Origin of the sequence: Anthropogastromicrobium aceti (assembly GCF_020687335.1) — a bacterium.
Classification (GTDB): domain Bacteria; phylum Bacillota; class Clostridia; order Lachnospirales; family Lachnospiraceae; genus Anthropogastromicrobium; species Anthropogastromicrobium aceti.
Window position 1 is genome coordinate 1 of record NZ_JAJEQN010000032.1, and the last position, 40459, is coordinate 40459.

At 42.2% G+C, this 40459-nt stretch carries 35 protein-coding genes, 1 other RNA gene and 1 pseudogene; 32 read left to right on the forward strand and 5 right to left on the reverse strand.

The features are described 5' to 3' along the window. The first annotated feature begins 270 nt into the window (after positions 1-270). The 6 genes from recA (at position 271) to LKD48_RS11845 (ending at position 6587) form a co-directional block, all read left to right on the forward strand. The gene (recA, locus tag LKD48_RS11820; RefSeq protein WP_118614511.1) at positions 271-1323 is read left to right on the forward strand and encodes a recombinase RecA; all 1053 of its coding nucleotides are present in this window, start codon (positions 271-273) and stop codon (positions 1321-1323) included. Further along, a complete protein-coding gene (locus tag LKD48_RS11825; RefSeq protein WP_308732093.1) occupies positions 1320-1874 on the forward strand; it encodes a regulatory protein RecX in 555 nt (184 codons plus the stop codon). The genes recA and LKD48_RS11825 overlap by 4 nt, the downstream gene beginning before the upstream one ends. Positions 1875-2012: 138 nt before the next feature. Beyond that, positions 2013-3560 (forward strand): ribonuclease Y, encoded by a 1548-nt coding sequence (gene rny / locus LKD48_RS11830; RefSeq protein ID WP_118614507.1) that lies wholly within the window; start codon positions 2013-2015, stop codon positions 3558-3560. Between the two features lie 118 nt (positions 3561-3678). Beyond that, positions 3679-4227 carry a hypothetical protein gene (locus tag LKD48_RS11835; protein WP_308732094.1) on the forward strand — a complete coding sequence of 183 codons (549 nt, stop codon included), beginning with the start codon at positions 3679-3681 and terminating at the stop codon, positions 4225-4227. Positions 4228-4396: 169 nt separating this feature from the next. After that, on the forward strand, positions 4397-5545 hold the full coding sequence (locus LKD48_RS11840) for a CobW family GTP-binding protein (protein WP_308732095.1): 1149 nt from the start codon (positions 4397-4399) through the stop codon (positions 5543-5545). Between the two features lie 100 nt (positions 5546-5645). Further along, entirely contained in the window at positions 5646-6587 is a 942-nt protein-coding gene (locus LKD48_RS11845; RefSeq protein WP_066562600.1) for a TIGR03943 family putative permease subunit, read from the forward strand. Between the two features lie 87 nt (positions 6588-6674). On the opposite strand, the pseudogene LKD48_RS16555 reads toward LKD48_RS11845, so the two are convergent. Further along, a pseudogene (locus LKD48_RS16555) lies at positions 6675-8035 on the reverse strand (MATE family efflux transporter). 198 nt (positions 8036-8233) lie between these two features. On the opposite strand from LKD48_RS16555, the gene LKD48_RS11855 reads away from it, so the two are divergent. Together LKD48_RS11855 and LKD48_RS11860 are read left to right on the forward strand one after the other, a co-directional pair. Beyond that, the gene (locus LKD48_RS11855) at positions 8234-9079 is read left to right on the forward strand and encodes a LysR family transcriptional regulator (protein WP_308732096.1); all 846 of its coding nucleotides are present in this window, start codon (positions 8234-8236) and stop codon (positions 9077-9079) included. 134 nt (positions 9080-9213) lie between these two features. Then, positions 9214-9783, forward strand: coding sequence for a Uma2 family endonuclease (locus LKD48_RS11860; protein ID WP_308732097.1), 570 nt, complete (start codon positions 9214-9216; stop codon positions 9781-9783). 94 nt (positions 9784-9877) lie between these two features. Here LKD48_RS11860 and LKD48_RS11865 read toward each other — a convergent pair whose 3' ends face one another. Together LKD48_RS11865 and pyrB are read right to left on the reverse strand one after the other, a co-directional pair. Continuing rightward, entirely contained in the window at positions 9878-10300 is a 423-nt protein-coding gene (locus tag LKD48_RS11865) for an aspartate carbamoyltransferase regulatory subunit (protein WP_308732098.1), read from the reverse strand. Between the two features lie 20 nt (positions 10301-10320). Next, positions 10321-11241: an aspartate carbamoyltransferase gene (gene pyrB / locus LKD48_RS11870; protein WP_118614499.1), complete on the reverse strand. Its 921-nt coding sequence runs from the start codon at positions 11239-11241 to the stop codon at positions 10321-10323. Positions 11242-11482: 241 nt separating this feature from the next. Between pyrB and LKD48_RS11875 the strand changes: the two genes are divergently transcribed. From LKD48_RS11875 to aroD, 8 genes are all read left to right on the forward strand, one after another. Beyond that, positions 11483-14011, forward strand: coding sequence for an HAD-IC family P-type ATPase (locus tag LKD48_RS11875; protein WP_308732099.1), 2529 nt, complete (start codon positions 11483-11485; stop codon positions 14009-14011). Between the two features lie 138 nt (positions 14012-14149). Then, positions 14150-15019 (forward strand): recombinase family protein, encoded by an 870-nt coding sequence (locus LKD48_RS11880; RefSeq protein ID WP_308732100.1) that lies wholly within the window; start codon positions 14150-14152, stop codon positions 15017-15019. A gap of 7 nt (positions 15020-15026) precedes the next feature. Beyond that, positions 15027-15770 carry a S8 family serine peptidase gene (locus tag LKD48_RS11885; protein ID WP_308732101.1) on the forward strand — a complete coding sequence of 248 codons (744 nt, stop codon included), beginning with the start codon at positions 15027-15029 and terminating at the stop codon, positions 15768-15770. A gap of 79 nt (positions 15771-15849) precedes the next feature. Next, on the forward strand, positions 15850-17748 hold the full coding sequence (locus tag LKD48_RS11890; protein WP_308732102.1) for an SH3 domain-containing protein: 1899 nt from the start codon (positions 15850-15852) through the stop codon (positions 17746-17748). A gap of 58 nt (positions 17749-17806) precedes the next feature. After that, a non-coding RNA gene (gene ssrS / locus LKD48_RS11895) (6S RNA) lies at positions 17807-17988 on the forward strand. Between the two features lie 108 nt (positions 17989-18096). Next, complete coding sequence (locus tag LKD48_RS11900) at positions 18097-19623, forward strand: SpoIID/LytB domain-containing protein (protein WP_308732103.1); 1527 nt, start codon at positions 18097-18099, stop codon at positions 19621-19623. Between the two features lie 66 nt (positions 19624-19689). After that, positions 19690-20901 (forward strand): NADP-dependent isocitrate dehydrogenase, encoded by a 1212-nt coding sequence (locus LKD48_RS11905; RefSeq protein ID WP_262536407.1) that lies wholly within the window; start codon positions 19690-19692, stop codon positions 20899-20901. Beyond that, positions 20898-21665, forward strand: a complete 768-nt coding sequence (gene aroD, locus LKD48_RS11910; protein ID WP_308732104.1) for a type I 3-dehydroquinate dehydratase — start codon at positions 20898-20900, stop codon at positions 21663-21665. The genes LKD48_RS11905 and aroD overlap by 4 nt, the downstream gene beginning before the upstream one ends. 98 nt (positions 21666-21763) lie before the next feature. On the opposite strand, the gene rho is transcribed toward aroD, so the two are convergent. Continuing rightward, complete coding sequence (gene rho, locus LKD48_RS11915) at positions 21764-24055, reverse strand: transcription termination factor Rho (protein ID WP_308732105.1); 2292 nt, start codon at positions 24053-24055, stop codon at positions 21764-21766. A gap of 211 nt (positions 24056-24266) precedes the next feature. Here rho and LKD48_RS11920 point away from each other — a divergent pair, with 211 nt between their 5' ends. From LKD48_RS11920 to LKD48_RS11975, 12 genes are all read left to right on the forward strand, one after another. Next, positions 24267-25193 (forward strand): tRNA modification radical SAM protein MnmL/YtqA, encoded by a 927-nt coding sequence (locus LKD48_RS11920; RefSeq protein ID WP_227102177.1) that lies wholly within the window; start codon positions 24267-24269, stop codon positions 25191-25193. A gap of 24 nt (positions 25194-25217) precedes the next feature. Then, positions 25218-25733, forward strand: coding sequence for a DUF4364 family protein (locus tag LKD48_RS11925; protein ID WP_264466621.1), 516 nt, complete (start codon positions 25218-25220; stop codon positions 25731-25733). Positions 25734-25887: 154 nt separating this feature from the next. Further along, positions 25888-26094 carry a 50S ribosomal protein L31 gene (gene rpmE / locus LKD48_RS11930; RefSeq protein WP_066562581.1) on the forward strand — a complete coding sequence of 69 codons (207 nt, stop codon included), beginning with the start codon at positions 25888-25890 and terminating at the stop codon, positions 26092-26094. Between the two features lie 71 nt (positions 26095-26165). After that, a complete protein-coding gene (locus tag LKD48_RS11935) occupies positions 26166-27101 on the forward strand; it encodes a DUF1385 domain-containing protein (protein ID WP_118614475.1) in 936 nt (311 codons plus the stop codon). Then, positions 27101-28009: a peptide chain release factor N(5)-glutamine methyltransferase gene (gene prmC, locus LKD48_RS11940; RefSeq protein WP_308732106.1), complete on the forward strand. Its 909-nt coding sequence runs from the start codon at positions 27101-27103 to the stop codon at positions 28007-28009. Before LKD48_RS11935 ends, prmC begins: the two co-directional genes overlap by 1 nt. A gap of 72 nt (positions 28010-28081) precedes the next feature. Beyond that, complete coding sequence (gene prfA, locus LKD48_RS11945; protein ID WP_118614471.1) at positions 28082-29161, forward strand: peptide chain release factor 1; 1080 nt, start codon at positions 28082-28084, stop codon at positions 29159-29161. Between the two features lie 127 nt (positions 29162-29288). Next, on the forward strand, positions 29289-29684 hold the full coding sequence (locus LKD48_RS11950) for a methylglyoxal synthase (RefSeq protein WP_066562574.1): 396 nt from the start codon (positions 29289-29291) through the stop codon (positions 29682-29684). A gap of 118 nt (positions 29685-29802) precedes the next feature. Further along, positions 29803-30435 carry a redox-sensing transcriptional repressor Rex gene (locus LKD48_RS11955; RefSeq protein WP_118614469.1) on the forward strand — a complete coding sequence of 211 codons (633 nt, stop codon included), beginning with the start codon at positions 29803-29805 and terminating at the stop codon, positions 30433-30435. Positions 30436-30437: 2 nt separating this feature from the next. Next, entirely contained in the window at positions 30438-32048 is a 1611-nt protein-coding gene (locus tag LKD48_RS11960) for an NAD(P)H-hydrate dehydratase (protein ID WP_308732107.1), read from the forward strand. A gap of 4 nt (positions 32049-32052) precedes the next feature. Next, positions 32053-33231 (forward strand): alanine racemase, encoded by a 1179-nt coding sequence (gene alr / locus LKD48_RS11965; protein ID WP_308732108.1) that lies wholly within the window; start codon positions 32053-32055, stop codon positions 33229-33231. A gap of 155 nt (positions 33232-33386) precedes the next feature. Continuing rightward, a complete protein-coding gene (locus LKD48_RS11970; protein WP_066562565.1) occupies positions 33387-33737 on the forward strand; it encodes a type II toxin-antitoxin system PemK/MazF family toxin in 351 nt (116 codons plus the stop codon). 173 nt (positions 33738-33910) lie between these two features. Beyond that, a complete protein-coding gene (locus LKD48_RS11975) occupies positions 33911-34660 on the forward strand; it encodes a YebC/PmpR family DNA-binding transcriptional regulator (protein WP_118614461.1) in 750 nt (249 codons plus the stop codon). A 125-nt stretch (positions 34661-34785) separates the two neighbouring features. Here LKD48_RS11975 and LKD48_RS11980 read toward each other — a convergent pair whose 3' ends face one another. Further along, entirely contained in the window at positions 34786-35265 is a 480-nt protein-coding gene (locus LKD48_RS11980) for an S-ribosylhomocysteine lyase (RefSeq protein WP_118614459.1), read from the reverse strand. A gap of 294 nt (positions 35266-35559) precedes the next feature. Here LKD48_RS11980 and gnpA point away from each other — a divergent pair, with 294 nt between their 5' ends. From gnpA to LKD48_RS12000, 4 genes are all read left to right on the forward strand, one after another. After that, the gene (gnpA, locus tag LKD48_RS11985; RefSeq protein ID WP_308732109.1) at positions 35560-37725 is read left to right on the forward strand and encodes a 1,3-beta-galactosyl-N-acetylhexosamine phosphorylase; all 2166 of its coding nucleotides are present in this window, start codon (positions 35560-35562) and stop codon (positions 37723-37725) included. Positions 37726-37763: 38 nt separating this feature from the next. Next, positions 37764-38840, forward strand: a complete 1077-nt coding sequence (locus LKD48_RS11990; protein ID WP_308732110.1) for a glycoside hydrolase family 88 protein — start codon at positions 37764-37766, stop codon at positions 38838-38840. Positions 38841-39077: 237 nt separating this feature from the next. Beyond that, the gene (locus LKD48_RS11995; protein WP_308732111.1) at positions 39078-39953 is read left to right on the forward strand and encodes an SPL family radical SAM protein; all 876 of its coding nucleotides are present in this window, start codon (positions 39078-39080) and stop codon (positions 39951-39953) included. Positions 39954-40171: 218 nt separating this feature from the next. Next, positions 40172-40459 (forward strand): hypothetical protein (locus LKD48_RS12000; RefSeq protein WP_308732112.1); only part of this gene is annotated, 288 nt, incomplete at its 3' end.

Consider the following 40459-nt stretch of genomic DNA (forward strand, 5'->3'; position numbering starts at 1 on the left):
CTTACTCTTTCTGAACATGAAAATACCCCCATATAGGACTTTTATATTTCATTGTCCTATATGAGGGTAGCATATCATGCAGCTGGGGTTTTTATTTGTCGAAAATTGCGTTAAATTTCCACTTCACAAAACATGTGTTTTGGTGTATTATAAAGAGGAATCGAAAAATATCTTGTTGACAAAAGTGTCGAACTGGTGTATTATATAATATAGACACGAACATGCGTTCATAAAAGCGTACAGACTATTCTGTACAGAAAGAGGTAAGGTTTGGATAAGAATAATCAGGAAAAGCTTAAAGCATTGGACGTTGCGTTAACTCAGATTGAGAAGGCTTACGGCAAGGGTGCCGTTATGAAGCTGGGCGATTCTGGTGCAAATATGAATATTGAGGTTGTACCGACAGGTTCCCTTAGTCTTGATATTGCACTTGGACTTGGCGGACTGCCGAAAGGTCGTATTATTGAGATTTACGGACCAGAATCAAGTGGTAAGACAACTGTTGCTCTTCATGCAGTTGCAGAGGTTCAGAAAAGAGGCGGAATTGCAGGCTTTATTGATGCTGAGCATGCACTTGATCCTGTTTATGCAAGAAATATTGGTGTTGATATTGATAATCTCTACATATCTCAGCCGGATAATGGAGAGCAGGCACTTGAAATCACTGAGACGATGGTTCGCTCAGGTGCTATTGATATTGTGATTGTTGATTCTGTTGCAGCACTTGTTCCAAAGGCAGAGATCGATGGCGATATGGGTGATTCCCATGTAGGTCTTCAGGCAAGACTTATGTCACAGGCACTTCGTAAGTTGACAGCAGCAATCAGCCGTTCCAATTGTATCGTAATTTTCATCAATCAGCTGCGTGAGAAGGTTGGTGTTATGTTTGGAAATCCAGAGACGACTACTGGTGGACGTGCACTTAAGTTCTACTCATCTGTTCGTCTTGATGTGCGCCGTGTAGAGTCCTTGAAGCTGGCAGGTGAGGTAATCGGAAACCATACAAGAATTAAGGTAGTAAAGAATAAGATTGCTCCGCCATTTAAAGAAGCAGAGTTTGATATCATGTTTGGAAAGGGTATTTCCAAGGAAGGCGATGTGCTTGATCTTGCGGTGAATTTAAATATCATTGTCAAGGCAGGTGCATGGTTCTCTTATAATGATGCAAAGATTGGCCAGGGACGTGAGAATGCGAAGATTTATTTGTCACAGCATCCTGATATCATGGCTGAGGTTGAGAATAAGGTACGTGCACACTATAACCTTCCGCTTAAGGATGCAGAGCCGACAGCACTAGCAGAGTCAGGGGATGATGCAGAGTGAAGCAGTGGGAGACAAGCGAGCTGTATCGCGAGGTAAAGAGCCGTCCGTCTGAGGACGGTTCTTTGCCTTTTCAGAAAGATTCAGCAGGTTTTAACACCGAGGCCAGAAGACGCTGTCTGCATCTTCTCGAGTACAGTCCACGAACGGTTTATCAGCTGAAAAAACGCCTAATGGACGATGGCTTTTCGGCAGAACAGACAGATGATGCTATTCGTTACGCCGAAAGCTTTGGCTATGTGGATGATGGAAATTATGCTATGGAATATGTTCGGACTGGCTGTCAGAAAAAGAGCAGGCGTCAGCTTTATATGCAGCTTTCAAGCCGCGGTGTGGATAAGGAATCGATTGAAGATGCACTTGAGGCCTATGCAGATGAGCAGGAAAATACGGTGCGCCGTCTGGCACGAAAGCGTCTTATGCAAAAGCCGCCTCGCACAGAAGAAGATTTTTTAAAGGCAGTAAAAAGTCTTGTATCAAAGGGATTTCCGTACGAAATGGCAAAGCGTGCTGTCTGGGAGCTGCGTGATGAGTATGGTTCTACAAATAAATAGGCAAAGAAAGGCTGGATGTATGTTGGATTCCACAAAACGTCTTGACTTTTATAAATGAATCGTATAAAATTATACTGTTGCCTGTTTATATATGAAATATAAACCGTACAATGAAAATTTCATAAAGGAGGTGCTCCTGTGGTTCCTATTATTATTACAGCAGCGGTTACTGCAGTGATTGTTGCTGTTATCGTCTGGTTCGTCGCAACCGGCATCCAGCAGTCCAAGTACAAAGCGACCGTTGGAAGTGCGGAGGAGAGATCCAGAGCAATAATAGACGATGCTCTTAAGACCGCAGAAAGCAAAAAACGCGAGGTGCTTCTTGAGGCGAAGGAAGAAAACCTGAAAGCTCAAAATGAACTCGAAAAAGAGATCAAAGAACGCCGAAGCGAATTGTCCAGAATGGAAAAGCGTGCTGTCAATAAAGAAGAGGCGCTTGACAGAAAGACAAGTATTTTAGAAAAGCGGGAAGCGAGCCTGAATGCAAAGGAAGAAAGCCTGAACAGAAAACATGCAAAGGCTGACGAACTTACGGCACAGATTTCTCAGGAACTGGAACGTGTTTCAGGTATGACCTCCGAACAAGCAAAAGAGTTTTTATTCAAGAGCGTGGAAAACGAAGTAAAACTTGACACTGCAAAGATGATTAAGGAGATGGAGGCAAAGGCAAAGGATGAGGCATCCGCGAAGGCAAGGGAATATGTAGTGACTGCCATTCAAAGATGTGCTGCCGATCATGTAGCAGAGACAACAATCTCAGTTGTTCAGCTGCCAAATGATGAGATGAAGGGAAGAATTATCGGACGTGAAGGAAGAAATATTCGTACCCTTGAGACGCTTACCGGAGTAGAGCTTATTATTGATGATACACCGGAAGCAGTTGTTTTGTCCTCTTTTGATCCTATGAGAAGAGAAGTGGCAAGAATCGCTTTGGAAAAGCTGATCCTTGATGGCCGTATTCATCCGGCAAGAATCGAGGAGATGGTGGAGAAGGCGCAAAAAGAAGTTGAAGTAATGATTCGTGAAGAGGGAGAGGCAGCCCTGCTTGAGGTGGGTGTTCATGGCATCCATCCAGAGCTTGTAAAGCTTTTAGGACGCATGAAGTTCCGCACAAGCTACGGTCAGAATGCGTTAAAGCATTCAATCGAAGTTGCTCATCTTTCAGGACTGTTGGCCGCAGAGATGGGGTTAGATGTCCGTATGGCAAAGCGTGCCGGATTGTTACATGACATTGGAAAGGCAGTAGACCATGAGATGGAAGGCTCACATATTCAGCTGGGAGCCGAGCTGTGCCGCAAGTACAGAGAGTCCCAGATTGTGATCAATGCCGTTGAGTCCCACCATGGCGATGTAGAACCAACCTCTTTAATTGCATGCATCGTTCAGGCCGCAGATACAATTTCTGCAGCAAGACCAGGTGCAAGAAGAGAAACTCTCGAAGCGTACACGAATCGTCTGAAGCATTTGGAGGAGATTACCAATTCGTTTAAGGGAGTTGAGAAATCCTATGCAATTCAGGCGGGCCGAGAGGTTCGGATTATGGTTATTCCGGAACAGGTGTCAGATGCTGATATGGTTATTCTGGCCAGAAATGTTTCAAAGCAGATTGAAGCAGAGTTGGAGTATCCTGGACAGATCAAGGTAAGTGTGATCAGAGAGTCCAGAGTTACCGACATAGCAAAGTAATGACAAAAGGTGTTGTGAGAGCAGCACCTTTTTTCTTTTATATCACTTTCGCATATTCTCTTTTTACACAGCATAAAATATAGTTGCGTGATAAGCTTTGCTTAGGGGGAGGTGTGCGATGGATCTTAGGAGAAATTCGTTACTTTACAGCTTGCCGATTGTAATGTTTGTAGTAGGGATTTTTATTGGAACAGCAGTCAGTATTTGGCGCTCAGCGTATTTATATAAGCAAACGATCTGCTATCTTCCGGCAGTTCATCTTCAAATTAAACAGGCAGGCTTTCCTTCTGGCTTTTTGAAGTATGTTTGCCGCCTTCGCCTGCCCGTTTTTTTGATGATAGCAGTGTCAGCTTTAACAAATGCTGCACCAGCTGCTTTTGCAGCAATCGCCTTTATTTCTGGTGTATCAGCAGCAGTTATAATCACATCAGCAACGATGCTTTTTGGCATCACAGGAATATTGCAGGCTCTGGCTCTTTTTCTGCCGCACTTTATCTTTTATATTTTTGGATACTGGGCACTTTACGAGCTAGCCTATAAACGCAGCGAATTTAGATTAGGAGAGCAAATCGGGATTTTATTTCGCATAGGGCTGATATGGGCTGTTGGGATAGGAAGCGAGGTGATGTTAGCACCGCTTGTAGTTATGAAGATATTTGTTGCATAGCCCTAAGTTGAGGGGCTTTCGTAACATGACGCGTGAACTGTAGTATAATATTTGAAAAAACTTGCGCAAAAGAAGGCTTGCAAAATATAAGCAAACATGCTAAGATACAAAGTTGGAAGCGGCAACGTTTGTTTGGTTGTACGAGAGTACAGAAAGGTATGGTTACACAATGACAAAAATTGATATTATTTCAGGTTTCCTGGGAGCAGGAAAGACAACCTTAATAAAGAAACTTTTACAGGAAGCATTAAATGGCCAGAAGGTCGTTTTGATTGAGAATGAGTTTGGTGAGATCGGCATTGACGGCGGCTTTTTAAAGGACGCTGGAATCCAGATTACTGAGATGAACTCAGGCTGCATCTGCTGCTCACTTGTAGGTGATTTTGGCGCTGCTTTAAAGAAAGTAGTTGAGCAGTATCATCCAGACCGCATTATTATTGAGCCATCAGGCGTAGGCAAGCTGTCTGATGTTATCGCAGCTGTCATGAACGTTGCAGGTGATATTGATCTTGACTTAAACAGCTTTGTAACAGTTGCAGATGCGACAAAATGCAAGATGTATATGAAGAACTTCGGTGAGTTCTACAACAATCAGGTTGAGAGCGCAAACACCATCATCTTAAGCAGAACTCAGGGAATGAAGGAAGAAAAGCTGGCTCAGGCAGTTTCCATGATTCAGGAGAAGAATGCAAAGGCAAAGATCATTACCACTCCGTGGGACGAGCTGACAGGTGAGCAGATTTTGGCTGTTATGGAGCAGGGTCATTCACTGGCAGAGGAGCTGATGGAAGAGGCTATGAAGCTTCATGAAGAAGAGGAGCATGAGCATCATCATCACCATCATGACGACGATGATGATTGCTGCTGCCATGACCATGATCACGAGCATCATCATCACGATGACGACGATGATCACGAGCATGAGCACCATCATCATCACCACGATCATGATGAGCATGAGCATCATCATGACCATGACGAGCATGGCGAGGAGTGCACCTGTGGCTGCCACGATCATGATCATCATCACCATCATCATGCAGATGAGGTATTTACCAGCTGGGGCAAGGAGACTCCTAGAAAGTATACAAAGGAAGAGCTTGATGAAATTCTTGTTAAGCTGTCTGAGGAGACCGAGTTTGGTATTATCTTAAGAGCAAAGGGAATGCTGCCGGCAGCAGATGGCACATGGCTGTATTTCGACCTTGTTCCGGGTGAGTATGAGATCCGTAATGGTGCACCTGATTACACAGGAAGACTTTGTGTAATTGGTTCTAAGATGGATACCGATAAGTTAGAAAAGCTGTTTAAGCTGTAAGCGATAAAAAAGTAGAGAAACATGGCGATAGAGTTGCCAATCCTGTAATAAGGTGAGGCAGCTCTTCGTTATAAAAGCGTTAGAAAGGGAAGACAGTAACATGGCAAATGAGATACCAGTATATATGATCACCGGATTTCTGGAAGGCGGAAAGACATCATTTTTGAAATTTACGCTGCAGCAGGATTATTTTAATGATGGATCTAAGACACTTTTAATCCTTTGCGAAGAAGGAGAGACAGAGCTTGATCAGGAATTTATGGACAAGTATCATGTTGTGACAGAGACAATCGAGGAAGAGAGTGAATTAAACAGAGAGTACTTCCGTGAGGTAGGAAAGCGCCACAAGCCAGATCGTGTTATTATCGAGTATAATGGTATGTGGTCTCCGAAGAATATTACACAGCTTCCATTTCCATATTCATGGGAACTGTATCAGACGATCACTGTTCTCGACGGAAGCACCTTCCAGCTGTACTTAAATAATATCAAGTCGCTGGCAATGGAGCTTTTAACATACACTGATATGGTTGTTTTCAATCGCTGTACACAAGAAACGCCAATTGATACATTCAATCGTTCAATCAAGGCAGTAAACCGTCGTGCAGAGGTGATGTTTGAGACAAAGGATGGAGAGACTTTGCAGCCAGAAGATGTACTTCCTTATGACCGCGATCAGGATGTGATTCATCTTGAGGATGAGGATTACGGTATCTGGTATATTGATGCACAGGATAATCCAGATGAGTATGTCGGAAAGACCATTGTGTTCAAGGCAATGGTTATGAAGAATAAGGAGTTCCCGGCAGATGTGTTCGTTCCAGGAAGAAATGCGATGACATGCTGTGCCGATGATATTCGTTTCCTTGGCTTTGTCTGCAAGTATAAGGATACAGCGAGCTTAAAGAGACGTCAGTGGGTAATGGTCACTGCAACGTTTGAGTGGGAATATTCTGATCTGTATGGCGAGAAGGGACCGGTGCTTCGTGCGACTGAGGTTGCTCAGACAAGTGCACCGAAGGAAGATCTTGTATACTTCTAAAAAGTGCTGAATTATTATTTATTTTCTCACCGCAAAGAGAAATGAGAGAATTGTACTAGAGTACAGTATCCTCCCATTTCTCTTTTTTTATTGTTCCATTTTCTTTAATTCTGGCAAGACTGTGCACAGCATTACGACAAAGCAAAGCCCACCGCCAATGACGTTTGATACTGGTTCTGCCAAAAAGACACCATCTGTTCCCATATGAAGTGCGTATGGCATCAGATAGGTGAGCGGCACAACGATAAAGACTTTACGAAGCAGTGAGAAGAAAATCGCCTGCTTCTTTTTATTTAATGATTTAAAGACGGTTTGACCAATATATTGGCAATCCATGAAGATGAATGCTGCAAAATATTGCTTTAAAGCTGGGACTGCATCCTTCATCAGTGTGGCATCTGAGCTAAAAATACCAATTAATGCATTGGGAAATACAATAATGATGCTCCACATAATGGCCGTGTAACCAAGCATCATAGCCCCCATTACCATCATCGCTTTTCTCACGCGACTGGGACGACGTGCACCGTAATTGTAGCTTAAAATCGGAGAGGTTCCCTCGTTCATTGCATGGATCGGTGTCTCAACCAATTGGCGAACGCTCGATACGATTGTCATGACTGATATGTAGATATCGCCACCGACATTCGACAGAATATTGTTGCAGCAGATAGATACAAGACTGTTTGTCAACTGCATGATAAAACCTGCTGTTCCAAGGCTTACGATATTTTTTGCATAGCCGGTGCATTCGGCAAATTCGTCCTTTTTCAAGAATCGAACCTTTAATTCGGATTTTTTTGTCAGGAAAAACAGTACAAATGCAGCCGACAGAAATTGAGAAATTACAGTTGCAATCGCGGCACCCTGCACACCAAAGCCCAAAGCAAAAATAAATAATGGATCTAATAGGAGATTGGCAATAGCTCCGACGGCAATTGAGGTCATACCGATTGTCGAGTAGCCCTGTGCATTGATAAATGGATTCATACCAGTGGCAATCATAGATGGCAGTGTTCCAATTAGATAAATCATAAAATACGGATAGGCATAAACTAGGGCATCCTTTGATGCGCCAAATACGACAAGAAGCGGTCTGGCAAATAAAAAGCCAATAAGCATCAAGACAACGGCACAGGCGACAACCATTGTAAATGAGGTGTTCATAATACTTGCCGATTTTTGCGACTCATTTTTCCACGATAAATTGAAAAGAGCGGAGCACCTCCGCTTCCAAATAAATTGCTGAAGGCGGTAATCACAACAATCAGTGGAAAACACAGTCCGACAGCGCCGAGTGCTGCTGTTCCGACATTTGGAATACGTGCAATATAAATTCGGTCTACAATATTATATAGTAGATTTAAAATCTGAGCTACTAACATTGGAAGAGCGGCACCAAGAATATTTCCTGTCACTGTTCCATGCTCAAAATCAATTAGTTTCATTTTATATAGAGAACCCCTTTCTTTTTTGTTTGCCACAATAGTATAGCATGTGTTAAACTATATGTAAATTATTGTTTTTATATGGCAAATCAATAATTTTTGTATATTAAAAATAAAACAAAACTTTAAAAACGATGTGAGAAATTTCTTAGATGAAATTGACAGGAAAAAAACATTGCAAGGAGGAGAATAAGAACGATGGAACTTAGACAGTTAGAATATTTTCGGGCGATAGTAGATGAGGGAAGCATTAGCGGAGCAGCAAGGGCTCTCCATATGACACAGCCGCCACTCAGCTATCAGATGAAAATGCTAGAGGAAGAATTGCAGGTTTCGCTTTTTCTTCGCGGCACCAAGAAAATTACATTGACAGAAGCGGGAAAGACACTCTATGAGCAGGCAGAAACACTTTTAATGCTTGCCAATTTGACGAAACAGGAAGTAATAAAGTCAGGGCAGGCGGCGACTTTGCATATTGGAATGACACCGTCTACAGTCTCAATGATGTCTGATTTTCTGGTTCAATTTTCTAAAAAATATCCGAAGGTTCACTTTGACATTCATGAGGGATCGACGTTCACGTTAAAAGATCAATTGGAAAACCAAATGTTGGATCTGACGACTCTTCGAACTCCAATTGTGTTAAATGGATGCGAGACGTATCCACTTGCAAAGGAAAGTTTGCTTGCGATGGCAATACCCGAATATCCTATTTTAAGAGGGCGTTCCTCGATTAAGTTAAGAGAGCTTTCCGAGCAACCATTGATCTTGTCTCACCGATATCAAAAATATATGTTTTCTGCATTTGAAAAAGCTGGGTTGATTTGCGATATTTATCTTGCCTGCGAGGATGCCAGAACAGCAATGACGATGGCCGAAAAAGGGCTTGGAATTGCCATTTTGTCAGAGTCAATGTTGACACGTTCGGATAAGCTCCATGCGTGCCAGATTTGTGATGCTGATTTGACAACGGAGATTTTACTAGCATGGAGAAAAGGACGACTTCCAGAGGAGATTCGGGAGCTTTTGGATATGATATTTTGATGCCAAAAGAGAGCTGATGGAAAGATGGAAAAGCTGAATCAGACAGGGGATCATTTCTTGGAAGTGACTTGATAAGTAAAAAAAATTGTGATAACATGAAAACACAGAAAATCAATCCGAAGGAGGTAAGAGGAATGGCACTTGAAAAGAAGGAAGAGTGGAAGACAATTGCTGATGTAGAAGCGTTGCCGGAAGGAACTAGAGCAGAATTGATAGATGGAGAAATTTTTTACAATATGGCAGCGCCTACAGTAGTGCATCAAGAAATTGTAGGCTTTCTCACCCGAAAAATAGGAAATTATATTGAATCCAATAATGGTAAATGTAAAGTGTATCCAGCACCTTTTGATGTGCAATTAAGTGCAAATGATAAGTATAATCTTGTGCAACCAGATGTGACAGTAGTTTGCGATCGTGATAAGTTAAGTAACGGTAAGCGGTGTATTGGTGCACCAGACTGGGTAATTGAAGTCGTATCTCCTTCAACGGAAAATAATGATTATATTCGTAAATTGATGAAATATAGTATGGCAGGTGTTCGTGAATATTGGATTATTGACCCAAAGAATGACAGAATTGTTGTCTATAATCTTGAAATGGGCTTGCAGGCAGGAGCATTTGATCCACCAAAGACTTTAAAGGAGAAAGTCAAGGTCAATATTTATCCAGAATTAGAAATTGATTTTTCTCAATTAGAATTGTAATTAACAATGCTGAAACAAAACTCAAATAAAAACCATCGGCTTGCAACTATCCGTATTGTTGCAAGCCGATGGTTTTCTGATCAAACTAGTACAATTAGCGATGCTTTGTCTCACAGTAGATACAGCGATATACTTTATTTTCTTCATCTGTCAAATCAAATACGTGCGGCAGCTCCTGCTCAATGGAGGTGATGCAGCGCGGATTCTTGCAGTGAATTACATTTGTGATACGCTTTGGAAGACGAAGGATCTTCTTTTCAGAGATCACGCCATCCTTGATGATGTTAACGGTAATCTTGTGATCAATGTAGCCAAGTGCGTCAAGATCAAGCAGATCTAAGCTTCCCTCGATCTTGATGATATCCTTGCGACCCATTTTGTTGCTCTTTGCATTTTTGATGATAGCAACCTGGCAGTTCAGTTCCTGAAGATTTAAATAATGGTAGATATCCATTGATTTTCCTGCCTGGATATGGTCGAGAACGACACCGTTATTAATACCACTGATGTTCAGCATAATATTCCTCCTCAAATTTCTTAGATTTTTTCAGGTGCAAGTCCGAGCAGTGTCAGAATAAGTGCCATGCGGACATATACGCCAAACTGAACCTGCTTAAAGTATGCAGCACGCGGATCATTATCTACTTCTACAGAAATTTCATTTACACGTGGAAGCGGATGAAGAACGAGCATGTCATCCTTTGCCAGATCCATCTTTTCTTTTGTCAGGATATAGCAGTCTTTCATGCGGATGTAGTCTTCCTCATTGAAGAAACGCTCCTTCTGAACACGTGTCATGTAAAGAATATCAAGCTCTGGAAGAACATCATCCAGATTTGTTACTTCTTTAAATTCAAATCCCTTTAATACCTCGTCACGGATGTAGCTTGGAACGCGAAGCTCCGGAGGGGAGATAAGGACAAATTTTACATTTTCATAGCGAACCAGAGATTCAATCAGAGAATGAACGGTACGGCCAAATTTTAAATCACCGCAAAGACCGATTGTCATGTTGTCTGTATGTCCCTTTAAGGTACGGATTGTGAAAAGATCAGTCAGCGTCTGAGTTGGATGCTGGTGTCCGCCGTCTCCAGCATTGATGACTGGGATGCCAGAAAACATGGAGGCAACCTTTGGAGCACCTTCCTTTGGATGGCGCATTGCACAGATATCGGCATAGCATGATACAACACGGATTGTATCAGCAACGCTTTCGCCCTTAGAAGCAGAACTGTTTTCGGCAGAAGAAAAGCCAATAACAGTACCCCCGAGATTAAGCATTGCTGATTCGAAGCTTAACCGGGTTCGTGTGCTTGGCTCATAGAAAAGTGTAGCAAGGCGTTTGCCGTCGCATTTGTGTGCATACTTGGTTGGATTTTCTTTAATATCATTAGCTAGATTTAAAATATTATCCAGCTCATCCATGGACAGATCCAATGGGTTTAATAAGTGTCTCATAGAGAATAACTCCTTTCCGATTGTATGACTCATTTGATTCACGGGTATTATATAACAGAAAGAAGAAAATGGGAAGAGAAAATTAAAAGTTCTTTAAAAAAAAAGGAAAAACTTGTATTTGGCAAATTGGTATGATAAAATAAGGATTGTCTGTACAATTTTGAAAGCTTGAACGCTTTACTTTACAGACATTGGCTCTAAAATTAAAATGAAGAAAGAGTAGGAATTAAAGAAAAAGAGTATGGGCGACAACGAAGAATTATCTGTTGATCAGGAGACTGTCGATCAGAAAGTGGATCAGCCAGAGATTGGTGATGAGCCGCAGCAGCAAAATTCCACAGATAACTTTGACCCGAAAAAGCACACACGTGTGCAGACGGGAGCAAATGGAGAGCTTTGCTTTCAGGGATTGACGCAGGCAGAGGTAGAAGCGCGTATTGCAGACGGACAGGTAAATGCCATTCAGGATTCAAGCAACCGCAGTGTTAAAGATATTGTGATGGGAAACACATTGACGTTTTTCAACTTTATCAATGTCGTGCTGTTGGCACTAGTTTTATCTGTTCGCTCCTACAAAAACATGCTGTTCATCTTTATCATCATCGCAAATACGCTGATTGGTATTTTTCAGGAAATCAAGGCAAAGATTACGCTTGATAAATTGAAGATCCTGACAGTAAGTCATGTAGATGTAATACGTGATGGCGTGAAAAAGTCTGTAACAGTTTCAGAACTAGTAAAGGATGATGTTATTTTGCTAAAGAGCGGAGGACAGATTCCGGCGGACGGTGTGATTTTGGATGGAGAGGTGGATGTAAATGAATCTCTTTTAACAGGAGAGTCTGATTCAATCCATAAGACGTGCGGCAGCAAGGTGCTTTCGGGAAGCTTTGTGACATCAGGAAAGGCAATGTGTCTTCTGACAGAAGTTGGACACGATTGTTATATGGAAAAGCTTTCGTCAGAGGCAAAGCAGTTTAAGCGCTATAAGACAGAGCTGCAGAGAAATCTGGATACGATCTTAAAGTTTATCAGTATCATTATTGTACCGCTTGGCATTATATTATTTGCAAAGCAGTATTGGATCTCAGGCAGCACCTATGAGCAGGCAGCACTTGATACAGTGGCTGCAGTACTTGGTATGATCCCGGAAGGTCTTGTACTTTTGACTAGTGTGGCGCTGGCACTTGGCGCAGTTCGTCTGGCGAGACGAAGCACACTTGTTCGTGAGCTGTTTTGTATCGAAACTTTGGCGCGTGTAGATACGCTTTGTCTTGATAAGACAGGAACAATCACAGAAGGTCATCTCTGCGTACAGGGTGAGGAATCAGTAAAGGAAGACGTTGATTTAGAGCAGCTGATGGGCAGAATGGTTGCAGCACTTGGAGATGAAAATGAGACATTTCAGGCGCTTCGTCAGCATTACAAGAGAAACCAGTCAACAAACACAAAGCTTGTGCTTCCATTTTCGTCAGAGCGCAAGTTCAGTGGTGTTGTGTTTGAGGGAGAAGGAACGTACCTTATGGGTGCATACCAGTTTATTTTCCCGCAGGCAGATCCGGCAGTGCTTGAAAAGATTGCAGAATATGCAAGTCAGGGTCTTCGTGTGCTGACAGTTGCGCACAGTCCAAATGAGATGACAGACTATACGTTAGCAGAGGACTTTGAGATTGTTGGTTTCGTCTTCATGACAGATGTTGTCCGTAAGAATGCACCTGATATTTTGGGTTATTTTGAGGAGCAGGGTGTTGACTTAAAGGTAATCTCAGGTGATGATCCTGTAACGGTAGCGGCAATTGCAGCACGCGCCGGATTAAAGGATGCCGACAAATATATAGATGCGACAACGATCCATACTGATGAGGAAATGGAGGATGCCATCTTAAAATATTCAGTTTTTGGACGTGTTACTCCAAAGCAAAAGCAGCAGATGGTAAGGCTTCTAAAGCAAAATGGCCGTACAGTAGCTATGACTGGTGATGGTGTAAACGATGTGCTTGCACTCAAGGATGCTGATGTTAGTATTGCGATGGCATCAGGAAGTGAGGCAGCAAAAAATACAGCTAATCTGGTATTGTTAAATTCAGACTTTGCATCACTGCCACATATTGTAAATGAAGGACGACGTGTCATCAACAATATCAAGGCAGCAGCTTCAATGTTCTTAATTAAGACAGGATTTTCTGTTTTGACAGCACTTTTGACAATCATTGTTGGACAGAATTATCCGTTCCAGCCGATTCAGCTGTCAGTCATCAACGGATGTGCAGTTGCAATTCCAACGATGCTTTTGCAGCTAGAACCAAGCTTTCAGAAGGTCAACAAGCATTTCTTCAGAGAGGTGCTTCGAATGTCAATGCCGGCGGCCATTACTATTACAGCAATGATTACTATTATAAACAATATTGGCCATTCAATTGGAACACCGCGTGAGATGCTTTCAACTGTATGTGTACTGGCAACGGGATGGGTTTATCTGATCACACTTCGTCAGGTATATTCGCCAATGACAGGATACCGCAAATTTGTTATTTATCTTATGCAGACAGCTTACCTTGTAGCAATGGTAATTGGTCAGCGTATTATGGAACTAGTTGGATTAAACTTTACATGCGTTATAGTCACATTGGCAGCAGTAAACTTCGCACCAATGATTATTGATCTTGCAACAAAGGGTTATGATAAGTTTTTCTATTGGTACGATCATCGCCATGATGTCAAGCCGCCAAAGCCGATAAAGGTAAAGACAAGACGATTTAGAGGTGTATAAGAAAAAATATTATAAACAAAAAGTGCAGCAATTTGCGGATTGCTGTGCTTTTTTTATAGGTCGGAATGAGTATGGAGTGTCTGCCATAGAATGAAGAAAGGGCGAGTATAACCTGCAAGATTTAAGGTGGGGGAGTGCATGCGAGCAGCAATATATCTTAGACTGAGCAAAGAAGATAAACAGGAGAGCATTGAGAATCAGAGGGCTCTTTTAAGGAAGTATGCAAACGATCATGTTTTTTCGGTTGTAAAAGAATATACAGATGAAGCAATATCTGGTTTAACAGACACGCGTCCTGGTTTTGCTAAGATGATGGAGGATGCCAGACAAGGTCATTTTGATGTGATTCTGGCAAAGAATCAGTCACGCTTTTCACGGAATTTTTTACATATTGAGCAGTACCTTCATCGGGAGCTGCCGCATCTTAATATTCGTTTTATTGGTGTGACGGACGGTGTAGATACAGGCAAAATTAATAATATTGCAGTGCGTCGAAGTGGAAAAAAGACGAGACAGATATATGCTCTTGTAAACGAGTGGTATTGCCAGGAGATTTCCGAAAATGTGCGGGAAATCTTGCATCAGAAGGTGCTTAGCGGTGAGTTTATTGGAAGCAGCGCTCCATTTGGCTATCAAAAGTCACCAGAGAATCCACATAAGCTGATATTAAAAGAACCAGAGGCATCAATTGTAAGAGAACTATTCGAGGCGTATGCGGCTGGCACATCAGTCAAAGAGCTTGTGAAGCACTGTCAGCAAAAAGCATATCCATCTCCAGATGCTAAAGCAGGCTGGAGCAGCAGAAGCATTTACCGGATTTTAGCAAACGAGTGTTACACCGGGAAAATAGTGCAGGGAAAGACAAGGACTGTCAGCTACAAAAATCAAGCGAGGATACAGATTCCGCCAGAAGAGTGGATTAGGATAGCACATGTCCATGAACCGATTATATCAGAGGAAATGTTCTTTTTTGTACAGGAGAAAAAACACAGGCGCTTCACCGAGTAGGAATTTCGTGAAAATAACTGCGATCACACCATTGCCTCCTTCCCATGTTGCAGGCATTATCGCAGGTGACGGCACGCTTTCTGGAGGTCATATTCAGGGAATTGCACCGCAGGCTTTCATTGTGTCTGTACGTGTTCTCGATGCTCACGGAAAAGGAAGGCTGTCTGCTATGCTGGAAGGCATTCGCTGGCTTAAAGAAAATGGGAAACGCCTTGGTATACAAATTGTAAATATCTCAGTAGGTTCAGTTAAAAAGCAGAAAGAAAATTCGCAGCTTGTCAAGGCTGTTGAATCGCTTTGGGATAGTGGTCTTGTGATTTGTTCAGCGGCAGGCAACGAGGGTATGCAGCAGCATAATATTACATCGCCGGGAATAAGCAGAAAAATTATCACTGTTGGTTCCTGCGATGATAAGGAAATGATTGATGAGGGTGGAAGATTCTACCATAATTATTCAGGAAGAGGACCGACAATTGCCTGTATTTGTAAGCCAGAGATCGTAGCACCTGGAACAAATATTGTGGCAACAAATGCAATGAAGGGGGAAGATGACCGCCCTTATACAGTAAAGAGCGGAACGAGCATGTCTACGCCCATGGTATCTGGTGCAGCAGCGCTTTTATTGGAACGTTATCCAAAAATGACAAATACAAATGTGAAGCTAAAGCTTTGGAAAAGTGCGAAAAATTTAGGCTTACCGCGCAGTCATCAGGGGTGGGGACAGCTCGATATAAGTCATTTACTTGAATAGTGCTTGCATAATACAAACAAATAATGTATAATGACCAACAGAAAATGAAAAATGGAAGGCGTAAGAAAGGTTACGTATTATGAAGCAAACAATGAAAAGAATAACGGCAGTACTAGTAGCAGTATGTCTTTGCATGCTGTCTGTCGTATCCGTATTTGCACAGCAGGATGGTCCTGATGTCAAGGCGGAGGCATACTGTGTAATTAACAGAAAGGACGGCTCCATTGTATATTCAAAAAATATGGATGACCGTTACTACCCGGCAAGTATCACGAAAATTATGACGGCACTTGTCACACTTGAGCATTGTACTGATCTTGACGATACTGTTGTATTTAACAGTGAAGTTATGGATTCTATCAGCAGCAACAGCTCTACATTAAATCCAGTGGCAATATTGGACGAGGAGATGACAGTGCGTGATGCGTTGTTTGGCCTTATGCTTAATTCCGCAAATGAGTGTGCGAGCGCGCTGGCAGTTTATACGGCAGGCTCCATTGACGCATTTGTTGAGATGATGAATGAGAAGGCACAAGAGCTTGGTGCAGTCAATACACATTACATGAATGCGCATGGACTAGATGATGATGATCATTATACAACAGCTCACGATATGGCGATTATTTTTGATGCAGCACTCAAAAATGATGTTTTTCGTTATGTTGATTCAACAGCAACCTACACGATTCCGGCAACAAACAAGTATGGTGAGAGAAATTGTACCAGCACAAATCAGCTGATTAATGGTGCACGTCCATATGAAGGTGTGTATGCAGGAAAAACAGGACATACTGCAAAAGCAGGACGTACATTAGTTACAGCAGCATACCGTGATGGCATGGATCTTATCTGTGTAATCATGAAATCAGATAATGATAATTTCTACAGTGATACAGAGACATTATTCGATCATGCATTTTTAAAGGTGCAGGGAAACGAGCAGGAAGTATATGCAGCGGCAGATGACTCTGTAATGGCTCAAAATGATCTGGCTTCCGGATTAAATGTGCGTCAGTATCCAAGCACATCAGCACCAAGAATTGCTTCTTTAATGCCAGGCGCTGCAGTTCACCGCATTGGAACATTTGGAAACTGGAGTCAGGTTGAGACACCAAATGGTGTTGGTTATGTCTCTTCACAGTATCTTATTTTCCAGGATGGCACACCTGTCGGAACATATGAAGTTGTAAATACACTGACAGATGATCAGAAGTCTGCAGCACCTGTTCTGGCTTCACAGGAGTCAGATGAGGCAGAGGTGACAAGCAGTGAGGAGTCTGTCGAAGCCACGCAGCCTGAATCACAGGCACAGGAAAATGAAAGTAATGAAGCAGAGACTAACGCACAGAATCAGCAGGTAACAACTGTAGCAGCAGGCCCGACCATTCCCCAGCAGACATACCGTTATCAGCTGACTATTAATAATTTAACAATGGTCATCATTGGTGTTATCTTTGCGATTGCAATTGTTGTTGCTATTCTTGCAGTTACATTAATCAGAAGACGAAACAAAGACGATGATGATGATGTGTATGAGCAGGAAGCCGGAAACGACGAAGAAAAAGCAATTGTTCCAACGCCTATATCTGCACAGGAAAAAGTGCAGCGTGCACAAAAGACAGCGAAGGCACACGTAAAGCAGAGTGCAAAAGAGCAGGCAGCACGAAAGAAGGCAGCTAAGAATAAACGTCCGATAGAGGAAGCAAAAGAAGAGTCAAAAGAAGAAGCAGTGCCAGTACAGGATACACACACTGTATGGGAGCCACAGGAAATTGAGGAAGCCGAATGGGACAATGATCCAGAGCATGAAAATGCAGAAGACGAAGGCTTTGTTGATGAAAGCGGTGAAGAAACTTTGCAAGAATACGAAGACGAGTATCAGGAAGAAGCATATGATGACTACGACGAGTACGAAGAATATTCCGACGAGGATGACTGGGGCGATGAAATCCTAGAAGATGACTGGGATGAAGAATAAGAACAGAAAAAAATGTAATGATTACTTGATTTTTCTGTAAAATATGTTATACTAACAATAGATCCTGGGGTGTACGAAGTCTTGCTTTTATTTGAACCTACATGACTTAATACGGGATTCCTATATTGTCAGGCAGATGTCAGGCCTCCGTTGTGCAGTGGAAGGCAGAAGTTTGATTGCGGTTGCCCACCTAGCATTAGCTAGGCGTCAAATGGGCAGGGACGGCACTCTGGGATAGTACAAAAGATAAAATTATAACGTACGAAGGCATTACAGCAGAACATTCTGCAGTAGTGCCTTCTTTCTTTTCTTGTGTAAACATTAAAAACAGGCGGCAGAGGTGTCAGCATGAAAAATTTCCGCGTGAGGCGTATCCATATCGTCTGCCTGGCTATTGCAACGGCAGAGATCTTGATCGCAGCTTTTGTGTTGTGGAAAAATGCTATTTGGAATGAAACACAAATCCAGACGGCAAATAAACAAAGTGTTTTGTCAGAGACACAAGAAGAAACAACGTCTGATATACAGGAAAATGAAAAAACAGCGACTCAAAATCAGGAAGAAACAAAACCAGTTGAGGAAGCTGTATCTTCGATGCCCTCTATGCGCGTTAAGCTGAAAAATTCAGACAACACCTCATTTGAGCATGCCAAGGTAATCATAACATGTCCAGATACATTTCATATACAGTCTGGCACAAAGGAGCAGATTTTTACCGGCGGACAGACTGTTACGATTACACCGGAGCATCCGTTTTTTCAGGAAGGATCGATTCGTGTGGCATCGGAGGGCGGCTTCGTTATAATTGACAGTATTTTAAGGCGCGGCATCAGCCATGAATATGAAGGTGTTCTTGATTTATATCTTAGTGAACAGGGCATTGTGATTGTAAATGAACTGCCGCTTGAGGATTATGTTTCAAAGGTAGTACCAAGCGAGATGCCTGTTTCCTATGGATTAGAAGCAGCTAAGCTGCAGGCTGTATGTGCACGTACATATGCATATGAACGTATTCTTCACCAAAAAACGATTGATAATTATGGCTCATTTGCAGATGATTCTGTAGATTATCAGGTGTATAACAGTGCAGGCTATCAGGAGATTTCAGCGCAGGGAGCAAAGCTTACATCAGGTGTGATAATGACGCGTGACGGTGCGCCAATCGTGCCATATTATTTTTCAACATCATGCGGCTATACTTCAGATAATCTTGCCTGGTCTGGAAATCAGACGCTTCCTTATCTGAAATCACTTAATTTAACAGGAGAGTCAGATCGTGATATGACAGATGAGGCGACAGTCAGTGCATTTTTACAGGACCAGAATGCAGCTGGATTAGAGTCAAATATGGCATGGTACAGGTGGCGCTGTGAGATTCCTCTTGATGTAATGCAGGAGCTGTTTTTAAAACGTCTTCCAGCGCTTAGCGCCAGTCAAAGTGAATGTATCAAGGCAGAAGGAGAAAGCTTAGAAAAGATCATCAGCTCAACATTAACATCTGTGCAGGTGACGGGTCGTTTCGCCGGAGGCATGGTATCAGGGCTTAAGCTTACATACGAAAAAGGAAGTGTCTTGGTGACAGGGGAGCTTATTATGAGAAAGCTTTTAAGTGAACCAAACCGTACATATCAAAATAAATCAGAGGAAACAGTATCGCTAAGCGAAGGAAATTACCTTCCAAGTGCTTTTTTTTGTCTGATTCCAGTGATGAATCAGGATACGATGACAGGCTATGTGATTTGTGGCGGCGGAAATGGACATGGTATTGGGTTATCACAAAATTGTGCGTACCAACTATTAGAGCAGGGAAAAACGTGGCAGGAGATTCTTTTGTTTTTTTATCAGGGGATTGCATTTGATACAATAACATGGTAAACTATCAAAGTGAATGTTTTCACATGAAGATATGTCAGCATTCGAAGCTGCAGGAGGAGGAAAATTATGACAAAAATAGCAATGACAACTCCATTAGTAGAGATGGACGGAGATGAGATGACCAGAGTTCTCTGGAAGATGATTAAGGACGAGCTGATTCTTCCGTTTGTTGATTTGAAAACAGAATATTATGATTTGGGACTTGAATACCGTGACCAGACACGTGATCAGGTAACGATTGACAGTGCGAATGCGACAAAGAAGTACGGTGTTGCCGTTAAGTGCGCAACGATCACTCCAAATGCGGCAAGAATGACAGAGTATAACCTGCATGAGATGTGGAAAAGTCCAAATGGAACTATTCGTGCTATTTTAGATGGAACTGTATTCCGTGCACCGATTCTTGTAAAAGGCGTAGAACCGCTTGTAAAAAATTGGAAGAAGCCAATCACAATTGCAAGACATGCGTATGGTGATGTCTACAAGGCAACTGAGATGAAGATTCCAGGACCGGGAAAGACAGAGCTTGTTTACACAAACGAAGCTGGTGAGGAGACAAGAGAGCTGATCCACAACTTTACAGGAGCAGGTATCATTCAGGGACAGCACAATGTCGTTGCTTCCATTGAGAATTTTGCACATTGCTGCTTTAGATATGCGCTTGATACAAAGCAGGATCTGTGGTTTGCGACAAAAGATACCATTTCCAAAAAGTATGATCACACCTTTAAGGATATTTTCCAGGAGATCTATGATCGCGATTATAAGGAAGCATTTGAGAAGGCTGGTATTGAGTATTTCTATACATTGATCGATGATGCTGTTGCAAGAGTAATTCGTTCTGAGGGCGGATATATATGGGCTTGCAAGAACTATGATGGTGATGTTATGAGTGATATGGTAGCAACAGCATTTGGTTCTCTGGCAATGATGACATCTGTTTTAGTATCTCCGAATGGCTGCTACGAGTATGAAGCTGCTCATGGAACAGTACAGAGACATTACTATCAGTATAAGGAAGGAAAGAAGACTTCCACTAACCCAGTTGCAACAATTTTTGCATGGAGCGGTGCATTCAGAAAAAGAGGCGAGATGGACGGCTTAGAGAAGCTGTGTGATTACGCAGACAAGTTAGAGCAGGCAACTATTGATACAATCGAGTCTGGCATTATGACAAAGGATTTGTCTGCCATCACAACGCTTTCAAATGCACAGACAGTAACTAGTGAGGAATTTCTTAGTGCAATCAGAAGCAGATTGGAGGCATTGCTTGCATGAGTGTTCTGAGAGCAGGAAATACAACACTTGAGGATGGAAAGGTACGCATCTGTGTACCAATTGCCTATGAAACGGAAAAAGAAATTTTAGAAGAGTCTGTGCGCATTGGGAAAAGCAGTGTGGCAGATATTGCCGAGTGGCGTATTGATTGGTATCAGGATGTGTTTCAGCCAAGGAAGAGAAATGCACTTTCGAGAAAAATTCGTGAGAATCTGCAGGGAAAACCGCTTTTAGTAACATTTCGAAGCAGACGAGAGGGCGGTGAGAGGGATATTACTCCCGAAGCGTATCAGACACTTCTTGATGAAGTAATAGAAAGCAATATGGCTGACCTTATTGATGTGGAGCTTAGCCAGGGAATGGCATGTGTACAGGAATTGATAAAACATGCACACCAGATGGGTATCGGTGTGATTGTATCACAGCACGATTTTAAAAAGACACCGGAAGCTTCAAATCTTATTACAACAATGGAGCAGATGGCAGGCTACGGCGCAGATGTCTGCAAAATAGCAGTGATGCCTCAGTCTCTTGCAGATGTGGCAGCGCTTCTTTTGGCGACAGGAACTATGAAGGAGAATCATCCAGAGACACTTTTAATTACAATGTCAATGGGGCGCACAGGATGTGTGAGCAGGCTTTGCGGCGGTTTATTTGGCAGTGTAATGAGTTTTGGAAGCATGGGAAAAGCCAGTGCACCGGGACAGGTATCAGCAAAAGAGCTGTCAGATGTGTTATGGGCAATAGAACGAGCAGTCAACTGATACCCATGAACGGCTTTTGGAGCTTTTGACCCTGGTATTATAACAAAAAGCAGTCATCCATTTTGATATGTGATGACTGCTTTTTAGATTTGCTATAATTATGGTCTTACCTTTGGAAGTGTTTCAATAAATTCAGCGTTATTTTTTGTGTGTACAAAATGATTTAAAATTTGTTCGATTGCATCATCATTCTTTAGTCCGCTTATGCTTTTGCGGATAGTGGAAACAGCTGTAAGTTCATCTGGTGTCAGAAGCAGATCTTCGCGTCTTGTTCCAGAACGGGTAATATCAATTGCCGGGAAAATACGGCGCTCAGACAGCTTTCTGTCTAATACAAGCTCCATGTTTCCAGTTCCTTTAAATTCTTCAAATACCATATCATCAAGACGGCTTCCAGTGTCAACAAGTGCAGTGGCAAGGATAGTAAGACTGCCACCCTCACGCATATTTCTGGCAGCACCGAAAAATTTCTTTGGCATGTGAAGTGCAGCCGGATCAAGTCCACCAGAAAGAGTGCGTCCGCTTGGAGTCACGGTAAGATTATATGCACGAGCCAGACGAGTCAGGCTGTCTAATAAAACCATAACATCCTGCTTATGCTCAACAAGACGCTTCGCACGCTCAAGAACCATCTCAGCAACCTGCTTGTGATGTTCAGGTGTTTCATCAAATGTAGAATAAATTACCTCAACATGCTCTCCCTGAATGGATTCACGGATATCTGTAACCTCCTCTGGGCGCTCATCAATAAGAAGGATGATAAGATGCATGTCAGGATAATTGTGTGTAACAGCATTTGCAATCTCCTTTAAAAGCGTTGTTTTGCCAGCTTTTGGCGGGGAGACGATCATACCGCGCTGCCCTTTTCCAATAGGGCTGATCAGATCAACAATGCGAAGTGCAGTGGAACCGCCTTCAACCTCCATAGAAAGACGACTGTTAGGGAAAACAGGAGTAAGCTTTTCAAAATTCGGGCGGTGTGAGCAAAGCTCAGGATTAACACCATTGATTGTATTGATGCGAATCAAAGCATCATATTTATTATCATCTGGATTTGCTTTTTGGAAACCATCTACCATATCACCTGTTCTAAGGCCAAAACGACGAATCTGAGACGGCGCAACATATACGTCCTGCTGACCAGTTAAGAAGTTTGCAGAGCGAAGGAAACCAAAGCCTTCCTGTAAAACCTCAAGAATACCGCATGCCGGCTGGCATCCTTCTGGAAGAGCACCATCATTATCAAAGCGGTTTGCAAAATCATCACGCATTGCGTTATCAAAACGATTAGAATATTGAGTAGATGTATCTCTTGAATCAAAACGATTCTGACTGGAAAGCTCTGTTCTTGAATCAAAGCGATTGACAGCATCGGTACGGTTTGTCATATCGTTTCTGTTCATAGCATCATTTCTGTCATTTCGATTAAAGTCGGTACGGTTTTGATAGTCATTTCTGGAATCAAAACGGTTCTGGAAATCATTTCTATAATTATCGTAGCGGTTTGTATAATCTCTTGAAGAATTGTTATAGCGGTTCTGATAATCATTTCTGGAATCATAGCGGTTTGAGTAGTCATTTCTGGCTGAAAAATCACTGCGGCCTGAAAAATCTCTTCCGGAATTATCAAAACGTCCCTGGGAATCATTTCTTGTATTATCAAAACGATTTTGAACATCATTTCTCGTAGAATCAAAGCGATTTGAGGAATCCATTCTTGTATTATCAAAGCGGCTTGTAGAATCTATTCTTGTATTATCAAAGCGGCTTGTAGAATCTATTCTTGTATTATCAAAGCGTCCTTGGGAATCATTTCTTGTAGTATCGAAGCGGTTTACAGAATCCTCGCGCCAGTTAGAATCAGGGCGACCGTTTCGTACACGTGGCTTACGCGGATGAACCGTGTGGGCGTTTGACTGGCGAAGATCCTTAAAGGAAGAGGAGGAATAGGAATTATTCCTGCTGTAAAAATTATTTCTTGCGGCAGCATAGGAAGCTGCAGAAGCAGCATAGGAGCGGCGCTCTCTTTGTGCTGTTGGATCAGCAAGTTTTTCAGAAGAAGAATCCTGTACATCATCAGAAGAAGATGGAGCAGAGCTCATTTGTGAAGAATCTGTCTCTGATAAAGCTGTCTTTGTATCAGTGGAATTTGGTTCAGAAGATGCCGATACAAGTTCGTTGTCGGATGAAGCCGTATCAGATGTTTGAACATTTTGTGTTTGCGGCGTCTGTGCCTGTTCCGGGCTAAGTCTTTCCAGAATTACATCAATCAGCTGCGCCTTGCGCAGAGTAGAAACGTTCTTAATGTGATTTTCTTTCGCAATCTGTTTTAGCTCAGTGAGCGGAAGTGATTTTAATTTTTCACGCATAAATAACCATGCCTTTCTCATGTTTTTGTCATACAAAATACAAATTATAATATTTTTTTAATTTCACCTTTCGAAATGATGCAGCATTCGCATAGCTGCAGCGAAACATCGCACTATCATTATACGAATGAAATGGCAAAAAGTAAAGTAAAAAAATAAACCAAAACTTGACGAATGTATGTAAAATTGATATCATTATTCTATAGTGCGTCACGTGTGAAGGAGGAAAAAGATGCTGTGGGGAGAAAAACCGTATTATTCGCTTGATTATTACCTGAAGCAAACGTTTGGTTCAAAGACTTATAAGGCATCGTTAGATGCCGGTTTTACTTGTCCAAACAGGGATGGAACAATCGGGCGCGGCGGATGTATTTTCTGCAGCAGAGGCGGTTCAGGTGAATTTGCAGGCAGCAGAGCGCTGTCAATTAAAGAGCAGATCGACAGTCAGATTGAAAAGCTTGGCTCCTTTCATGCAAAGCAGTATATTGCATATTATCAGGCTTTTACAAATACATATGCAGATTTGGATTATTTAAGACGTGTCTATGAACCTTCTTTTTTACATGAAAAGGTTGCGGTGGTGGATATTGCGACAAGACCAGACTGTGTGGGAGAGGATGTTGTTTCACTTCTTTGTGAATATTCCAAAAGAAAGCCGGTGTGGGTAGAACTGGGACTTCAGACAATACACGAGGACACGGCAGCCTATATTAGACGTGGATATGATTTGACATGCTTTGAAAACGCATTAAAGCGTCTTAATGATGCACAGATTCCTGTAATCGTTCATGTGATACTTGGTCTTCCAGGCGAAGATAAGGAAAAAATGCTCGAAACTATTCGTTATCTGAATAATGCAGGGATCTTTGGAATAAAGCTGCAGCTTCTTCATGTGCTTGAAAATACTGACCTTGCAGATGAATTTCGTGCCGGAAAGTTTCAGACATTGTCTATGGAAGCATATGTGGATCTTGTTGTTTCCTGTATCGGTGCACTTTCACCTGATATTGTCATTCACAGGCTGACAGGAGATGGTCCGTCAAATCAGCTGATTTCACCGCTGTGGAGCCGGGCAAAGCGCAGTGTGCTTAACTGTATTCATCATGAATTGAAGACACGGGGAATATACCAAGGCTGCTTTTTAAAAGAGCAGGGCTGATATATAGAAAGGAACTATTGGATTATGGCAGAACCATTGACATTATATAAACTGATGATACTTTATTTATTGAAAAAGGTGAATTATCCGTTGTCAAACGGGCAGATGTCTGAGTTCTTTGTGAGTAAATCGTATACAGACTATTTTACCTTTCAGATGGTGATCAATGAACTGCTGGGAACCTCTCTGATTCACAAGGAAACAATCAGAAATACATCACGCTACGAGCTGACAAAAGAGGGCGAAGAGGTGCTCTTTTATTTTGAAAATAAAATAACAGGCGAAGTCAAGCAGGACATGGATGATTTCTTAAAGGAAAACAATTTTAAGCTTCGAACAGAAAATTCTGTGCTGGCCAATTATTATAAGAGTACGGCAAGCAATGATTTTGAGATTGATTGTGTCGTAAAGGAAGGCAAGAATACATTAATTGAGTTAAAGCTTTCGGCAGCGACAGAGGAGATGGCTGAAAAAATGTGCGACAATTGGGAAAAAGCAAGCAAAGAAATCTATGAGTTTGCCATGAAAAAATTGTTATAAAAATAATAAAATAAGTACTTGCACAGAGGAATATTTTGTGTTATGATTTTATTGTTGCGTTATAAGCGCTGTGTTCGTACAGTGTAAAGTGCGCGTAAATTATTATGACTATGATGATGGTTGGGAACCATCACAAGGAAGAAGAGGTGAGCTCATGAAGGAAGGAATCCATCCAGAATATTATCAGGCAAAGGTTACCTGCAACTGTGGCAACGAGTTCGTTACCGGATCCACAAAGAAGGAGATCCACGTTGAAATCTGTTCTAAGTGCCATCCGTTCTACACTGGCCAGCAGAAGGCAACTTCCGCACGCGGACGTATTGATAAGTTTAACCGTAAGTATGGTTTAAAGAGTGAATGATGTTGACTGAAGCAGGTTGAGATTTTTATCTCAACCTCTTTTGTCGTTTAAGGACAAACAAAGGAGTGCGGATGAAGTCATCAGGAATTGGCGGCCAGGCCGTCATGGAAGGAATTATGATGCGAAACGGCAGCGAGTATAGTGTGGCTGTTCGCAAGGAAAATGGAGAAATTGAAGTAAAAAAAGAAACATACAAGGGCGTGGGATCAAAGTGTAAGCTGTTTCGTCTTCCATTTATAAGAGGAATCTTTAGCTTTGTGGATTCACTTGTACTTGGCATGAAATCTTTAAATTATTCAGCAAGTCTTTTTATGGAGGACGGCGAGGAAGAAGAAGAACCGGGACGCTTTGAAAAATGGCTTCAGAAAAAGTTTGGCGATAAAGCAGAAAAAGTAATTATGGACCTGACCATGGTTATTTCTATCATATTAGCGATGGGGATTTTCATGGTATTTCCAACATGGGTATCCACACTCATGAAGCCGCTTCTTGGAAATGGCATTTGGATGGCACTTTTTGAAGGCGTGCTTCGAATCGCTATTTTTATTGCCTATGTGGGGCTGATATCATTGATGCCAGATATCAAAAGAACATATATGTATCACGGCGCAGAGCATAAGTGTATCAACTGTATTGAGCATGGACTGCCATTAACAGTAGAAAATGTCATGAAAAGCTCTAAGGAGCATAAGCGCTGTGGAACTAGCTTTTTGTTAATTGTCATGGTTATCAGTATTCTTTTCTTTTTGGTGATTCGTCCAGAGACATTGTGGCTTCGTCTGGTATCAAGAATCCTTTTGATTCCGGTAATCGCTGGCGTTTCATTTGAGTTTTTGCGTCTTGCTGGAAACAGTGACAATCCAGTTGTTAATCTTTTAAGTAAGCCAGGTTTAATGCTTCAGGGACTGACCACAAAGGAGCCAGATGAAAAGATGGCAGAGGTAGCTATCTGTGCAGTAGAGGCCGTATTTGACTGGAAGGCATATGAGGAGGCAAACTTTAATTGATGGAAGATAATCAGATACAGAAAGAAATACAAAGTCAGAATCAATTGTCAAATGATGAAATAATTTCGTGGGGACAGCTTTTAAGCGAGGCAAAAGATACACTTACAAAAGCAAATGTACCAGATGCAGACATTGACGCATGGCTTCTTATGGAGCACTGCTTTTCGATTACAAAGAGTTTCTTCTTTTTAAATCGCAGACAAATTGTGGAATCGAAAGAGAAGATAAAACAGTATCGTGAATTTATAAAACAGCGCGCAGCGCGTATTCCACTTCAGTATCTGACAAAGACGCAGGGGTTTATGGGGTTAGAGTTCTCTGTAACCCCTGCTGTTTTGATACCGAGGCAGGATACAGAGACGCTTGTAGAGACATTGCTTTCATATGCAAAGGATAAGCCAGGGGCAAGCCTCATTGATGTGTGCACGGGAAGTGGCTGCATAGCTGTGTCGCTCGCTCATTACGGAAATTTTGCACAGGTGACAGCGTCCGACATTTCAAGTGCAGCGCTTTTGGTGGCAAAGAAAAATGCAGCAGACAATCATGCATCGGTGCAGTTTTTTGAGAGTGATTTACTCGAACAGGTGCCAGGGCGATTTGATATGATTGTGTCAAACCCACCTTACATTGAAGACGATGTAATTTTAGGGTTAGAGCCAGAGGTAAAGGATAATGAACCTATGATTGCTTTATCAGGCGGAAAAGATGGGCTTATCTTTTACAGGCGTCTGACTGAAACTGCAAAAGATCATTTAAATCCGGGCGGCGCACTTTTTGTCGAGATTGGCTATAACCAGTGGGAAGCGGTGGCAGAGCTGTTTCGTGCAAATGGTTTTTCAAAGCCGACTCTTGTGCGCGATCTTGCAGGGCTTGACCGCGTGGTGTGGGGCGTGCTGGATGAGATGTGATTTACAAAACAATCGTTAAGCCGCGTCCGTAAGTAGAAAATGTGAATGAATAATAGAAAAGAGGAGTTATTTATGTTTGACCGTTTGGATGATATATTAATCCGCTTTGAGGAGCTTCTTCATGAACTGGGTGATCCGGTACTTACATCTGATCCGGAAAAATTTCGCCGTCTTATGAAGGAGCAGGCCGAGCTTGCCCCTCTGGTGGAGACCTATACACAGTATAAGAAAACAAAAAAAAGCATTGAAGAAAATCTGGAGCTTTTAGAGCAAGAGCGTGATGAAGAGATGCGCGAGCTTTTAAAGGAAGATCTTGCTGAGGCAAAAAAACAGATGCCTGAGCTTGAAAAAGAGTTAAAGCTTTTGCTTCTTCCAAAAGATCCTAATGATGAGAAAAACGTATTTGTTGAGATTCGTGCTGGTGCAGGCGGAGATGAGGCAGCACTTTTTGCCGCAGATCTGTTTCGTATGTACAGCAGATTTGCAGAGAGAAACCGCTGGAAAAGTGAGCTGATCAGTGTAAATGAGAGTGGTATTGGCGGCATGAAAGAGGTTGTATTTATGATCTCCGGACAGGGTGCTTATTCTAGACTTAAATATGAAAGCGGTGTGCATCGTGTTCAGCGTGTGCCTGAGACAGAAAGCGGCGGACGAATCCATACGTCAACAGCAACAGTTGCAATCATGCCGGAGGCAGAGGATGTCGATGTTGTCATTGATATGAATGACTGTAAGTTTGATGTATTCCGTGCATCAGGAAATGGCGGCCAGTGTGTCAATACGACAGATTCAGCTGTACGTCTGACTCATATTCCAACAGGAATCGTAATTTCCTGTCAGGACGAAAAGTCTCAGCTTAAAAATAAAGATAAGGCATTAAAGGTACTTCGTGCTAAGTTGTTTGAACTTGAGACAGCAAAGAAGCAGGATGAGCAGGCAAAGTACAGACGAAGCCAGATTGGAACAGGAGACCGTTCTGAGAAAATTCGTACTTATAATTTTCCGCAGAGCCGCGTGACAGATCACAGAATCAAGCTGACACTTTATAAACTTGATGCCATTATGGACGGTGATCTCTTTGAATTGATTGACAGTCTGACAGCAGCAGATCAGGCAGAAAAACTGTCGAATATGGAAAATCAGACAATGTAGTTTTACAAAAAGTGTTGTGCTATTTTGTGTAAATTGCTCTTTTTTGACAAAATCATCAAAAAAATATAGACTTTCTGAAAAAATATGATATAATTCTTTTTAGCTATGTGGAAAGGAAGGATTAGATATGAACATTGGACTTACCGCTCATAACAGCAAAAAGACGCTGCTGGAAAGTTTTTGCATTGCGTATAAAGGCATTTTTAAGAAGCATACGCTGATTGCGACCAATGCGACAGCAAACCACATTGCCAAAGCGACAGGCATGAAAGTGACCAGTTTGCTTCCGGGTCAGATGGGAGGCTCGAAGCAGATGCAAAATATGATCGCAAACAATGATATCGATCTGGTTATATTTTTTCACAGTGCTGATTTAGAGCAGGATGCAGAAAGTATGAATCTGGCTGAGATTTCACGGTTGTGTGATATGTATAATATCCCTCTGGCGACAAACATCGCCACCGCAGAGTCACTTGTATTGTGTCTTGACCGAGGTGATATGGAGTGGAGAGATTACAAATAGTACGCAGTTATGCACAGAATGCAGCCTTAAGGCTGCATTCATTTGTTTTTAAGCAATATTTAATTTAAAACTTAAAAACAGATAATAAAATTTATAAGCAATTAAAAAAGGAGACATCATGGAGCATAGAGAAATATCCAGAGCTGTTATCAAACGGTTGCCGCGGTATTATCGTTATCTGGGAGAACTTATGCAGGAGGGCGTAGAGCGAATTTCTTCCGGAGAATTATCCAAAAGAATGCAGATCACAGCATCACAGATTAGGCAGGATCTGAATAATTTTGGAGGTTTCGGACAGCAGGGATACGGCTATAATGTAAAGTATCTTTATCATGAAATCGGAAAAATATTGGGGCTTGATAAGACATACAATTTAATTATAATCGGTGCAGGAAATCTTGGTCAGGCGATTGCAAATTATGCCAATTTTGAGCGTCGTGGTTTTGTTGCAAAGGCAATGTTTGATACAAATTCACAGTTAAAGGGAAAGACTGTGCGTGGTATTCCAGTTTATTCAATGGATGACCTGGAAGATTATATCAGAAATAACGATGTTCAGATTGCAGCACTGACTCTTCCAAAGGCAGGAGCAGAGGCAGCAGCAAAAAGACTTATTAAGATCGGCATTCGCGGTATCTGGAATTTTGCCCACACTGATCTTCGTGTACCAGATGATGTGGTTGTAGAAAATGTTCATTTGTCAGAGAGTTTGATGCGTATTTCATATCGTCTTAGCAATCAGGAGGAATAATCATGAAGCAGCTGTTGACAGGAAAGCAGATGAAGCAGGCGGACACATGGTCAATTAAAGAGTTTGGAATGGAAAGCCTGATTTTGATGGAGCGTGCAGCGCTTTGTGCAGCACAGCACATCATGTCAGTGCAAAAACCAGGATGCGTCTTTATTATGTGCGGCATGGGAAATAATGGTGCTGATGGACTGGCAATGGCAAGAATCCTCTCACAAAACGGCTGGTCTGTTAGAATCGCTGCTATTGGACAAATCGAGAAGGCAACTAAGGAATGGCTCTATCAAAAATCACTTTTAGACAAAATGGAAATTTTGCCCGTGCAATACTTTTATGAGTCAGATGATAAGGATGAAGAAGAATACAGATCAGCACTTTCAAATCTTTATGTGCCGGCGCAGGTGTATGTGGATGCTCTATTTGGCGTTGGCTTGTCGCGCAAGGTGAGTGGAGTTTACCGCGCTGCTATTGAAGAATGGAACGAACATAAAAAGAAGTGCGGTGCATATGGTGTTGCTGTTGATATATGCTCTGGTTTAGACGCAAAAAGCGGACAGGTGCTCGGTGCATATGTTAAGGCAGATGTACAGATCACATTTGGCTATGGAAAAGTAGGTCAGTTTCTGTATCCAGGTGCATCATTATCAGATCAGACAATCACATGCGATATAGGTATGCCAAATGAAGCCGTTTATCATGTAGACGGATTTCCATTTAATTGTCTTGAAAAATCTGATGCAAAAGACTGGCTTGGCAGCCGTTGTTTGTGGGGCAATAAGGGGACGTTTGGTCGTGTTGTGATTATTGCAGGAAGCAGCGGCATGGCAGGAGCCGCATATTTGTCGGCACTTGCTGCCTATCGCACAGGAGCAGGTCTTGTTGATATTGTCACACCCAAATGCAATCGTCTGGTTTTACAGCAGCTGCTTCCAGAGGCAGTGCTCCATTGTATTTCAGAAATTTCTGAAATTTCAAAAGATGAAGACGAAGAACAGCTGGCATATCTGCGAAATGAGGTACTTCCAAAGGCAAAAGCTATTGTGATTGGACCAGGACTTTCAACTGATACCTTAGCAAAAAAGCTTTTGGATATGGTCTTAGAGTGGAACAGATCACAAAATTGTCCTATTGTTATTGATGCAGATGCCTTAAATCTGCTTGCGATGAGAACAAATATTGATCATGCAGAATACCTTGGAGAAAATGTGATTCTTACGCCGCATCCAGGTGAGCTTGGTCGTTTGATGAACTCCTCTGCGAAAGAGGCAGCTAAAAATCTTCTATATTTTGCAGAAGAATTACAAAAAAAGTTTGGCTGTATATGCGTCTGCAAGGATGCTCGCACAGTCATTCTAACACAAAAAAACAGATATCTGAACCTTACCGGAAACAGCGGTATGGCAACAGGCGGAAGCGGTGACGTACTGACCGGCGTGATTGCGTCGCTTGCCGCACAGGGACTGTCTGCCGAAAGGGCAGCTGTTCTTGGTGTCTGGCTGCATGGCGCAGCTGGTGATGAGGCGGCAAAGGAAAAGAGTCCATATAGTATGATCGCGCGTGATCTGGCAGATGGGCTATCAAAAGTGCTGATACAAATAAGCAGGAAGAAGGTATAAGGATATGCATAACTATCACAGAGTCTGGGCAGAGGTTAATCTGGATGCCATAAGAGCCAATATGGAGTCGTTTAGAGATAATGTTCCAAAAGAGGCAATGCTTTGCGGTGTTATTAAAACAGATGGATATGGTCTGGGAGCCGTCCCAGTTGCAAAAACAATTGATGATCTGGTATGGGGCTATGCCGTAGCCACAATTGACGAGGCATTAAATCTGCGCCGCCATAACATCACAAAGCCCATTCTGGTGCTCGGTTATGTTCATCCGGAACGCTTTGCAGATCTGGTTGATCATAAAATTCGTTATGCCGGTTTTGAGGAAGATAAGATAATGCTTCTTTCTGAGACGGCAAAAAAGATGGGCAAAAAAGCATATGTACATGTAAAGGTAGATACGGGAATGAGCCGCATTGGCATGACACCAGAGCATGCATTTTATTTTGTAAAATGGCTTTCAACTCAGGAGAATATTTGTACAGAGGGTATTTTTACTCATATGGCAACTGCTGATATGATCAAAAATCAGGGAGCTATTGAGCAGCAAAAACGCTTCCAAAAGATAGTAGAGAGCTTAAAAGAGGCAGGATGCTGTCCTCCAATCTGCCATTGTGCTAATTCAGCCGCAGGCATCTGGATGACAAATGCGCCAGGCAATATGTTTCGTATTGGTATTTCTCTGTACGGCTATTACCCGTCAGAGGAAGTCAGAAAGGATATTGTATCGCTCACACCGGCACTAACACTAAAGTCTGAGATTGCCTATATTAAGACTGTTCCTACAGGAACAGCAATCGGATATGGAGCAACATTTGTAACAGATCATGAAACTGTGGTAGCCACGATTCCAATTGGCTATGGAGATGGTTATCCAAGAGCACTTTCAAATAAGGGAAGTATTTTAATCCATGGAAAGAAAGCGCCGATTTTGGGCCGTATCTGCATGGACCAGACAATGGTAGATATCAGTGATATTCCAGAAGCAAAAGAAGGCGACGAGGTAGTTGTCATTGGAAAAAGCGGTGATAATGAGTTGAGCGCCGAGGAAGTTTCTGAACTTGCGGGAAGCTTTAATTATGAACTTTTGTGTGACCTTGGAAAGCGTATTCCGAGGGTTTATTACCGCCACGGCAAAGTAGTCGGAAGCAAGGATTATAACGAAGACGATTACCGTGATTTTATGTAATCAGAGTAAGATGCGGGAGTGCAAAGCACAGCGTTAAATTGTTGCGATGATCAATATATGCACATACCATACAATAACAGCATCTGTCAGGATGAATAAGAAATTCCAATATGGAAATACTTAGAATATCCTGAAAGAAATTGGAGTGTGCATATATGGTAATCCGTAGAGGTGATATTTATTATGCGGATCTTCGCCCTGTGGTAGGTTCTGAACAGGGTGGTGTCCGCCCGGTACTTATTATACAAAACGATATGGGAAACAGGCACAGCCCGACAGTGATTTGTGCCGCCATTACATCACGCATGTCAAAGGCAAAGCTGCCAACGCATGTTGTAATTGATTCACGCTGCTGCAGTATCGTAAAAGATTCCGTTGTATTACTAGAGCAGCTTCGCACAATAGACAAACAGCGCCTTCGCGAAAAGGTATGTCATCTGGAGGAAGATATGATACGCCAGATAGACGAAGCGCTGCGCGTCAGTTTAGACATCACCCGTACATAGATAGAGCGGGTCTTTCATAAAATTCACGGCTGCATAGCCCGAAGGTGAATGGCTTTCACGAGCCGGACACTTGGAGCAGGTCTTTCAAATTATACTTGCAAGATTGAAAAATACATGATAAGATAAATTAGTTAAACAAACATATAGTTTTAAGTCACAAAGGAGCGTTAAAAATGTCAGGACATTCTAAATTTGCCAATATTAAGCATAAGAAGGAAAAGAACGATGCCGCAAAGGGAAAAGTATTTACCCGTATCGGCCGTGAAATCGCAGTTGCAGTAAAGGAAGGCGGAGCAGATCCGGCAAACAACAGCAAGCTGCGTGATGTCGTTGCAAAGGCAAAGGCAAACAACATGCCAAATGATACCATTGACCGCAGCATCAAGAAGGCAGCAGGAGATGCAAATGCTGCAAACTACGAGTCTATCACTTACGAGGGATATGGCCCAAGCGGAACTGCGATTATTGTAGAGACACTGACCGATAACCGTAACCGTACCGCATCAAATGTGCGCAACGCTTTCACAAAGGGCAGCGGAAACGTAGGAACAAATGGCTGCGTATCCTTCATGTTTGACCGCAAGGGTCAGATCATCGTAGATAAGGAAGAATACGAGGGCGATGCAGATGAGCTGATGATGACTGCTCTTGATGCAGGTGCAGAGGATTTCTCCGAGGAAGAAGATTGCTACGAGATCTACACCGATCCAGACAGCTTCTCTGAGGTAAGAGAGGCACTTGAGCAGGCTGGTGTTCCGATGGCAAGCGCAGAGGTTACTATGATTCCACAGAATTATGTTGATCTGACATCTGATAATGATGTAAAGCTTATGAACCGTATTCTTGATATGCTGGATGACGATGATGATGTACAGGAAGTATATCACAACTGGAATCAGCCGGAAGAGGAAGACGAGGACTGATTACGTTTTTCGCCTCAAATTAAATAGAACGAAAAAAAGCACCGCCGCTAGGAGAACCTTCGGCTGTGCTTTTTTTATGACCTCAAGGTTTAAGTACGAGGGGTAGAAGTATTGTGGCGGGATCATTATGCCGGGTAAACTGTGTTACCATCTGTCAGATTACCGAGCACATTGTCCAGATAGCGTTTTGCCAGATACTTTGCCATAGGCAGGTTCATATCAAGATAGTTTCCGCAGGAAATCGCATCTGCACCTGGTACCTCACCTTCAAAACCAGCCATAAAAGCATACATTTCACAAAGCAGATCAATAATGTCCATCGGCTCTAATTCACCAGCTAATATCAGATAAAATCCAGTTCTGCATCCCATCGGTCCAAAATAAATGACGCGATCCTTCCATACAGGATGATTGCGTAAAAATGTGGCGCCAAGATGCTCAAGTGTGTGAACCTCAGCTGTGTTCATGACAGGCTCTTTGTTTGGTCTTGTCATGCGAAGATCAAAAGTTGTTAATGTTTCATTTCCAACTTTGTCACGGCGAGAAACATAAACGCCAGGAACAAGAGTAAGATGATTGACCTGAAAGCTTGCAATTTTTTCCATAATACATATATCCTTTCTAAATTTTTAAATAAATTTTGACCTATTTTTCTATCAGACAGTTGCTTGTCTGACTTTCATTGTAAAGGAAAAAAAGGAGACTTGCAAGCATGAAACAAACTTCCAAACTGCTTTGTTGAAAATGTATGTGAAAATAAGGGCAAAGACACGCTATTTCGTCAAAACTGCAAAGAAAAGACAACAATATGATTAGAATTGATCAATTATTTCGGTTATGATAAGGGTAACTACCGAAAGTGTGAGAAGCTGTGAGCTTTTCAGGAAAGGGAGGATGAGATGGCAGAAATAAAGAAAGGCAGCTTTACGCTGCCGGGTGAAGCAGGTTTTGAGAGCCTGACATTAAAAATGGCAGAAAAATGGGGAGCAGACGTCATTCGCGACAGCGATGGTACGAAGCTTTCAGAAGATATTACAAAGGCAGGGTATGGTATTTACTCTACGATTTGCGTAATCCGTGCCGATAATGCATGGGCGAAAAAGAATATGGATAAACTTCAGCAAAACTTTTTAATGAGCGAGCCTGTTATGGCAGAGTCTGATACAGTAGTGATCAGCCCATTAAAGGGATATTTTACTCAGCAGTTTAAGCTCAATAAGTCAGAGGAAGCACTGGCATATTGGCAAGTTTTTGACCGCACAACAGGCGAGGAGATCAAGAACTGGAGCTTTGATTCTGAGGCAGAAACAGTAACTATTACTGGTGCAGCACCGTGGCACAGCTATACAGTAAACTTCCTTGCAGTTCGTCTTTGGGAAGAGATTTCCATGTATAATCACATCACAAATGACTGGGGTGACAAGGAACATCTGATGGCAGTAGACCCGAGATACCCAGAGACACAGGCTCATATGATCGACTGGATGACAGAGTGGTGTGAGAAAAACCCAGATACAACAGTAGTTCGTTTTACTTCCATGTTCTACAACTTTGCATGGTTCTGGAAGGATGACAAAAATTGCAGAGATGCATTCTCTGACTGGGGTTCATATGCAATGACAACCACACCGTTAGCGCTCAAGGAATTTGAGAAGAAGTATGGCTATGCGATGACATCTGAGGATTTTGTCAATGCAGGACTTTATACCTCCACCCATAATGTTCCGTCTAAGAAGTATAGAGCATGGATGGATTTTATCAATGAATTTGTTGTAAGCTTCGGAAAGAAATTAATCGATATTGTTCACAGCTATGGAAAGAAAGCTTATGTTTTCTATGATGACAGCTGGATTGGTGTAGAGCCGTATTCTAAGCGTTTTAAGGAGTTTGGCTTTGATGGTCTGATCAAGTGTGTATTCAATGGCTTTGAGGCACGTCTTTGCGCAGGTGTAGATGGTGTTACGCATGAGCTTCGTTTCCATCCATATTTGTTCCCAACTGGTCTGACAGGTGAGCCGACATTTGCACCGGGCGGAAATCCAAAGCTGGATGCAAGTCGTTACTGGGTAAATGTGCGTCGTGCACTTCTTCGTAAGCCAGTAGACCGTATTGGTCTGGGCGGATATCTGCATCTTGTAGAGCCATTCCCGGATTTCTGTGATTATATTGCACAGGTAGCAGATGAGTTTCGTCTGTTAAAGAGCTTCAACGCATCATGTGAGCCATACACATTGCCAGGCAAGGTAGCAGTGCTTACTGCATGGGGTTCACTTCGTTCATGGATCTGCAGCGGTCATCTGCATGAGCATCCAGAGGTTGATTTGACAAATCTTCTTGATGCAATTTCAGGTCTTCCGTTTGACGTACAGTTTATGAGCTTTGATGATGTTTTAGCAAATGGTATTCCAGAGGATGTAAAGGTTATCATTAACGCAGGTGTTGCAAACAGTGCATGGAGCGGCGGCGATTATTGGAAGGAAGCTGGTGTAATAGAGGCACTGACTGCATTCGTTCACAACGGCGGCGGTCTGCTTGGCGTAAATGATCCGTCTGCTGTATGGGCAAATGGAAGCTTCTTCCAGTTAGCACCTGTCTTTGGTATCGACAAGGATCTTGGCACCAAAAAGTGTATCGGAAAGTATGTAAATCCAGTTACAGAAGGCACATTTGCGATGGAGGATACACCAAATATCGGTGAATCAATGGTAGAAAATCCGGGCGTTTACTGCAAGAGCGCAAATGTAAGCGTACTGGCTGTTAATGGAAAGACACCGCTTATTACGCTGAATCAATTTGGTGCAGGTAAGGCAATGTATCTGTCATCCTTCCGCGTATCAAAGGAGTCTACACGTTTCTTAATGAGAGCACTGTTAACACTTCTTGGCAAGGAAGATAAGGTAAGAGATTATATCTGTGACAACCTGTATACTGAGTGTGCATATTATGAGGAAATTGATAAGCTGGTAGTAATCAACAACAGTGGTGACACACAGAAGACAGTAATTAAGACTGCAAAGGGTGATGTAACTGTAGAGCTTGCGCCATTTGCAACAAAGGTACTATAAGTTGAGACCCGTTATTAATAAAAATAAAGGAGAATGACATGAAGATTTCATTTGATAAGGACGAGATTTTGTCTGCGATTGACCGTGTGGCAAAGAAGACGATGACCATGGATCTGACATGGGACTGGCCGTGTGGTGTAGCTTATTATGGACTGGCAGAGGCATATAAGGCAACCGGAAAAACAGAGTACATGGAATTTTTAAAGAATTGGGTAGATGAGTACATCGAAATGGGTCTGCCGTCATGGAATGTAAATACTTGCGCAATGGGTCACTGCCTGATCACTCTGTACGAGTACACAGGCGACAAGAAGTACTGGGATATCATCATGAGCAAGATCGAGTATCTTAGAAACGATGCACTTCGTTTTGGCGATCATGTATTGCAGCACACTGTTTCAAGCAACAACGATTTTCCAGAGCAGTGCTGGGCAGATACACTTTTTATGGCAGCTTTCTTAATGCTTCGCGTTGGTTCAAAGCTTCGTATGCTTAATCCAGACGATCCTAAAGATGCAGCACTTATGGAGTATCAGCCACAGGCAATGGACATCATCAACGATTCCTTAAATCAGTATTACTGGCATATTCAGTATCTGCAGAACAAAGAGACAAGCTTGTGGTATCATGGCTACAACAACGTTCATAAGGATCACATGTCAGGTTTTTACTGGGGTCGTGCTAATGCATGGGCAGCATATACCATGTCTCAGGTAAAGAAGAATCTGTATGACTGGTATCTGTTCCCACCTTGCATGGACGTAGAGTGCTCACTTCGCGATCAGCTTGCAGCATTGAAACTCGTTCAGACAGAAAATGGTCTTTGGAGAACAATTCTCGATGATGAGGAGTCCTATGAGGAAGTATCTGCATCAGCAGGTATCGCAGCAGCAATGGTAGAGATGAACAATCCGCTTCATGCAAAGTATGTTCAGAAGGCGTTAAAAGGCATTTTAGATAATGTTTCCGCAGATGGAAGAGTATTGAACGTATCAGGCGGTACAGCAGTTATGAAAGACCGCGAGGGATATATGGGCGTACCGAAGGCTTGGATCCAGGGATGGGGACAAGGACTGGCGCTGGCGTTCTTTACGGCTGTTTTAAAGAATGCGTAATGTGACACGATAATTTATGAGGACTTCTTGATAGATGATCTACGCAGGCATCTAATCAAGGAGCCCTTTTTTTCTTACGTTGAATGGCAAATTCAATGACAAATGGTTGGAAATGTGGTACGATAAGCTTGTTAGAAGATGTGAAACGGAGAAAAATATGGACGTTTTATACGAATATTTACGGAATAATTATGAAGAAGATAAGGATGCATAGGCACTTATTTGAGGAGGACACAGATGCATTTTGTAGAGGCAAAGGGGATTCTTTCAAGTAACAATGGAATGAATCTATATAGGGGCTGTACGCATGGTTGCATTTATTGTGACAGCAGAAGCAAATGTTATGGATTTACACATGATTTTGAAGATATAGAGGTGAAAGCAAATGCACCTCAGCTTCTTGAAAAGGCATTGAAGTCCAAACGGAAAAAATGCATGATCGGAACAGGTGCCATGTGCGATCCGTATCTCCATGCAGAAGAAAAATTAAAATTGACCAGAAGGTGTTTAGAATTAATTGATAAGTACGAATATGGCGTAGCAATTCAGACAAAGTCTACAAGAATATTGCGGGATATGGATCTCTTGGAATCAATCAATTCTAAAGCAAAAGCTGTCGTGCAGATGACAATGACGACATATGATGAGACACTTTGCAAAATTTTGGAGCCACATGTTTCTACAACACGAGAGAGATTTGAAGCACTTATGCAATTAAAAAAAGTAGGGATTCCCACCGTTGTATGGTTGACACCGATCTTACCGTTTATCAATGATACGAAGGAAAATATCGAGGGCATTCTTAACTATTGTGTCGAAGCTGGTGTAAAAGGTATCATCTGCTTTAATATGGGACTCACGTTGAGAGATGGGGACAGAGAATATTTTTATCAGGCACTAGATAAATCTTTTCCTGAAATGAAGAAAAAGTATATTGAAATATATGGAAACGCATATGAGCTACTAAGTCCTAATAATGATATGCTTATGGAAATCTTTAGAAAAAAATGTGCTGAAAATGGAATAATCTCTGATGCAAATGAGTGCTTTCAGTATCTGCATGCGTTTCCAGAAAAATATATGCAGATGTCGTTTGTGGACAACTTGCAGTGAGTTATTGATTTGAATAGCGAATTCAACAATAATAGCAAGGGTTCTCTCACCTCTATAGGTGGCGAGATGAATTGCTATTGGAAAATTAATGTCAGTGGCGGGCAAAGAGAAATCGGTATCCCCCACTGACATGAGGCAAGTCACAGTCGGCTTTGTGCTGACATGTCAGACTCTGTGAAATTACCGACTGTGGATAGAAACAAGAGAAGAGGTATTCGATGATTCAGATAGGTGATTGGGTAACACAATACAGTGCTGGATATTGGCAGGTCGTAGATATACGAGATAAGTACGCAGAGGAAGATAGCGTAACAGGTGAACATTTGTGGAAAAAGGGAGAAAAGATTGGCAAGTGGATTTTCTTGAAAAAAGCCTTTACGCCGAAAATGAAGTTGCGCATTTGGAGCGAATGTGTAGATGAATATTGGTTTGACATACTCCCACGGTTAAAACCGTGGGATTCCTTAACTAGTTCCGGCAGCATCATTCAGTCTTATAGACTGAAT

Excerpts from the sequence above, each read along its gene's own strand:
- LKD48_RS11835 (WP_308732094.1), top strand. The coding sequence starts at position 3,679 with ATGGATCTTAGGAGAAATTCGTTACTTTACAGCTTGCCGATTGTAATG.
- LKD48_RS11840 (WP_308732095.1), top strand. The coding sequence starts at position 4,397 with ATGACAAAAATTGATATTATTTCAGGTTTCCTGGGAGCAGGAAAGACA.
- LKD48_RS11845 (WP_066562600.1), top strand. The coding sequence starts at position 5,646 with ATGGCAAATGAGATACCAGTATATATGATCACCGGATTTCTGGAAGGC.
- LKD48_RS11855 (WP_308732096.1), top strand. The coding sequence starts at position 8,234 with ATGGAACTTAGACAGTTAGAATATTTTCGGGCGATAGTAGATGAGGGA.
- LKD48_RS11860 (WP_308732097.1), top strand. The coding sequence starts at position 9,214 with ATGGCACTTGAAAAGAAGGAAGAGTGGAAGACAATTGCTGATGTAGAA.
- LKD48_RS11865 (WP_308732098.1), bottom strand. The coding sequence starts at position 10,300 with ATGCTGAACATCAGTGGTATTAATAACGGTGTCGTTCTCGACCATATC.
- pyrB (WP_118614499.1), bottom strand. The coding sequence starts at position 11,241 with ATGAGACACTTATTAAACCCATTGGATCTGTCCATGGATGAGCTGGAT.
- LKD48_RS11875 (WP_308732099.1), top strand. The coding sequence starts at position 11,483 with ATGGGCGACAACGAAGAATTATCTGTTGATCAGGAGACTGTCGATCAG.
- LKD48_RS11880 (WP_308732100.1), top strand. The coding sequence starts at position 14,150 with ATGCGAGCAGCAATATATCTTAGACTGAGCAAAGAAGATAAACAGGAG.
- LKD48_RS11890 (WP_308732102.1), top strand. The coding sequence starts at position 15,850 with ATGAAGCAAACAATGAAAAGAATAACGGCAGTACTAGTAGCAGTATGT.
- LKD48_RS11900 (WP_308732103.1), top strand. The coding sequence starts at position 18,097 with ATGAAAAATTTCCGCGTGAGGCGTATCCATATCGTCTGCCTGGCTATT.
- LKD48_RS11905 (WP_262536407.1), top strand. The coding sequence starts at position 19,690 with ATGACAAAAATAGCAATGACAACTCCATTAGTAGAGATGGACGGAGAT.
- aroD (WP_308732104.1), top strand. The coding sequence starts at position 20,898 with ATGAGTGTTCTGAGAGCAGGAAATACAACACTTGAGGATGGAAAGGTA.
- rho (WP_308732105.1), bottom strand. The coding sequence starts at position 24,055 with ATGAGAAAGGCATGGTTATTTATGCGTGAAAAATTAAAATCACTTCCG.
- LKD48_RS11920 (WP_227102177.1), top strand. The coding sequence starts at position 24,267 with ATGCTGTGGGGAGAAAAACCGTATTATTCGCTTGATTATTACCTGAAG.
- LKD48_RS11925 (WP_264466621.1), top strand. The coding sequence starts at position 25,218 with ATGGCAGAACCATTGACATTATATAAACTGATGATACTTTATTTATTG.
- rpmE (WP_066562581.1), top strand. The coding sequence starts at position 25,888 with ATGAAGGAAGGAATCCATCCAGAATATTATCAGGCAAAGGTTACCTGC.
- LKD48_RS11935 (WP_118614475.1), top strand. The coding sequence starts at position 26,166 with ATGAAGTCATCAGGAATTGGCGGCCAGGCCGTCATGGAAGGAATTATG.
- prmC (WP_308732106.1), top strand. The coding sequence starts at position 27,101 with ATGGAAGATAATCAGATACAGAAAGAAATACAAAGTCAGAATCAATTG.
- prfA (WP_118614471.1), top strand. The coding sequence starts at position 28,082 with ATGTTTGACCGTTTGGATGATATATTAATCCGCTTTGAGGAGCTTCTT.
- LKD48_RS11950 (WP_066562574.1), top strand. The coding sequence starts at position 29,289 with ATGAACATTGGACTTACCGCTCATAACAGCAAAAAGACGCTGCTGGAA.
- LKD48_RS11955 (WP_118614469.1), top strand. The coding sequence starts at position 29,803 with ATGGAGCATAGAGAAATATCCAGAGCTGTTATCAAACGGTTGCCGCGG.
- LKD48_RS11960 (WP_308732107.1), top strand. The coding sequence starts at position 30,438 with ATGAAGCAGCTGTTGACAGGAAAGCAGATGAAGCAGGCGGACACATGG.
- alr (WP_308732108.1), top strand. The coding sequence starts at position 32,053 with ATGCATAACTATCACAGAGTCTGGGCAGAGGTTAATCTGGATGCCATA.
- LKD48_RS11970 (WP_066562565.1), top strand. The coding sequence starts at position 33,387 with ATGGTAATCCGTAGAGGTGATATTTATTATGCGGATCTTCGCCCTGTG.
- LKD48_RS11975 (WP_118614461.1), top strand. The coding sequence starts at position 33,911 with ATGTCAGGACATTCTAAATTTGCCAATATTAAGCATAAGAAGGAAAAG.
- LKD48_RS11980 (WP_118614459.1), bottom strand. The coding sequence starts at position 35,265 with ATGGAAAAAATTGCAAGCTTTCAGGTCAATCATCTTACTCTTGTTCCT.
- gnpA (WP_308732109.1), top strand. The coding sequence starts at position 35,560 with ATGGCAGAAATAAAGAAAGGCAGCTTTACGCTGCCGGGTGAAGCAGGT.
- LKD48_RS11990 (WP_308732110.1), top strand. The coding sequence starts at position 37,764 with ATGAAGATTTCATTTGATAAGGACGAGATTTTGTCTGCGATTGACCGT.
- LKD48_RS11995 (WP_308732111.1), top strand. The coding sequence starts at position 39,078 with ATGCATTTTGTAGAGGCAAAGGGGATTCTTTCAAGTAACAATGGAATG.